The organism is Sphingobacterium humi (assembly GCF_009768885.1).
Taxonomy (GTDB): Bacteria; Bacteroidota; Bacteroidia; order Sphingobacteriales; family Sphingobacteriaceae; genus Sphingobacterium; species Sphingobacterium humi.
This window is the reverse complement of the sequence record NZ_WSQA01000012.1, coordinates 115,343-171,269: the sequence shown is the minus strand read 5'-3', so window position 1 is coordinate 171,269 and position 55,927 is coordinate 115,343. Positions and strand designations below refer to the sequence as shown.

The 55,927-nt window shown below is 43.4% G+C and carries 41 protein-coding genes and 5 tRNA genes (1 of these 46 only partly in view); 16 read left to right on the top strand and 30 right to left on the bottom strand.

All coding sequences use genetic code 11. The features are described 5' to 3' along the window. Positions 1–1,115: 1,115 nt before the first annotated feature. On the top strand, positions 1,116–2,072 hold the full coding sequence (locus tag GQF63_RS15365) for a ribose-phosphate pyrophosphokinase (RefSeq protein ID WP_160370121.1): 957 nt from the start codon (positions 1,116–1,118) through the stop codon (positions 2,070–2,072). 473 nt (positions 2,073–2,545) lie between these two features. After that, positions 2,546–3,142: a 50S ribosomal protein L25/general stress protein Ctc gene (locus GQF63_RS15360; RefSeq protein WP_160370120.1), complete on the top strand. Its 597-nt coding sequence runs from the start codon at positions 2,546–2,548 to the stop codon at positions 3,140–3,142. Between the two features lie 134 nt (positions 3,143–3,276). Here GQF63_RS15360 and ric read toward each other — a convergent pair whose 3' ends face one another. Continuing rightward, entirely contained in the window at positions 3,277–4,005 is a 729-nt protein-coding gene (gene ric / locus GQF63_RS15355; RefSeq protein ID WP_160370119.1) for an iron-sulfur cluster repair di-iron protein, read from the bottom strand. 190 nt (positions 4,006–4,195) lie between these two features. Between ric and pth the strand changes: the two genes are divergently transcribed. Continuing rightward, positions 4,196–4,759 (top strand): aminoacyl-tRNA hydrolase, encoded by a 564-nt coding sequence (pth, locus tag GQF63_RS15350; protein ID WP_160370118.1) that lies wholly within the window; start codon positions 4,196–4,198, stop codon positions 4,757–4,759. A gap of 79 nt (positions 4,760–4,838) precedes the next feature. On the opposite strand, the gene GQF63_RS15345 is transcribed toward pth, so the two are convergent. Both GQF63_RS15345 and GQF63_RS15340 read right to left on the bottom strand, forming a co-directional pair. Further along, complete coding sequence (locus GQF63_RS15345; protein ID WP_160370117.1) at positions 4,839–6,899, bottom strand: M56 family metallopeptidase; 2,061 nt, start codon at positions 6,897–6,899, stop codon at positions 4,839–4,841. Between the two features lie 4 nt (positions 6,900–6,903). Next, on the bottom strand, positions 6,904–7,266 hold the full coding sequence (locus tag GQF63_RS15340) for a BlaI/MecI/CopY family transcriptional regulator (RefSeq protein ID WP_160370116.1): 363 nt from the start codon (positions 7,264–7,266) through the stop codon (positions 6,904–6,906). Positions 7,267–7,568: 302 nt separating this feature from the next. On the opposite strand from GQF63_RS15340, the gene GQF63_RS15335 reads away from it, so the two are divergent. Next, positions 7,569–8,855, top strand: coding sequence for a citrate synthase (locus tag GQF63_RS15335; RefSeq protein WP_160370115.1), 1,287 nt, complete (start codon positions 7,569–7,571; stop codon positions 8,853–8,855). Between the two features lie 327 nt (positions 8,856–9,182). Here GQF63_RS15335 and GQF63_RS15330 read toward each other — a convergent pair whose 3' ends face one another. After that, the gene (locus GQF63_RS15330) at positions 9,183–9,644 is read right to left on the bottom strand and encodes a T9SS type A sorting domain-containing protein (RefSeq protein ID WP_160370114.1); all 462 of its coding nucleotides are present in this window, start codon (positions 9,642–9,644) and stop codon (positions 9,183–9,185) included. 207 nt (positions 9,645–9,851) lie between these two features. Here GQF63_RS15330 and GQF63_RS15325 point away from each other — a divergent pair, with 207 nt between their 5' ends. Beyond that, complete coding sequence (locus tag GQF63_RS15325) at positions 9,852–11,792, top strand: KUP/HAK/KT family potassium transporter (protein ID WP_160370113.1); 1,941 nt, start codon at positions 9,852–9,854, stop codon at positions 11,790–11,792. A gap of 54 nt (positions 11,793–11,846) precedes the next feature. Here GQF63_RS15325 and GQF63_RS15320 read toward each other — a convergent pair whose 3' ends face one another. Together GQF63_RS15320 and GQF63_RS15315 are read right to left on the bottom strand one after the other, a co-directional pair. Next, on the bottom strand, positions 11,847–13,535 hold the full coding sequence (locus GQF63_RS15320) for an amino acid permease (protein WP_160370112.1): 1,689 nt from the start codon (positions 13,533–13,535) through the stop codon (positions 11,847–11,849). Positions 13,536–13,660: 125 nt separating this feature from the next. After that, entirely contained in the window at positions 13,661–14,344 is a 684-nt protein-coding gene (locus GQF63_RS15315; RefSeq protein ID WP_160370111.1) for an ACP phosphodiesterase, read from the bottom strand. Between the two features lie 90 nt (positions 14,345–14,434). On the opposite strand from GQF63_RS15315, the gene tyrS reads away from it, so the two are divergent. Next, positions 14,435–15,718: a tyrosine--tRNA ligase gene (gene tyrS, locus GQF63_RS15310; RefSeq protein ID WP_160370110.1), complete on the top strand. Its 1,284-nt coding sequence runs from the start codon at positions 14,435–14,437 to the stop codon at positions 15,716–15,718. 68 nt (positions 15,719–15,786) lie between these two features. Here tyrS and GQF63_RS15305 read toward each other — a convergent pair whose 3' ends face one another. After that, positions 15,787–16,497, bottom strand: coding sequence for a DUF4397 domain-containing protein (locus tag GQF63_RS15305; protein WP_160370109.1), 711 nt, complete (start codon positions 16,495–16,497; stop codon positions 15,787–15,789). Between the two features lie 142 nt (positions 16,498–16,639). Here GQF63_RS15305 and GQF63_RS15300 point away from each other — a divergent pair, with 142 nt between their 5' ends. Together GQF63_RS15300 and lolA1 are read left to right on the top strand one after the other, a co-directional pair. Continuing rightward, on the top strand, positions 16,640–19,240 hold the full coding sequence (locus tag GQF63_RS15300) for an FtsK/SpoIIIE family DNA translocase (RefSeq protein ID WP_160370108.1): 2,601 nt from the start codon (positions 16,640–16,642) through the stop codon (positions 19,238–19,240). Positions 19,241–19,242: 2 nt separating this feature from the next. Beyond that, positions 19,243–19,884, top strand: a complete 642-nt coding sequence (gene lolA1, locus GQF63_RS15295; protein WP_160370107.1) for an outer membrane lipoprotein periplasmic chaperone LolA1 — start codon at positions 19,243–19,245, stop codon at positions 19,882–19,884. A gap of 340 nt (positions 19,885–20,224) precedes the next feature. Here lolA1 and uxuA read toward each other — a convergent pair whose 3' ends face one another. Together uxuA and GQF63_RS15285 are read right to left on the bottom strand one after the other, a co-directional pair. Next, the gene (gene uxuA / locus GQF63_RS15290; RefSeq protein ID WP_160370106.1) at positions 20,225–21,397 is read right to left on the bottom strand and encodes a mannonate dehydratase; all 1,173 of its coding nucleotides are present in this window, start codon (positions 21,395–21,397) and stop codon (positions 20,225–20,227) included. Positions 21,398–21,409: 12 nt separating this feature from the next. Then, positions 21,410–22,231: an SDR family oxidoreductase gene (locus tag GQF63_RS15285; RefSeq protein ID WP_160370105.1), complete on the bottom strand. Its 822-nt coding sequence runs from the start codon at positions 22,229–22,231 to the stop codon at positions 21,410–21,412. A gap of 143 nt (positions 22,232–22,374) precedes the next feature. On the opposite strand from GQF63_RS15285, the gene GQF63_RS15280 reads away from it, so the two are divergent. Next, positions 22,375–23,367: a sugar kinase gene (locus tag GQF63_RS15280; RefSeq protein WP_160370104.1), complete on the top strand. Its 993-nt coding sequence runs from the start codon at positions 22,375–22,377 to the stop codon at positions 23,365–23,367. A 1-nt stretch (position 23,368) separates the two neighbouring features. Further along, complete coding sequence (locus tag GQF63_RS15275) at positions 23,369–24,016, top strand: beta/alpha barrel domain-containing protein (RefSeq protein ID WP_160370103.1); 648 nt, start codon at positions 23,369–23,371, stop codon at positions 24,014–24,016. Positions 24,017–24,020: 4 nt separating this feature from the next. Here the strand turns inward: GQF63_RS15275 and GQF63_RS15270 are convergent, their stop codons facing one another. The 17 genes from GQF63_RS15270 to GQF63_RS15190 form a co-directional block, all read right to left on the bottom strand. Continuing rightward, positions 24,021–24,677: an MgtC/SapB family protein gene (locus GQF63_RS15270; protein ID WP_160370128.1), complete on the bottom strand. Its 657-nt coding sequence runs from the start codon at positions 24,675–24,677 to the stop codon at positions 24,021–24,023. Positions 24,678–24,929: 252 nt separating this feature from the next. Continuing rightward, complete coding sequence (gene rpoC, locus GQF63_RS15265) at positions 24,930–29,207, bottom strand: DNA-directed RNA polymerase subunit beta' (RefSeq protein WP_160370102.1); 4,278 nt, start codon at positions 29,205–29,207, stop codon at positions 24,930–24,932. A 75-nt stretch (positions 29,208–29,282) separates the two neighbouring features. Then, on the bottom strand, positions 29,283–33,077 hold the full coding sequence (gene rpoB / locus GQF63_RS15260; protein ID WP_343031047.1) for a DNA-directed RNA polymerase subunit beta: 3,795 nt from the start codon (positions 33,075–33,077) through the stop codon (positions 29,283–29,285). A 177-nt stretch (positions 33,078–33,254) separates the two neighbouring features. Then, positions 33,255–33,629: a 50S ribosomal protein L7/L12 gene (rplL, locus tag GQF63_RS15255; RefSeq protein WP_160370100.1), complete on the bottom strand. Its 375-nt coding sequence runs from the start codon at positions 33,627–33,629 to the stop codon at positions 33,255–33,257. Positions 33,630–33,708: 79 nt separating this feature from the next. After that, entirely contained in the window at positions 33,709–34,227 is a 519-nt protein-coding gene (gene rplJ / locus GQF63_RS15250) for a 50S ribosomal protein L10 (protein WP_160370099.1), read from the bottom strand. Positions 34,228–34,229: 2 nt separating this feature from the next. Next, positions 34,230–34,928 carry a 50S ribosomal protein L1 gene (gene rplA / locus GQF63_RS15245; RefSeq protein ID WP_160370098.1) on the bottom strand — a complete coding sequence of 233 codons (699 nt, stop codon included), beginning with the start codon at positions 34,926–34,928 and terminating at the stop codon, positions 34,230–34,232. 22 nt (positions 34,929–34,950) lie between these two features. Then, on the bottom strand, positions 34,951–35,394 hold the full coding sequence (gene rplK, locus GQF63_RS15240; RefSeq protein ID WP_160370097.1) for a 50S ribosomal protein L11: 444 nt from the start codon (positions 35,392–35,394) through the stop codon (positions 34,951–34,953). A 244-nt stretch (positions 35,395–35,638) separates the two neighbouring features. Further along, positions 35,639–36,850 carry an FG-GAP repeat domain-containing protein gene (locus GQF63_RS15235; protein ID WP_160370096.1) on the bottom strand — a complete coding sequence of 404 codons (1,212 nt, stop codon included), beginning with the start codon at positions 36,848–36,850 and terminating at the stop codon, positions 35,639–35,641. Positions 36,851–36,927: 77 nt separating this feature from the next. Further along, positions 36,928–37,926 carry a glycoside hydrolase family 18 protein gene (locus GQF63_RS15230; RefSeq protein WP_160370095.1) on the bottom strand — a complete coding sequence of 333 codons (999 nt, stop codon included), beginning with the start codon at positions 37,924–37,926 and terminating at the stop codon, positions 36,928–36,930. 118 nt (positions 37,927–38,044) lie between these two features. Then, positions 38,045–38,590: a transcription termination/antitermination protein NusG gene (gene nusG / locus GQF63_RS15225; protein WP_160370094.1), complete on the bottom strand. Its 546-nt coding sequence runs from the start codon at positions 38,588–38,590 to the stop codon at positions 38,045–38,047. 18 nt (positions 38,591–38,608) lie between these two features. Beyond that, entirely contained in the window at positions 38,609–38,803 is a 195-nt protein-coding gene (gene secE, locus GQF63_RS15220; protein ID WP_160370093.1) for a preprotein translocase subunit SecE, read from the bottom strand. 23 nt (positions 38,804–38,826) lie between these two features. Then, positions 38,827–38,897, bottom strand: a tRNA-Trp gene (locus GQF63_RS15215). Between the two features lie 163 nt (positions 38,898–39,060). Then, on the bottom strand, positions 39,061–40,248 hold the full coding sequence (gene tuf, locus GQF63_RS15210; RefSeq protein ID WP_160370092.1) for an elongation factor Tu: 1,188 nt from the start codon (positions 40,246–40,248) through the stop codon (positions 39,061–39,063). A 70-nt stretch (positions 40,249–40,318) separates the two neighbouring features. Further along, positions 40,319–40,390: transfer RNA gene (locus tag GQF63_RS15205), tRNA-Thr, on the bottom strand. A gap of 88 nt (positions 40,391–40,478) precedes the next feature. After that, positions 40,479–40,551, bottom strand: a tRNA-Gly gene (locus GQF63_RS15200). 57 nt (positions 40,552–40,608) lie between these two features. Then, positions 40,609–40,689, bottom strand: a tRNA-Tyr gene (locus GQF63_RS15195). Positions 40,690–40,714: 25 nt separating this feature from the next. Next, positions 40,715–40,787: transfer RNA gene (locus tag GQF63_RS15190), tRNA-Thr, on the bottom strand. A gap of 284 nt (positions 40,788–41,071) precedes the next feature. On the opposite strand from GQF63_RS15190, the gene GQF63_RS15185 reads away from it, so the two are divergent. Further along, on the top strand, positions 41,072–42,241 hold the full coding sequence (locus GQF63_RS15185) for a BamA/TamA family outer membrane protein (RefSeq protein WP_246163561.1): 1,170 nt from the start codon (positions 41,072–41,074) through the stop codon (positions 42,239–42,241). Between the two features lie 437 nt (positions 42,242–42,678). Here the strand turns inward: GQF63_RS15185 and GQF63_RS15180 are convergent, their stop codons facing one another. The 4 genes from GQF63_RS15180 to GQF63_RS15165 form a co-directional block, all read right to left on the bottom strand. Then, entirely contained in the window at positions 42,679–43,221 is a 543-nt protein-coding gene (locus GQF63_RS15180; protein ID WP_160370091.1) for a GNAT family N-acetyltransferase, read from the bottom strand. Positions 43,222–43,744: 523 nt separating this feature from the next. Continuing rightward, positions 43,745–45,070 carry a sensor histidine kinase gene (locus GQF63_RS15175; protein ID WP_212592601.1) on the bottom strand — a complete coding sequence of 442 codons (1,326 nt, stop codon included), beginning with the start codon at positions 45,068–45,070 and terminating at the stop codon, positions 43,745–43,747. 2 nt (positions 45,071–45,072) lie between these two features. Further along, positions 45,073–46,419, bottom strand: a complete 1,347-nt coding sequence (locus tag GQF63_RS15170) for a sigma-54-dependent transcriptional regulator (protein ID WP_160370090.1) — start codon at positions 46,417–46,419, stop codon at positions 45,073–45,075. Between the two features lie 16 nt (positions 46,420–46,435). Beyond that, on the bottom strand, positions 46,436–47,746 hold the full coding sequence (locus tag GQF63_RS15165) for a TolC family protein (RefSeq protein ID WP_212592600.1): 1,311 nt from the start codon (positions 47,744–47,746) through the stop codon (positions 46,436–46,438). Positions 47,747–47,969: 223 nt separating this feature from the next. Between GQF63_RS15165 and GQF63_RS15160 the strand changes: the two genes are divergently transcribed. The 5 genes from GQF63_RS15160 to GQF63_RS15140 form a co-directional block, all read left to right on the top strand. Beyond that, positions 47,970–48,665 (top strand): outer membrane beta-barrel protein, encoded by a 696-nt coding sequence (locus tag GQF63_RS15160; RefSeq protein WP_160370088.1) that lies wholly within the window; start codon positions 47,970–47,972, stop codon positions 48,663–48,665. Between the two features lie 199 nt (positions 48,666–48,864). Further along, positions 48,865–50,118, top strand: a complete 1,254-nt coding sequence (locus tag GQF63_RS15155; protein ID WP_160370087.1) for an efflux RND transporter periplasmic adaptor subunit — start codon at positions 48,865–48,867, stop codon at positions 50,116–50,118. Between the two features lie 104 nt (positions 50,119–50,222). Further along, positions 50,223–50,894, top strand: coding sequence for an ABC transporter ATP-binding protein (locus GQF63_RS15150; protein WP_160370086.1), 672 nt, complete (start codon positions 50,223–50,225; stop codon positions 50,892–50,894). 318 nt (positions 50,895–51,212) lie between these two features. Continuing rightward, a complete protein-coding gene (locus GQF63_RS15145) occupies positions 51,213–53,561 on the top strand; it encodes an ABC transporter permease (RefSeq protein ID WP_160370085.1) in 2,349 nt (782 codons plus the stop codon). A 57-nt stretch (positions 53,562–53,618) separates the two neighbouring features. Beyond that, a protein-coding gene (locus tag GQF63_RS15140) for an ABC transporter permease (RefSeq protein WP_160370084.1) crosses the window boundary here: on the top strand, positions 53,619–55,927 show its 5' portion. It continues 97 nt past the right edge of the window; the window shows 2,309 of its 2,406 coding nt (coding positions 1–2,309); it begins with the start codon at positions 53,619–53,621; its stop codon lies off the right edge, out of view.

Genomic DNA, 55,927 nt, shown 5'->3' with positions numbered 1-55,927 from the left:
ATTCTTCAGGAATGACATTCATCTCTTCCAAGAAAATATCCAACCGACCCGCTTCTTGCGTATAATGGGTCATCTCAAAATAATCAGAAACTCCCTGTGGAATAATAAGGGGCATGAGGGCTTTAAAGGAATCGTGCATCTGGTAAAATTTCAAACACGAATATCCGATTATTTTTTGTCCTCTCCACAACTTTTGTACATGATCCAAAACCAACGCTTTATATATAGTTAAAAATCGCTAAACAACAACAAGCTCATTTCATCGACACTAGGATCATTGGTGCTTTCGGATTCTATAATGAATTAAGCCCCGTCTTACCTGATGTCGTGAACTCTGAATCTATAAACTAAGATGTCCATCCTTTGGAACTGGCAATTTGTTGGCTTTTTTCAAACACTATTTACATGCCTTACTGAGCTCTTTTCAAAGGGGCGTGAAAGGGGTTTGAAAGGGGAGAGAAAGGGAAGAGAAAAGGGAGTGTCTTATACTTGCCTTAGCGTTGCGAGCTGTCCGTGCTGTCATCGTGTTGCCATTGTGCTGCCATCGTGCTGCCATCGTGATGCCATCGTGCTACCATCGTGCTGTCATCGTGCTGCCATCGTGCTGCCATCGTGCTGTCATCGTGCTGTCATCATGCTGTCATCCTGAGCGGAGTCGAAGGACTGGTACGTCAGTGCAATCAAACATACCTGCCGCTATTGATGGTTGATAAAAACGTAGGTAATCAATATTTTATATTATTTTTATTTCAGCTACCCATGATATGCTTATGTAAGCAATTGATAGGCAAGAAGATTTTGTTAATTGATTGCACTGACGTACCAATGTTTCGTGGTTCGTGGTTCGACTCCGCTCACCATGACAATGCGGTGACAATACGGCGGCAAAACGTTAACAGAACGGAAAACAATACTTGCCGCAGTTTAAAAGCTAAATCCCCTCCTTTTTCCTGCAAAAAACAGCCTTGTAAAACAGCCGTTTATATATTGTTTTAAATTCTAAAACATTTACCTAACTTTGCGGCAACATAGGGTTAAAAAGAAACCCCATGGGAATAAGGAACAGGATAAAAAACAAACATTCTTTATATAAAACCCCAATAAAATAACGCACCATGCCTTTGCAATTTAACACGGTAAAATTATTTGCTGGTTCAGGAACCCAGGAATTAGCAGAAAAGATTTCGAAAGCTTATGGAAAGCCACTTGGCGACAAAACTTTATCGAAATTTTCTGATGGTGAAATCCAACCATTCTACAATGAATCCGTACGCGGAAGTGATGTTTTCGTCATTCAATCGACCAACCAACCGACAGACAACCTGTTGGAACTGTTGTTGATGATTGACGCGGCAAAACGCGCTTCAGCACATTACATTACCGCTGTCGTTCCTTATTTCGGCTTTGCTCGTCAAGACCGTAAAGATAAACCTCGGGTAGCGATTGGCGCCAAGCTAATTGCCAACTTGATTACCGCAGCTGGTGCACACCGCATCATGACGATGGACTTACACGCGGCACAGATTCAAGGTTTCTTTGATATTCCGGTGGATCACTTAGATGGTGCTATTATTTTCGTGCCGTATATTAAATCCTTGAATTTAGAAAACTTAGTCATTGCTTCTCCAGATATGGGTGGTTCTTACCGTGCCCGTACCTTCGCGAAATTCTTTAACGCGGAAGTGATTATTTGTGATAAACGCCGTAAACGTGCTAATGAAATTGAATCGATGTCCATCATTGGGGATGTTACAGGTATGGATGTGGTATTAATCGATGATATCTGTGATACAGCAGGTACGCTATCAAAAGCAGCAGCCTTAATTATGGAGAACGGTGCTAAATCTGTTCGCGCTGTATGTACGCACGCTGTACTATCTGGTAAAGCATACGAAACCATCGAAAACTCAGTGCTTTCTGAAATGATCGTTACAGATACGATTCAGCTAAACCCTGAAAAAGCAGCAACTTGCACTAAAATCAAAGTATTATCAACAGATAAGCTTTTCGCAAATGCCATCAAAAATGTAAATGAGCATGGATCAATTTCTGATCTGTTCAATGTGGAATAAAAATAGATTTGAGATATGAGATGTGAGATATGAGAGGAGGACGGGCATTTCAATCTTTCAAAATAAGGCAAAAAGCTGATGGAAATTTCCATCAGCTTTTTGGTTTTATATCAACAAACGTTCATGTATGACGCTGTTAGCACATATAAAAGGTATTAATTGATTGCATTGACGTACCAGTCGTTCGTCCTTCGACTTCGCTACCAATGATTTGTTCTTTTTAACATCTTTATAGTGAAGTGTTTACGCATGATGGTTTGCATTGACGTACCAATGGTTCGTCCTTCGACTCCGCTCAGGATGACAATGCGGTGACAATAAGACGACAATAGGGTAACAATACGTTCTAAATCCTCCCTCCATTCTATCCCCCCAGCTCTCATATCTCATATCTCACATCTCATATCTAAATAATTTTGCTTTACTACTGTAAATCATTATCTTTGCACCTCAAATTTAATTAAATTCATAACATGAAATCAATTGCTATTAGCGGTTCTGCAAGACAGAACGTAGGGAAAAGAGAATCGAGAGAATTGCGTTACGAGGGTCAAATCCCTGCAGTTCTTTACGGAGGTAAAGAACAAACACATCTTTCGGTATCCGCAGCTGATTTGAAATCTATTCTATACACTCCAGAGGTGGTATTTGTAGAGTTGGATATCAACGGCAAGAAAACAAAAGCGATCGTTCAAGATGCGCAGTTCCACCCATTAACTGACTTAGTTACGCACGTTGACTTTTTAGAATTATTCGACGACAAAGAAGTTTCTATCAACATCCCTGTAACTTTAACAGGTACTTCTCCAGGTGTTAAAATGGGGGGTAAATTAGTGCAGAAATTACGTAATCTACGTATCAAAGCATTACCTAACAACTTACCTCAAGAAGTAGAAGTTCCTATGGAAGGCCTAGAAGTAGGTAAATCTTTCCGCGTAGGACAAGTGAAATTGGAAAATGCCGTAGTATTAAACAATGCTGACGATACAATCGTATCTGTTATCATGTCTCGTGCTTTACGTCAAGCAGAGCAAGAAGCAGCGAAAGCAGCTAAAGGCGGTAAAAAATAAGGTACCCCTTATTACAGATGCGCAAGCATACAAAAGGCCTCGATTTCTCGAGGCCTTTTCTTTTCAAATTAGGATTGGGTATTCACTATTAACTATAAACGTTGCATATACATGTTGGCGTGGCAAGCTGGGGTTTAAGCCATATTGCTCTCGCGCTCTAAGGCAATGGATTTAGGGAATAGAATATTATTCTCTAAATGGATGTGTTTGTGTAGGTCGTCTTCAAACTCCTTCAACATCTCGTAGGTTACCCTATAGGTGCTGCAGCCATCGGCTGGCACGGTATAGTTATCGGTAAGCTCGGCAATACGGGCAAAACGTTCGCCTTCGGCATCATGTTCATCCTCCATCATATGAATAGGGTTCTCTACAGTGCCAAAAGCTGGTTTCTCCGCTTGCGTACGATCGATCTTCGAGTTCACCAATTGCATGATAAAAGGAAACAGGATTCGCTCTTCCTTTACCAAATGCTGACCTAAATCTTTAGCACTCTCCTGAAACAGCTGATTGATTTCTAACAATTCGGGATGGCGACCGCCATGCACCTGACATAATTTATTTAAGTAAGCTAGAATGGTCGGTGTTTTCTCGCGTACATAACGGTGGTGTGTCTTCTCGATATAGGCTGCTAACAGATCGGCTGGCCAAGCGGTATAATCGATTTGACCGGTTTGTGGTTTTTCCAACACATCACATAGCTCCTGCTCCAATTTAGAAAGATCTACCCCCTTTTTCGTGGCAACTTCCTGCACTGATTTCTGCCCGCCACAGCAAAAGTCCATACCATATTTACTGAAAACGGCAGCTGCATGAAAGTTTTTGGCAACAATATCTCCGATTTTCTCTTGAACTAAATTTTCCATAACCTTGCTTTATTTTAAAATTTCTTCTTTTTATATTTATGACAAATTTGTCGTTAATATAAGGGAAATAAAATGCCTTCCGTCACTTTTTTTCATGATTTAACATTTCAGACGCCCTTTTGACAATAGCATGGTAGAAATACCTGCGGCTTTCGGATAAATACTACAGCCGTTTTACTATTTTTGCAGCATGAATTTTTTAATTGTTGGTTTAGGAAACATCGGCAAGGAATATGCCGATACCCGGCATAATATCGGATTTATGGTGGCAGATGAGCTGGCCAATCAGGCGGGCAGCACTTGGTCTACCCTGAAACATGCCTACTACACCGAATTCAAACAAAGGGGGCATAATGTGTTCGTGATTAAACCGACCACCTTTATGAACCTGAGCGGAAAAGCCGTGAACTATTGGATGCAGGAACTTAAAGTGCCGGTGCAAAACATCATGGTGATTGTGGATGACCTGGCGATTCCATTTGGCTCCTTACGCATTAAACCGAAAGGCTCGGCTGCCGGGCACAACGGCCTACGCTCCATTGAAGCCAGCATCGGCGGCCAACAGTACCCTCGCTTACGCTTCGGTATTGGCGATAACTATCCGAAAGGAAGACAGGTAGATTATGTGTTGGGCCCCTTCGATAAGGAGGAACAACGCGAACTGCCGGCATTGATTGAGCATGCCGTTAAGATGGTACATAGCTTTGTGCATATTGGCATTGAGCTGACCATGACCAACCTCAACAGTAAATAAACAGAAAACAAGATAAAAAAAGCACCTGAACAGGTGCTTTTTGCATTTACTAAACAACGAAATAGGTTTAGTGAATTGGTTATTTCTTCTGACCCTTGGTGCTGATAACAACCGCCCCATCTTTGGCTTTATCACCATAATAGGTTACGGCACGGTTTCCGCCCAATTTATCAATCTGCTTGATATCGTCCCGGTTTAACTCCTTTACCTTTTTCAGGCTACTCGGTTTACCATCGACAATAAAATAAGTGCCTTTTGGATAGTCGTCCCAGCCCTTGCCTTTGCGACCACGAACCGATATACTATGAAGTTCTCGGTTGATATTACCGAACTTTCTATCCTCGTCTGTTTTAGTGGTTATTCTAATAACCCCCTCCGATGCTCTGGCACCAAATGCACTAACGGCCTGTTCACCTTTCAATACATCGATGGAGTTAATATCTGTTTTCTTAAGGGCTTCAAATTCGGCTTTTTGCACTTCCTTTCCATTCAGGATATACAAAACATTATCTGGCATGCCACGGCCAATAGTATTCAAATTCCCCTTCCCCAATGTAACCGCTATAGGCTTGTCTGGACGCCCCATCTTCTTGGCATATTCCTTGGTTTCAATCAGGATGGCAGCCTCTTTACCCTCCGCTCCTAATTCCTTAAGTTTCTCCGGGTTTTTCAATACCTGCATGCTGTGAATTTGATTGGGATTGAGTTCACTTGCATTAGCATAAGGCATAACAACATCATCAACCTTAAGGAATATCTTGTCGGGTTCTGTACTAAGCCCTCTGATCTTCATCTGAACATTCGGCTCTCTTTTCTGCTTGGAGGTAATGACAAGGGCAGCTTCTTTCCCATCTAAACCATAGGGTTTAGCATGCTCTCCGTTTACCACGACCACCTTATCTATCCGTTCAGTATCAATAAGGGAGGCATCAAAATCGGCAGGCATGCGTTGCCCATCAAGAATAACGATCGGACGTTTGCTGCTGTCTGACAGTTGGAGGGCTCTGAATAAGGACGGCTTGCCGCGAACGACCAACTCTTTACGGCCCTCTCCTACTAGGCGGTTTTTTACACTATCGGTGCCTTGACGGCTGCCTGCAACTTCCTTGCCTGCAAAGTCAACACCGATCACTCGTCCTTTGACAACGACCTCTTCATTCGCCTTCAAGCTAGCTTTACTGGTATCTTGCTGCTGAAAATTGACACTTAGGGATCGTGAGAGGCTATGTAAATCGGTAGATTTCACCGTTTCTACCACTTTCTCAATCTTCGCCTCCGCTTTGTTCACGGTAAAACTGGCACCAGCCAGCAAGAAGACAGGCAATAGAAAGGCATACTTACTCAACTCCAACTTGGAGGAGCGCTTTTTATTCATCATCATAATGCGCTTTTTTAAGGTTTTAAAATTGAATTGATTGCTAATGCCAACCTGAGCACCTTGCTTGGTGACATGTAGCAAGGAGTATTGATAAGACTGACGATCCACCCCTTTATCCAGCACTTGTTGATCGGTCAAGAACTCTAGATTTTGACGTACGGCTTTGCGCATAAACCACACGAAAGGATTAAACCAACAGCTTATCAATACCATTTCAAACCATAAGACATCCCAGGTATGATGGCCCTCAACATGGATATGCTCGTGTTTGAAAATATCGTATAACTCCCCCTCCTGATGCTGCTCCCGATGGATATAGATCTTATTGAAGAAGGAAAATGGTGCAATAGGAAAAACAACATTGCGAAACAGGTATTCCCGCCAGCTGGAAGCCTCGGAATGCCGGTGGATACGCAATAGACTCAGTAATTGAATGAGAAACTTAAAGAATAGGAAAACGCCGCCCAAGGCCAAGAAGACCACTAAAACCTCGCTTAACAGCCAGCTGTCGCTAGCTTGTGCATTCGGCAACAAGTCAATTGGTAGGTAAGATAGTACCTCGCCCACCGGCACCTCTACCTTGGATCCGAACCAGGACTTGAGGTCTAAAAAGGGATAAACAAAGGCATATAGCGAGCCGAACAGCAGGTATACCCGGTTTAAATGGTAAAAGGTAAGGTTCTTTAACAGGAATCGATAGCCTAGAAAAATCAGGGTCAATAAGAGGTTGACTTGCAACAGGTAGGTGATGATGCTGTCCATAATCTTAAGGTTTTGGGTGACGGATCATCTCCATAATTTCCGCAAGCTCTTCCGGGCTTAGCTTCTCTTCTTTCACAAAAAAGGAGACCATTTCTTTGTATGAATTCTTGAAGTAATCGCCCACAAAAGAGTTCATAAATTTAGCCTTATATTCTTCGGAACTGATAGTCGGTTCATAGCGTTTTGCATTGGCATATTTCACAGCTTTTACATAGCCTTTCCGTTCTAGATTTCGGATGGTGGAAGCTAAGGTGGTATACGGCATACTGCCGGTTTTCAAATTGTCTAATATTTCGCGCACAAAGCCACCCTCTAATTGCCAGATAGATAGCATCGCTTCCTCTTCTTGTATGGTTAGTTTTTCCATAGGTCTACTGATTTTTCACTAATTTACGAGTTTTTCGTAGATGACCAAATATTTTAACATTTTTTTTTGACATAGCGGTAAGCTTTTCGGAATAAAAAGTACCAAGAATGAGGCTGGATTTCGAGAAAGGAAAATTGTTAAATTATAATGAACTTTTGCTTGGATAAGTCAATAAATCCTTCCTAAAATGACGAGATTGTGTCATTTTTGTTATCGGAAAGCCTTAGAATTTATAAATCAAATTCATACATTTGTATAATACGACTTTATGTAATTCTACAATAAATACAAGAAATTTGACTATGTCTGAAACAGCATCTATTAACTTAAATGGCTCTTCTTATGAGTTCCCAGTAATCACGGGAACCGAAAATGAGAAGGCAATTGATATTTCAAAATTAAGAGATCAATCTGGCTATATTACCTTAGACCCCGGATTTAAAAATACAGGCTCTACCAAGAGCGCAATCACCTTCCTAGATGGTGAAAAAGGTGTATTGCATTACAGAGGCTATGCCATTGAAGAGTTAGCAGAAAAATCAACTTTCTTAGAAGTAGCTTACCTATTAATTTACGGCGAACTACCAGCCAAAGATGTATTGGAAAAATTCCGCTCGGATATCCGTGCGCAAATGATGATCCACGAAGACATGAAAAACTTCTTCACAGGATTCCCTTCCAAGTCTCACCCTATGGGTCAACTATCTTGTTTGGTAGGCGTACTTTCTTCTTTTTACCCGGAGTCTTTAAACCCGAACCAAACAGAAGAAGAAGAAAACAAAAGCATCATCAACCTATTGGCGAAAATGCCAACAATCGTTTCTTGGATCCAAAAGAAATCATTAGGACATCCGGTTGTCTATCCTAAAAACAACTTAGGCTATATCGATAACTTCCTTAACATGATCTTCGGTGAAGTGAATCAAGAGAAAACCTTCGATCCATTGGTTATCCAAGCGATGCACACCCTATTGATCTTACACGCTGATCACGAGCAGAACTGTTCAACATCTACTGTACGTATCGTGGGTTCATCCAATGCCAACCTTTACGCGTCTATCTCTGCCGGTATCAACGCCCTATGGGGCCCATTACACGGTGGTGCTAACCAAGCCGTAATCGAAATGTTGGAAGCCATTAAAAACGATGGTGGCGATGCAGAGAAATACTTAGCGAAAGCAAAAGATAAAAACGATCCGTTCCGCTTAATGGGCTTCGGACACCGCGTATACAAGAACTTCGACCCTCGTGCGAAAATCATTAAGAAAGCTTGTGATGACGTATTAGAGAAATTAGGAGTAAACGATCCGGTATTGGATATCGCGAAGAAATTGGAAGAAGCAGCGCTGAACGACCAATACTTCATCGATCGTAAGTTATATCCTAACGTTGACTTCTACTCCGGTATCATCTACCGTGCTCTAGGATTCAACTCGGATATGTTTACCGTATTATTCGCTTTAGGCCGTCTTCCAGGATGGATTGCACAGTGGAAAGAAATGCGCGACAACAAAGAGCCTATCGGACGCCCTAGACAAGTATACATCGGCGAAACTTTACGCCCGTATGTAGAAATCGATAACAGATAGAACACTTTTCAATTTTATAATAAAAGGGATAGCTTCAACGAGGCTATCCTTTTTTTATGCGATTAATAGTATTCCAATTCTTCAATTGCTGCAAGCAGGTGTATTATTGCGTGTATATAGTAATCATAGCTAATAGTCTTCAAGAAAGGAAAACGCCCTAGCCATATAGAGGATTCTGTTTTAGCAATGTACTAGCTCATTCCCGATGAAGGCAAAGGCCAACGTAGTAATGTTTGCCTAAAGAAGACAGCAGCCATCATAGCAAAATAGTCCCGCTTTATTCCGGATAACTAATTGATGTAATAAGAAGAAAGGGATTGTTTAAGCTTATCGAACAGATATACGCTTCACGACAGTTTCAGAACCGCCCATGACACGTACGAAGTAAAAGCCTTCTTTAAGTTTAGAGCTTACATCGAAGCTTAGGTTTTGAGAACCCGCTTCCAGATCACCACTATGCAAGGCCAATAGTTCGTTTCCTAAGGCGTCCATCACTTTAATAGAGATATGGCTGCTTTTGTTCAGTTTGAAGTTCACCGAAATCTGCTCAGCAATAGGATTGTAATACACCTTAACATTATTGATCAGTTTATCGGATTCTTCCGCTAAAGCACTGGCACGCACTTGGCTTCTGTTTTTGGCAGAAATTAAGCTTTGTTTGCTGTTGGTAATTTTTGTGGTATCAGAAGATTGTGGGTTAGAAGCAGCATGTACAGTACCCACAAACATCCATACCAGCATTGCTGTATAGATAAAATAACGGGTAATATTGCCTAATTCTAATTTCATTCTGATTTTTAGATTGTTTTGAACGGTTATGGTTTAACCAAATGTAATCATTAATTCCAAAATTCCTAGAACAAAAGTACAGTTTTTTGCTATTTTTTTGTAGGAAACCAACGGCCTTTAACAATTTTTAACAGGAAATTACGTTGTCGCATAAAAAGTTGTAATTTCGAACGTTTTTTATATTCAAGCATCACATAAATAAAAGCTATGTCCACAGATCATAAGCATGCCCTTCACCGGGTCAGTTTTGGCGGATTATTAATTAGTTTAGGCATTATTTTCGGCGACATCGGGACCTCCCCACTCTATGTTTTTAAAGCTATATTTAATAAAGGAGAGGTTCAAGAACTCATGATATACGGGGGGCTATCCTGTATATTCTGGACCCTCACGTTACAAACAACCATTAAATACGTATTAATTGTTTTAAATGCAGACAACAAAGGCGAAGGCGGGATATTATCCTTATTCTCGCTGGTCCGAAAGCGAGCAAAATGGCTGATCATTCCGGCCATCATCGGAGCTAGTACCTTACTCGCCGACGGGATGATTACTCCGGCCATCACCATCTCCTCTGCTGTCGAAGGGTTAGCGATCAAAAACCCAGGACTCCCAACCATTCCCATCGTCGTATTAATCATCTCATCCTTATTCCTCATTCAACGTTTCGGTACCAACATCGTTGGGCGGGTATTCGGCCCCTTGATGTTTATCTGGTTCTCTACCATTGGCGTCTTAGGGCTTTCCTATGTAGGGCACTCTCCAGAGATCTGGAAGGCGCTGAATCCCTACTATGCTTATCAGTTACTAGCGAACTATCCGAACGCTTGGTTTATTTTGGGTGCGATCTTCCTGTGTACGACGGGCGCAGAAGCCTTATACTCGGATATGGGACACTGTGGAAAGAACAATATCCGGATCAGCTGGATTTTCGTGAAACTGATGCTTATTCTTAACTATTTCGGACAAGGCGCTTGGCTATTGGAAAACAAAGGTTTGGTATTAGGTGAGATCAACCCATTCTATGCCATTATGCCCGATTGGTTTGTGGTATGGGGGGTAACGATTGCGACCATTGCAGCCGTAATTGCCAGCCAGGCCATGATCTCCGGATCCTTTACCCTGATTGCAGAAGCCGTTCGATTAAACATCTGGCCGAAGGTAACCATCCGTTACCCCAGCGATCATAAAGGACAAATCTACGTACCATCCGTCAACCTGATACTATACTTAGGCTGTATGCTGATCATCCTGATCTTCCGCGAATCCAGCAACATGGAAGCCGCCTACGGATTATCCATCAACATGACCTTCATCATGACCACCATCCTGATGACAACCTTTATGCTGCGCAAGAAGATCAATATTGCTTTCATCGCCTTGTTTGCCGGTGTTTACATGGTTATTGAGGTGGCCTTCCTGGTAGGTAATATCAGCAAGATTGCCCACGGCGGTTGGTTAACCCTCTTACTGGCTATCGTACTTTACATTGTGATGTACAGCTGGTTTGGTGCGCGTAAAATCAAAAACCGCTTTGTTAAGTTTGTCAACATTAAGGACTACTTCCCTATCCTGGCCGAGCTGAGTGAAGACAAATCTGTACCGCAGTTTGCCTCTCATTTGGTATACCTCACCAGTGCCAACAACATCCAGGAGGTAGAAGCCAAAATCACCTATTCCATTATCAATAAGAAGCCAAAGCGTGCCGATGTATACTGGCTTGCCCACGTGGATGTGATGGACAACCCACATACCCGCGAGTATAAAGTAACCCAGCTTATTCCGGGCAAACTGATCCGTATCGACTTCCACTTAGGCTTCCGCGAGGAACAAAAAATAAGCTTACTCTTCCGTAAGGTGGTGGAAGAAATGGTGAAAAACGGCGAAATCGATATCACCAGCAATTACAATACCTTGAAGAAATACCATATTCCGGGCGACTTCAACTTCGTTGTGCTGGAGAAAGTCATCTCCAAAACACACTTCCTGAAATGGAACGAGAAGATTATTCTCGAGATCTATAAAGTATTGAAGAAGTTCAGTCTTTCCGAAGAAAAAGGTTTTGGATTAGACAGCAGCTTTGTCACCTTAGAGCGTGTTCCATTAACCATCCCGAATACCGAAGAAGTGAAACTGACCCGATTGTAAAATCGGGCTCCCCTATCATAAAGAAGGCCTCGAACATGTTCGAGGCCTTTCTTATTATGCTTGGTTTGCTTTGTTTAATTTGGAATGCCTATAGCCATAGGCGAAATAGATGATTAGGCCAATCAACAACCAGATAATAAAGATAATCCAGTTGCTGGTTCCCAATTCCGACATCAGGTACAGGTTAATCAATACCCCGATTACCGGCAACAGAGAGAAGTTGAATTTATAGCTCATTACGCTCATAATAATCCACACCAACCAGAATACAATCACCAAGGATTTATGGATTAAAATCTTTGCTGACCCCATTTCCAACCAATGCAGCAGGGTTTCATCGCTGTATTTATAGGTCAGGTACAAGCCCACGAACATGCTCAGCCCCACGATATACTTTCCATTGATATAAGGCACACGGAATTTCGACTTTTTCGAAATACCCGAATAGTCCATATACAACACGCCACAACATACCAAGATGAAGGCAAAGAAGGTACCTACGGAGGTTAAATCTACAAAGAAGTCCATTTTAAAGAACAAAGCAGGCACAGCCACCACAAAGCCCGTTACGATGGTTGCGAAAGAAGGCGTCTTATATTTAGGGTGGATGGTGGCAAACTTCTTCCAAAGCAAGCCGTCACGGCTCATGGTCATCCAGATTCTTGGTTGCGCCAATTGGAAGACCAATAAGGCACTGGTAATCGCAATAACGGAAGTCACCGAAATAATGCCGGCCATATGATCAAAGCCCACATAAGAGAACACATAGGCCAATGGATCTTTAACGTTCAGCTCTGTATAGTTCACCATACCCGTCAACACCAGGGTAATGGCTACATATAGTACGGCACAAATTAACAAACAATAGATCATGGCGCGTGGCAAGTCGCGTTGCGGATTCTTACATTCCTCGGCCGTAGTCGAGATGGAGTCAAAACCAATAAAGGCAAAGAACACCGCTGCCACACCACTCATTACCCCACCGAAACCGTTTGGAGCAAAAGGCACCCAGTTTTCAGGTTTCACGAAGAACAGTCCCCCGAAGATTACCGCGAGGATAATCCCGATCTTAATCATCACCATAATATTGCTGGCGCGTTGCGATTCCTTAATCCCGATATACACCAACCAGGTAACCAAAACGGTAATCAATCCGGCTGGCATATCAAAAATAATAGGGATATCGAAAATTCGCGGAGCCGATTCATAGGCTTGCAGGCCTATTTTATCGATATTTTCTAACTTATCAGCACCTACTTCCAGGAATTTCGCATGCGCCTCCAGGGCATAGCCCGGGGCCATGGTCATCCATTTGGGGAGAGATACCCCAAAACCTTCCAGCATGGAAACAAAGTATTGCGACCAGGAAATAGCCACCACCATATTGGAAACGGCATATTCAAGCACCAGAGCCCAGCCGATAATCCAGGCGAACAACTCACCGAAGGCGACATAAGCATAGGTATAGGCACTGCCCGAAACGGGAACCGTACTGGCAAATTGTGCGTAAGATAAGGCTGTGAAAACGCAGGCAAAGGCCACGAAGACAAACAGGAGCGATACAGCTGGCCCGCCATTATAACTGGCCAAACCGATGGTACTGAAAATACCAGCTCCTACAATAGCGGCGATCCCTAAGGATATTAAATCCCTAACTCCTAGAATTTTGGCCAGACCCGAACCACCGTGTTCGGCATCCGAAAGGATTTGATCGACGCTTTTCTTGCGGAAAAGTCTACTCATATAGATTGAATTGTTTTTTATTAATTTTCAGATAAGTTAATTTAAATTCCGACAAAAATACAAAATTATCGGAGCCTATCTGTTTAATTGGGCTTTTTATTCATAATTGGTAGCATGTGCAAATGCTAGGATAAATATGTCAAATTATCCTGAATATACACATAGATATCCTTAAAATTGTGCATTTCTGTTAGTTTATACCGGGTAAGTACGGCGGTTAGGCCTTCCCGATGTGCGGCCGTGGTTTGGAAATCCCAAACCCTTTTGGAGATGTTGAACAAAGGACGTGCGATTTGATTGATATCTTTATACTCGAAGATATAGCGATGCGCCAAGAACTGATCATAGAATTGAAAAAAACCTGGCGTATCTGCCACACCAAGCGTTTCCAGGTAATTCCGCAGCACGGTGCGGTTCACCTGCTCTAGGTGCTCATACAGCCGAGACACATTCACCAACTCATGCTCAATCAGCAAATGATCCAGCAATAATTCCACCGCAATATGCGCCATAAAAGAGGCACGTATGGGCAAACCTTCCAATACAGGTTCAATCTGCTTACGTAACACATGGCAATGGTTTAAAAAGAATTCGGAGGAGTGAAAAAGCTTGTCTACCTCAACATGCCGATACCAGCCTTCAGAGATGGCCATACCGAGCGGATGGGCAAACAGTTCCTCTTCTTGACGTTGGGGATGGAAGACATAAGACTTATCAACATTCTTCAACAAATCGGGCAGGAGCGAACCTAATACACGTTCCGACTGGGTGGCATAACGTTCGAAATAGAAATGCGAAAGAAAGTTCATCCTAAGGAGCTATTATCTACAAAATATCTGTAAGATACAGTTATATCTCGTATCTTTGCAACTTAATTAAAAAATCTTAAGGGTTAAACTATGAGCTTTGTAGAAGAATTACGTTGGAGAGGCATGCTTCAAGACATCATGCCAGGCACAGAGGAATTGTTAAATAAAGAACAAGTTTCCGGCTATATTGGATTCGATCCGACAGGCGATTCATTACACGTAGGCCATTTAACTCAAATCATGACCTTAATTCACTTTCAACACGCAGGCCACAAGCCGGTGGCACTGGTGGGTGGAGCAACGGGCATGATTGGTGACCCTTCATTTAAATCAGCAGAGCGAAACCTCTTGGATGAGGCGACCTTAAACCACAACGTGGATTGCTTGAAAAAGCAATTGGCCAAGTTCTTAAACTTCGGCGAAGGCGCAACAGATGCCAAGATGGTGAACAACTACGATTGGTTTAAGGATTTTAAGTTCTTAGATTTCATTCGTGATGTGGGCAAGCTGATTACCGTGAATTACATGATGTCCAAAGATTCTGTAAAGAAACGTTTGGAGGGTGACAATGGTCTATCGTTTACCGAATTTACCTATCAATTAATTCAAGGTTATGATTTTTATTATCTGTGGAAGCACCACAACTGCAAAATCCAGATGGGTGGCTCCGATCAATGGGGCAACATTGTAACAGGTAGTGAAATGATCCGTCGTCAAGACCAAGGTACTGCCTTCGCCTTAACGACGCAATTAATCAAGAAAGCAGATGGCCAGAAATTTGGTAAAACAGAATCTGGAGCCGTATGGTTAGATGCGAAGAAAACTTCGCCATATAAGTATTATCAATTCTGGTTGAACACATCCGATGACGATGCAAAGAACTGGATCAAGATCTTCACCCTGCTAAGCAAGGAAGAGATTGATGCGATTATTGCTGAGCACGATGCTGCACCACACTTGCGTACGGTACAAAAAGCTTTAGCCAAAGACATTACCATCCGCACGCACTCGGAAAAAGATTACGAAACAGCAGTTAAAACTTCGGAGTTCCTCTTCGGAAACGGTAGTTTGGAATTCTTGGCCGACTTGGATCATGAGGCCGTATTGGAAGTATTCGATGGTGTTCCGCAATATGCCTTGGCAAAAGAAAAGTTAGATGCTGGCATCAACATTCTTGACCTATTGGCGGTAGAAACGCAAGTATTCCCTTCCAAAGGCGAAGCACGCAAAATGCTTCAAGGTGGTGGTGTATCGCTTAACCGCGAGAAATTAGCCGACAGCGAGCAGGTTATAACCTCCGCAAACTTGATCAATAACAAATACCTGATTGCCCAACGCGGTAAGAAGAACTACTATTTGATCTATATTGGCTAACCGCCAATCCGCATAAAAAGAAGCCCCGGAACACTAATGTCCCGGGGCTTTTCTTTGCACAAGCGTAATTAAGAATGCTTAATTACCATAACTTTATATTCGGCACCCAAATACTCTTCCTCCCTTTTCTGCTCTACCGGAACAACAAACAAGGTATACACCCCTTTATTCTCCGGCACAAAGTTCAACAGAAGCTTGGATAGGTCGGTATTAAACTGAAACTCTACCGTAGCCACATCGTATTCCGCAAAGTCAGTCACCTGCTGTGCGCTTAAATTGAAGTTGGCCGGCATACTGCTCGTTCCCTTAATGGTTTTAAGCTGAAGCTTTCCGCCGTTTGAAAAATTCGCAAAACGAATCTTCGCCTTTCCCGATGCTGGCGCAATCATATCATCTTCCACCACCCTCACCTGCACCTGCTCCTTCCCATAGAAAAACAAGGAATAGACCTTATTTTTCACAAATTCATGTGCTCCACGGAACACTTCCTTATTCAAGGCTTTATTATGAAGTTGAATGTTTCTGCGTCCGTCGAATACGCCTTTATGACGAATGTAACCGCCAAGCTCGAAAGCCTCATCGCCGGCATTCATCACCTTATCGTCTACAATAAACTGCAAAGAAGCCGATTGCTCAACCGCATTAAAGGCCGCAAGCCCCGAAAAGCTTTGGCCCACGAAATCCATTTCTTTCGACAATTCATCCTTTTGACAGCTTAACAGCAACAAAACACCAAACATCAGGGACAAAACAAGCCTCAATCGCTTTATTATTAGCATAAGATTAAAATGAAATATTATTTTCATCGTATAACGAGTTTGGACAGCTTATTGCTACAAGTTAACACAAATCAAATCAATCAAGACAAACAATTCTACCAATTTTTTATAAGTTTGTAAGAAGAAAAAGCACGTCATTTGCATGGCTAAACTAAATACATTTAAAAACAGTAGTGGATCGACCGGGACAAAGAAGACAAAGAATACTACTTTATCCTATCAAAAACGAAGCACCCGAAAATCTTTCGACCAAATCAATTTCTCTGAAGGACAACGTAAAGGCCTCAAAATATTGGGGTTATTTCTGTTGTTATTGGCTGGATTATTTGCGGTAGCCTTTATATCTTACCTCTTTACCTGGAAGGCCGATCAAAGCTATATTGCCCAAACCAATGGGGGTTGGAGCACCTTGATGAGTACAGCCGATGAGCTGCACGACGAGAATACCGAGATTCCATTGGTCGAAAATAAACTGGGTAAGTTTGGCGCCTTGCTGGCCAACCAATTTATTTACGAATGGTTTGGCGTAGCTTCTTTCCTGTTTATTGTGGTGCTATTTGTGGTAGGCTACAAATTCCTGTACAAAAAATCATTGCTGCCGGTATGGAAAACCCTGCTTTATTGCGTGGTTTCTATCTTATTTCTATCGGTTACTTTCGGATTTATTCAAGACTTTATATACGATACCCCGCATATTCTGGAAGGTAAATTTGGCTTCTGGACAAACCAGATCCTCAAAGCGCAGGTCGGAATTGTGGGTACCGGCGGACTCTTGCTCTTCTTGTTATTAACGGCTTTGGTGTTGGTGTATAACTTCGACCTGAAGTTCTCGTTCCAAGGTGCCGGAAAAGACGATTTCGACGAGGATGCAGAAGAAGGGGAAGATTTTAGCGATGAATTGTTGGCAACCCAACAAAACAGCATTAACAAACGTAAAAACAACGAAGTTACTACCCATTCCTACAGCCACACAGCAACGGAGGCAGAACCGGATCCTGTAACGGAGCCTGAAGAGGAAGAAAACACCATCAGTATACCGCTGCAGGTGAATAATGTAAAAGCTGCGCCTGTAGTGAACACGGTGCGGGAGGAAGAAATTGCCTTAAGCATTGAAGAACCTGAGGAAATGGAAGATGAATTGGAATCCGTGGGCCCTGCCTTAACGGTAGAGAAGGTAATTGAGGAGAAACCCATTACAGCCAACGATTTGGTGGAGAAGTTTGGTGAATATGACCCTAAACTCGACCTTTCCGGCTATAAATACCCTACCCTAGACTTGCTAAAAGACTATGGAACCGGCAAAATAACCATCAACCAACAAGAGCTGGAGGCCAATAAAAACCGCATTGTAGAAACGTTACGGAACTACAGCATCGAAATTGAGCATATTAAGGCCACCATCGGCCCTACGGTTACCTTGTATGAAATCATCCCCAAACCTGGGGTTCGTATCTCCAAGATCAAAAACCTGGAAGACGATATCGCCCTAAGTTTAGCGGCCTTAGGTATTCGTATTATTGCCCCAATGCCTGGAAAGGGTACCATCGGTATCGAGGTGCCGAGCAGTACACCAGAAATGGTGTCTATGCGTTCTATTTTGGCTACCGAGAAATTCCAGAAAACAGAAATGGACCTGCCTATTGCCTTAGGTAAAACCATTTCCAATGAGGTTTATATTGCCGACTTGGCGAAAATGCCTCACTTATTGGTGGCAGGTGCCACAGGGCAAGGTAAATCGGTGGGGATTAACGCCATTTTAACCTCCCTACTCTTCAAGAAACACCCGGCCGAACTGAAATTCGTACTGGTGGATCCGAAGAAAGTGGAGCTTTCCCTGTTCAAAAAAATAGAACGTCACTTCTTGGCTAAGCTGCCGAATGAGGATGACGCTATTATTACCGATACCAAGAAGGTAATCAACACGTTAAATTCCTTGTGTATTGAAATGGATCAGCGTTATGATCTATTGAAGAACGCTCAAGTAAGGAATTTAAAGGAATATAATGTAAAATTTGTCAATAGACGATTAAACCCTGAGGAGGGTCATCGATTCTTACCGTTTATAGTTCTTATTATTGATGAGTTTGCCGATTTGATGATGACGGCAGGAAAAGAGGTAGAAACCCCGATTGCGCGTTTGGCACAGTTGGCCCGTGCGGTAGGTATACACCTGGTTATTGCAACGCAAAGACCATCGGTGAATATTATTACCGGTACGATTAAGGCGAACTTCCCGGCACGTTTGGCCTTCCGGGTATTATCTAAAGTCGATTCACGCACGATTTTAGATAGCGGCGGTGCCGATCAGCTGATTGGACGCGGGGATATGCTCTTAGCCACCGGATCTGACTTAATCCGTATCCAATGTGCATTTGTAGACACGCCGGAAGTTGATTTGGTATCCGATTACATCGGTTCCCAACGCGGCTACCCTTCTGCACATTACTTGCCGGAATATGTGGATCCGAACGGCGATGGCGACGCGATGGCCGATTTCGATCTTTCCGATCGCGACCAGCTATTCGAGGAGGCTGCCCGCCTGATTGTGATGCATCAACAAGGCTCAACATCTTTAATACAGCGTAAGTTAAAATTAGGTTATAACCGCGCTGGACGAATCATCGATCAATTGGAAGCTGCAGGTATCGTAGGTCCATTTGAGGGCAGCAAGGCACGCGAGGTGCTTTACCCGGATGAATATTCGTTGGAACAGTATTTGGAGACGTTAAGAAAAGAAAATTAAAGATGATTAGAATTTTACTGGCAAGTATCGCTTTCCTTTTTATAGGAAACGCCCAAGCACAAGATCAATACGCAAAATCCGTACTGGACGAAGTATCTATAAAATACGATGGTTACCAAACCATCCAAACAGATTTTACGTTTAAAGCCGTTCAAGCCGAAGGCGAGAACTACAGCAATAAAGGTAAAATGTATATGAACAAGGCCAAGCAGCAATATAAAATTGAACTGCCCAATCAAGACTTGATTTCCGATGGGAAAACCCAATGGTTTGCCGCCAAAGAAGATAAAACAACCGAGGTGTCGGAGGTAGACAACAGCAACGCTTCCATCGGCCCCAACAACATCTTCACCTTTTATAAAAGCGGATTTAAGTATGTAAGTTCAGACGATGAAACCGTAAAAGGGCTTGGCAAATTAACCGTGATCGAGCTTTCTCCGGAAGACACGAAACGCAATTATTTCAAGATTAAATTGCGCGTCAATAAGAATAAGCACATTCACGATGTCACTATTTTTGATAAGTCTGGTGCTCGTTATACTTATACGATTAACACCTTATACGTAAATAACCCCATTCCGGCCGCTACTTTCCAATACCAGAAAGCAAACTATCCGGGCTATGAACTGGTGGATTTACGCTAAACCAAATGTATTTTAAAAAGACAGAACCGGCCCACAAGCCGGTTCTTTTTTTTGCCTAGCTATTGGCTTAGCTTCCTAATAATTTCTTTTCCCATTGGTCTAAATACTACCTACTAAATACTGACTACTCACTAACTTTTCCCTTTTCACTCCCTTTTCACTCCCCTTTCTCACCCGTATCAATCCCCTTTGCAATGGGATTTGAAAGGGCTAAAAAAAGGATCATAAATAGGGGTGAATTAGACCCCTGTTGAGGTAGGTTTGCTGCAGATACAAAAGAAAAGGGCATCGATTCGCATCGAGGCCCTATATTGATATGAATTGCGTTTCTAGGGTTGAATTATTCGGCTTTTTTCGCACGAATGATACCGAGTTCCAAGCCGCGCAGCTCGGCCAGCCCACGAAGGCGACCAATAGCGAAGTAGCCTGGATTGGTAACCTTGTTCAGGTCGTCCAGCATTTGATGGCCATGATCGGGTCGGAAGGGGATAGCTTGTTTTCGGTTTTGGTTTTCCGCAACCAAGCCAAGCATCACCTTATACATATCCACATCGCCGTCTAAATGATCGGCTTCATAGAAAGAACCGATTTCATCGCGCTTCACATTCCGCAGGTGCACGAAATTAACCCGGTGTTTTACCTGTTCGAAAATGGCCGGAAGGTCATTTTTCGGGCCGGCACCCAAGGAACCGGTGCAGAAACAAATGCCGTTAAATTCGCCTGGCTGCTCATGGATGATGAAGTTTAGGTCTTCGGCATTGCTCACGATGCGCGGCAGCCCTAAAATAGGGTAAGGTGGATCATCTGGGTGGATGGTCATCTTAATACCGTTTTCCTCACATACCGCTGAAATTGCGTCCAGAAAATAAAGTAGGTTCTGCCGTAGGCCTTCAAATCCAATCTCCGCATACACGGCAATACTGGCTTTTAAAGAGTCCAGGGTGATATCGCTCTCGCCGGGAATACCCATCAAGACTACTTTTTCCAGTTCTTGACGCTCGGCGGAACTGAGGCGTTCGAATTTTTCTTTGGCAACTTCCCGGATGCTCATATCGTAATCTTGATGGGCATTTTCACGCTCTAGGATATAGATATCGAATATCGCCAGGTCAATCCAGTCGAAATACAAGGCTTTCGAGCCGTCTTTCATCACTAAATCAAGCTGGGTACGGGTCCAGTCTAATACCGGCATAAAATTATAGCATACGGTTTTGATGCCGCAGGCGGCCAGGTTGGCCAAAGATTGTTTGTAGCGTTCTAAATAAGCATCGGCATCGGCAGCTCGGGTCTTAATGGCTTCATGTACGGGTACACTTTCCACCACCGACCACACCAATCCGGCTTCTTCAATAATACGTTTCCGTTCCTGTATATCTTCCAATGGCCATACTTCGCCATGGGGAATATGATGCAAAGCCGTCACAATGCTGGTCGCTCCGGCCTGTTTAACGTCTTGTAAGGACACCGAATCGTTCGGGCCATACCATCTCCATGTTTGTTCTAAAAATTGCATAGTAAGCTTTATTTAAACCCCACACCAAGTATTGAAACCACCGTCTACGAATATGGTCTCGCCTGTTACAAATGCAGAGGCATCACTTAACAGGTAAACCAAGGTTCCTTCCAATTCCGAAGGATCGCCTAAACGTTGATAGGGCGTTCCGTTGATAAACTTTTGCGCACGGCTGGTATAGCTGCCATCAGGGTTGGTTAACAGAGCGCGGTTTTGTTCGGTTAAGAACACGCCCGGCGCAATGGCATTCACGCGTACCTTATCGCCATAGCGCAAGGCCAACTCGGAGGCCATCCATTTCGTAAACCCATCAATACCATGTTTGGCTACCGTATAGCCTAACACCCGGGTTAAAGGGCGGCTTGCAGCCAGCGAGGAGATATTGATGATGGCCCCTGCTCCTTTTTCGGCAATCACCTGCCCTAATATCAGGGTGGGAATAATGGTGCCGTATAGGTTCAGTTCAATCGCTTTGATAGTGTCTTGTATTTTATTGTCGAAAATATTCTGATCGTCACCAATGGTGGCACCAGGGATATTCCCGCCAACGGCATTCACAAGGCCGTCAATCGTTCCCCAATGTTGCAGAATACGTTCCTTTGCTTCCTGCACCGATCCTTCGTTCATCACGTCGCAAACCACGCCCAAGGCTTCAGCGCCCAACGCCTCTACCTGTGCCACGCGTTCGTCAATCTTGTCTTGACTGCGGCCTATGATACAAACTTTTGCCCCCGCCTCAGCCAAGGCATGCACGAATGACTTACCCAGGATGCCGGTTCCTCCCGTAATCACAATAACTTTATCTTTCAAGGAAAATTTATCTAGAATACTCATAGTTTCGGTTTGATTGTACTTTCAATAATAAGCAATTAAAACCGAATAAAACAACCTTAGCCTGAGTATAATTACGCTAACGTTTTCGGAGATATTCGATCGGAAACGAGCAAAAACAAGTATATTGCAGTAATTAAAAACCTATGCCACACGTATTATCATTCGGAGAAATATTAATTCGGCAGCAGAGCGTCGGCGACAGCTTTTTTGGCAGTCAGCAAAACTTATTGCGCATCTATCCTGGTGGATCGGAAGCCAATGTCGCCACTTCACTAGCCCTCATGGGAACCCCTGTGCAGTATGCATCGGCTTTCCCGGAAAATAAATTGAGTACAGAAATTTTAGCCTTACTGGAAGAAAAAGGCGTCGATTGCCAAAAATGCCTGCATATCGGCGATCGCCTTGGCGCTTACCTGCTGCTTTCGGCAAACGGGCTCAGTAAAGGCGAGGTCATCTACGATCGGAAGTATTCCAGCTTCAGCCAGCTGAAAGCGGAGGATATCGATTTTGATTGCCTGTTTGCGGATGTGGATTGGCTGCATTGGACGGCCTTAACGCCGGCATTAAACCAAGAAATGGCCGACTTAACCAAGCGATTATTGGAAGAGGCGAAAGCCCGGAATATTTATATTTCGGTCGATTTAAATTACCGCAATCGCCTGTGGCAGTATGGCAAAGAACCCTTGGAGATAATGCCGCCCTTATTAGACTATTGCCACGTGATTATGGGTAATATTTGGGCTGCGCATACCATGGTGGGCATTGCCCTGCCTGATCAGCTGGATAGAAACAGTGATATTCAGGAAATGATTGCCGCAGCAAATGTATCGGCAGCGGCTTTGTTCAGCAAGTATCCACAATTGGAGCACGTGGCCAATACCTTCCGCTTTATGGATAACCCGAAGCATAATCTATTCTTCGGTACTTACCATAACCGGCAGGAGCACACGGTTTCCCGAGTTTTTGAAACCTACGACATCATCGATCGCATCGGTAGTGGCGATGCCTTTATGGCGGGCTTCATTCATGCCCTGCGCCAAACTAAGGACCCGAAGCGCATTATTGATATCGCAACCGGTGCCGGATACCAGAAATTATTTGTGGAAGGAGATTTTGGAAATGGAAAATTTGAATAGCATGCAAAAAGAAGAAATTATACAGAAAATTGAAGCTTACCCGGTTATCCCGGTATTTTATCACGACGATTTAGAAACCTGTAAACAAGTGCTGAAGGCTTGTTACAACGGTGGAATCCGGGTCTTTGAATTCGTAAACCGCGGCCCTCAGGCCGAGCCTAACTTTAAAGCGCTGTACGAATATAAACAGCAGGAAATGCCCGACCTCACCTTGGGTATCGGAACGATTATGGATACCGACGCCGCCGAACGCTTCCTGGCGCTGGGTGCCGAGTTCTTGGTAAGCCCGATCTTTATAGCTTCCATAGCTAAAGTGGCCGAAGCCAACCATTGCCTTTGGATTCCAGGCTGCATGACGCCAACAGAGATTGCCAATGCAATGTTTGCGGGCTGCAACTTTGTGAAGCTTTTCCCGGGGGAAACCTTAGGAACAGGCTTCTTGAAAGGCATTAAGCCCCTGTTCCCGAGCATGAAGTTTATGCCAACAGGTGGTGTTGATGTCGCTGAAGATAATATCAAGAGCTGGTTTGCCGCTGGGGTTAGCTCGGTGGGTATGGGTTCCAAATTGTTTAAGCAACAGGATGGACAATACAACCTGACTGATATTGCTGCAAACTGCGAAAAGGTACTGGCTTGGGCCAAAGCCTAAGCCCCTATAAAGTAACTTCGGAAATGGAAGGATGTGCCATAAGGCATTGTTCGAAATCTTTAATCTTTGCCTTATCGATCAAGACTTCCATTGCTAAAACCAATCCCTCTTTATTGAGGGTTTGTGATTTTACTTTTAACTGCTTCACATAGGGCCTTAAATCATGAATAAACTGATCCCGATCGGCCAGCTGATGGGTATCGAACTTCACGGTGACTATCTTCACCAGGTTACGGAAGGCATAGCGGTTGAGGATAGGTCCGGAAATAATAACTGCAAAACAGGCAACCAAGAAGATCAACGCAATAACGAACATCCCGAAGCCGATGGCCATCCCCACGGCCGCCGACATCCAGATAATACTGGCGGTGGTAAGTCCATTCACATTGACGCCGTCTTTAAAGATGACACCGGCACCCAAGAACCCAATTCCGGAAACCACATAAGAGGCAATCCGGGTAGCATCTTCGGAATCGCCAGCACCCAGCTTCAGCGATAAAATTGAAAATAACGTACTGCCCAAACATATAATAGAAATGGTTTTAAATCCAGCCGATTTATCTTTCCATTCCCGCTCGAAGCCCAGTACGAAGCCCGCCGCCAAAGAAAAAATAGCCTTCAATAAATCATTCCAATCAAATACCAATTGATCTGTTATCATCTCAATATTCATAAATACAGTAAAACTCCCTTCAATATAAATTATATACTAATTAACAAAAAATAAATAATTACTTCACATTAAACCCTTAGCAAGGCTTTTGGTTTGTTACACTTGAACATTCGGGTTTTGTAAAAAAGAAAATGGTCTGGATTTCAATAGAAATCCAGACCATTTATAAGTTGTAAAACCGGATGCGAACCGTAGGGCTGAATACCCTAACCCGCTACATACGCGATTCTATATGATTTACTAGTCTTCTTCTTTCGACGCTAGTAATTGATCGTACTCTTCACGAGAACCTACGATGATGTTGCTGTACTGACGTAAACCGGTACCTGAAGGAATCAAGTGACCAACAATTACGTTTTCTTTCAAGCCTAATAAATCATCGCGTTTACCTGCGATTGCAGCCTCATTTAACACCTTGGTTGTTTCCTGGAAGGAAGCCGCAGAGATAAATGATTTCGTACCTAAGGAAGCTCTTGTGATACCCTGTAATAACGGGCTTGATGTTGCTGGAATCGCATCGCGAACCTCAACCAATTTCAAGTCTTGACGTCTAAGGCTTGAGTTCTCCTCACGTAATTTACGTAAAGTTACAATCTGTCCTGGACGTAAAGTTTTAGAATCACCGGCATCAACGATTACTTTCTTGTCATACAAGGAATCGTTTTCTTCCATGAAGTCCCACTTGTTTACAGCTTCTTTTTCTAAGAAACGTGTATCTCCTGGATCCTCGATATTCACTTTCTGCATCATTTGGTGAACGATGGTTTCAAAGTGCTTATCGTTGATTTTTACCCCTTGTAAGCGGTAAACCTCTTGGATACCATTTACGATATATTCTTGAACGGCAGCCGGGCCTTTGATCGATAAGATATCTCCAGGAGAAATCTGACCATCTGACAATGGCATACCTGCTTTGATAAAGTCGTTATCTTGTACTAAGATGTGTTTCGAAAGTGGTACCAAGTATTTCTTCACTTGACCGTCACGAGACTCGATAGAGATCTCACGGTTACCACGTTTAACACCTCCTAAGGATACAACACCGTCGATTTCTGTTACTACAGCTGGGTTAGATGGATTACGAGCCTCGAATAACTCCGTTACACGAGGAAGACCACCCGTGATATCGCGGGTCTTACCTGTAGAACGAGGAATCTTAACTAATACCGCGCCTTCTTTCACCTTCTGTCCATTGGATACCGAAACGTGGGCACCTACCGGGATATTGTAAGAACGGATGATTTCGCCTTTGTTATCCAATACCTTAATCATCGGGTTTTTCGTTTTATCACGAGTCTCGATAATTACTTTCTCTTTGTGACCGGTTTGCTCATCAGACTCCTCACGGAAGGTAACTCCTTCAATGATAGCATCAAACTCAACCTTACCAGCAAACTCAGAGATAATCACGGCATTATATGGATCCCAGTCAACTAATTTCTGACCTTTCTCAACGCTATCGCCTTCTTTAACGAATAAGTTGGAACCGTAAGGGATGATTTGTTGATACATCACCTTGTTTTCGGCATTTACCACCTTAATCTCTCCAGAACGACCTAATACAACTTGGTATGGACCATCTTCACCTTCTTTTTCAACGGTACGTACGTTTTCAAACTCTACGCGACCATCGTATTTAGAGATGATGGAAGATTCCGCAGCGATGTTCGATGCCGTACCACCCACGTGGAACGTACGAAGTGTTAACTGCGTACCTGGCTCACCGATAGACTGCGCTGCAATTACACCGACAGCCTCACCTAATTGAACACGCTTACCAGAAGCTAAGTTACGGCCATAACAACAAGCACATACCCCACGCTTAGACTCACAAGTCAATACCGAACGGATTTCAACACCTTCAATACCGGCTTGCTCAATAGCTTCCGCTACTTCTTCTGTAATATCATCGTTTGCTGCCACGATAAGCTCGTTGGTTTCAGGGTGTACCACATCATTCAATGGCGTACGTCCTAAAATACGATCGTATAATGGTTCAACGATATCATCGTTATCTTTTAATGCTGTTGTATAGATACCACGTAAGCCGTTACAATCTTGCTCCACAACAATCATATCTTGTGCAACGTCATGTAAACGACGCGTTAAGTAACCCGCATCCGCCGTTTTTAACGCCGTATCCGCAAGACCTTTACGCGCACCGTGGGTAGAGATAAAGTACTCTAATACGGATAGACCTTCTTTAAAGTTAGACAAGATCGGGTTTTCGATAATCTCACCACCGGAAGTACCAGACTTCTGCGGCTTGGCCATCAAACCACGCATACCACATAACTGACGAATCTGCTCTTTCGAACCACGGGCTCCAGAATCCAACATCATGTATACCGAGTTGAAACCTTGGTTATCGTTGGAAAGAATATCCATTACGTGCGCTGTCAAGCGGTTGTTGATACGTGTCCAAATATCGATGATCTGGTTGTAACGTTCGTTGTTAGTAATGAAACCCATGTTATAGTTATTCATTACTTCTTCCACCTCGTTAGTTGCTTGTTGAATAAGATCCGCTTTTGCAGCAGGGATATTCAAATCTTGCAAGTTGAAGGAAAGACCACCTTTGAAAGCGGTTTGGAAACCTAATTCCTTCATATCATCCAAGAATTTCGCAGCACGAGCCATACCCGTATTCTTCACGATTTCACCGATGACATTACGAAGGGATTTCTTCGTCAACAACTCATTAATATAACCAACTTCCTCCGGAACAATCTGGTTAAAGATTACACGTCCTACGGTCGTATCGATAATAGCGTCTTTAAATTCGCCTTCTTTGGTTTTGATTTGCGTCTTAACCTTGATGAAAGCGTGCAGATCTACTTTATTTTCGTTTAATGCGATAATAACCTCTTCTGCAGAATAGAACGTACTTCCTTCCCCTTTCATAACAAGGGTATTGTCAGTTTTACGTCCTTTTGTGATGTAGTACAGACCCAATACCATATCCTGCGAAGGAACCGTTACTGGTGATCCGTTCGCCGGGTTAAGGATGTTGTGAGCTGCCAACATTAAGATTTGGGCTTCCAAAATTGCGGCATTACCTAAGGGTAAGTGCACCGCCATCTGGTCACCGTCAAAGTCGGCGTTGAACGCTGTACACACTAATGGGTGTAATTGGATGGCTTTACCTTCTACCAAGGTAGGTTGGAAAGCCTGAATACCCAAACGGTGAAGCGTAGGCGCACGGTTAAGTAATACAGGGTGACCTTTCAATACGTTTTCAAGGATATCCCATACTACCGGATCTTTACGATCTACAATCTTTTTAGCTGATTTTACGGTTTTAACAATACCTCTTTCGATCATCTTACGGATGATGAATGGTTTGTACAACTCGGCAGCCATATCTTTAGGAAGACCACACTCATGTAATTTCAAGTGCGGACCTACCACAATTACGGAACGAGCAGAATAATCCACACGTTTACCTAGTAAGTTCTGACGGAAACGACCTTGCTTACCTTTTAAGATATCCGATAAAGATTTTAATGCACGGTTACCTTCGGTTTTAACGGCATTTACTTTACGGGAGTTATCGAATAAGGAGTCAACCGCTTCTTGAAGCATACGCTTCTCGTTACGTAAGATTACTTCCGGCGCTTTGATTTCGATCAAACGTTTCAAACGGTTGTTACGGATGATCACACGACGGTAAAGGTCGTTTAAGTCGGAAGTCGCGAAACGACCACCATCCAAAGGCACTAAAGGACGTAATTCCGGTGGAATAATCGGCACGATTTTCACGATCATCCATTCCGGACGGTTTTCAATATGGTCATTGGCACCACGGAAAGCTTCAACTACGTGTAAGCGTTTTAAGGCTTCGTTTTTACGTTGTTGTGAAGTTTCATTAGCAGCCTGATGGCGTAAGTCGTAGGATAACTGATCTAAGTCAAGACGTCTTAACAAGTCTTCCAAAGCTTCAGCACCCATCTTCGCCACAAATTTCTGCGGATCGGTATCATCCAAGTACTGGTTTTCTTTTGGAAGGGTATCCAAAATATCCAAGTACTCTTCTTCCGTTAAGAAATCCATGTAAGAGATCCCATCTTCTTCTTTGATACCTGGTTGAATAACCACATATCTTTCGTAGTAGATGATCATATCCAATTTCTTGGTAGGAAGACCTAATAAGTAACCAATTTTGTTAGGTAAAGAACGGAAGTACCAAATATGGGCAACAGGAACCACCAAGTTGATGTGTCCCATACGCTCACGACGTACTTTCTTCTCCGTTACTTCCACCCCACAGCGGTCACAAACAATCCCTTTATAACGGATACGTTTGTATTTACCACAGTGACATTCGTAGTCTTTTACTGGACCGAAAATACGCTCGCAGAATAAACCATCACGTTCTGGTTTATACGTACGGTAGTTGATCGTTTCTGGTTTAGTAACTTCACCGCTAGAGCGCTCCAAAATAGTTTCCGGAGAAGCTAAGCTGATCGTAATCGATGTAAAGTTACTTTTGATTTTATTATCTTTTTTGTAAGACATACTTCGTAAAAAGTTATAGCTGTATGTGAAAGCTTTAGCGGACTGGAAGGCCCGCTAAAGCTCTGTATTGCTTGATTAATCCAATGTGATATCTAACCCTAAGCCGCGTAACTCATGTACCAATACGTTAAACGATTCTGGTACCGAAGGAGTAGGTAAGTTATTACCTTTAACGATAGCTTCGTAGGTTTTAGCACGTCCGACAACGTCATCCGATTTCACGGTCAAGATCTCTTGTAGGATATTGGAAGCACCGAATGCCTCTAATGCCCACACCTCCATCTCACCAAAACGCTGACCACCGAACTGTGCCTTACCACCTAATGGTTGTTGTGTAATCAACGAGTAAGGACCAATAGAACGAGCGTGCATTTTGTCATCTACCATGTGTCCTAATTTCAACATGTAGATTACCCCTACGGTGGTAGGTTGGTCAAAACGCTCACCTGTTAAACCGTTGTATAAGTAGGTACGACCTGATTTCGGTAAAGCTGCTTTCTCTACCCATTCTTCTACCTGATCCATTTCTGCACCATCGAAGATAGGAGTAGCAAATTTAACGCCTAATTTCTGACCTGCCCAACCTAATACAGTCTCATAGATCTGTCCAAGGTTCATACGCGATGGTACCCCTAGTGGGTTCAACACGATATCAACTGGCGTTCCATCTTCCAAGAACGGCATATCCTCATCACGAACGATACGTGCCACAATACCTTTGTTACCGTGACGACCCGCCATCTTGTCACCCACTTTCAATTTACGTTTCTTCGCCACGTAAACTTTAGCCATCTGCACAATTCCTGATGGAAGCTCATCACCCACAGAGATCGCGAATTTCTCACGCTTGAATGCACCTAGCTCCTCATTCATTTTGATGCTGTAGTGGTGTAATGCGTATTTGATCAATTCGTTTTTGTCATCATCCGTCGTCCAACCGGTAGGATTTACGTTGTTGTAATCCAAGTCGGTTAAGATCTTCTGGGTGAATTTAGCACCTTTCGCTACTAAAAGCTCTTTATATACGTTGTAAATACCTTGGCTTGTTTTGCCGTTTACAATGGTAAATAACTTGTCTACTAAACGATCTTTTAATACTTTCAAGTTACGCTCGTGCGCTACTTCCAATTTTTCCAACGCTTTGCGTTCTACTTCTTTGGACATTTTCTTCGCACGGGAGAACAATTTCGTATCGATAACAACCCCTTTAATGGATGGAGGCGTTTTTAAAGACGCATCTTTCACATCACCGGCTTTATCACCGAAGATCGCACGTAATAATTTCTCTTCTGGTGAAGGATCAGATTCCCCTTTCGGTGTAATCTTACCGATCAAGATATCACCTTCGCCAACCTCAGCACCGATACGGATAATACCGTTTTCGTCTAAGTCTTTGGTAGCTTCTTCCGAAACGTTCGGGATATCTGCCGTTAATTCTTCCTCACCACGTTTTGTATCACGTACTTCCAATTCAAATTCTTCAATGTGAAGGGAAGTAAATAAATCTTGAGATACTACACGTTCCGAGATTACAATCGCATCCTCAAAGTTGTATCCTTGCCAAGGCATGAACGCTACTTTCAAGTTACGACCTAAAGCTAACTCGCCATTTTCAGTTGCATAACCCTCACATAGTACCTGACCTTTTAATACTTTCTGCCCTTTTCTTACGATAGGCTTCAAGTTGATACAGGTATTCTGGTTGGTTTTCTTGAATTTGGTCAATTTGTACACTTTGATGTCATCATCAAAAGATACCAAGCGTTGGTCTTCGGTACGGTCGTAACGGATATGGATTTCTTGTGCATCCACATACTCTACCGTTCCGTCGCCTTCCGCATTGATCAATGTACGGGAGTCAGACGCTACACGCGCTTCCAAACCAGTTCCTACTACCGGCGCTTGCGGACGTAACAATGGCACCGCTTGGCGCTGCATGTTCGATCCCATCAAGGCACGGTTGGCATCATCATGCTCCAAGAAAGGAATCAAGGAAGCAGCGATCGATGTAATCTGGTTAGGAGCAACGTCCATATAGTCTAATTTCTCAGGCTCGATAATCGGGAAGTCACCCTCGTATCTCGCTTTCACTTTCGGATCTAAGAAATTACCTTTATCATCATATAAGGCATTTGCCTGTGCAATGGTTTTATCGTCTTCATCTTCTGCAGAAAGGTAAACAACAGGCTCATCAACCACTACTTTACCATCTCTAACTTGACGATAAGGCGTTTCGATAAATCCTAAGTTGTTGATTTTCGCGTGAACAGAAAGCGAAGAAATCAAACCGATGTTTGGACCCTCAGGAGTCTCAATGGTACATAGACGACCATAGTGTGTGTAGTGAACGTCACGAACCTCGAAACCTGCGCGCTCACGAGAAAGACCACCCGGACCTAAGGCTGAAAGACGACGCTTGTGCGTAATTTCCGCCAATGGGTTGGTTTGATCCATAAACTGCGAAAGCTGGTTGGTTCCGAAGAAGGAGTTAATTACGGATGATAATGTACGTGCATTAATCAAATCCGTCGGAGTAAACACCTCGTTATCGCGAATGTTCATACGCTCTCTGATGGTACGCGCCATACGCGCTAAACCTACGCCAAACTGCGCGTATAATTGCTCACCTACCGTACGAACACGACGGTTAGATAAATGGTCAATATCATCCACTTCCGCTTTAGAGTTGATCAAGTTGATCAAGTACTTCACGATAGCGATAATATCTTCACGCGTTAATACCTTGGTTTCCGAAGCGGTATCCAAGTTCAATTTACGGTTAATGCGGTATCTACCCACATCCCCTAAATCATAACGCTTATCCGAGAAGAACAAACGATCGATGATACCACGTGCAGTTTCCTCATCAGGTGGTTCAGCGTTACGTAATTGACGGTAGATGTGCTCCACCGCTTCTTTCTCAGAGTTTGATGTATCCTTTTGTAAGGTATTGTATATAATCGAATAGTCCGCATTGTTCGCCTCATCTTCTTTAGCAAGGATAATAGATTTTACCCCAGCTTCGATGATTAGGTCAATGTGGTCTTCTTCTAAAATAGTTTCACGTTCAAGGATGATCTCGTTCCGATCAATCGATACCACTTCTCCGGTATCCTCGTCTACGAAATCCTCTGTCCATTTATTTAATACCCTAGCCGCTAAACGACGACCAATGTATTTCTTTAAGCCCGATTTGCTAACTTTTACTTCGTCGGCCAGGTCAAATAATTCCAGGATATCTTTATCCGAATCAAAACCAATAGCGCGTAGTAAGGTAGTTACCGGGAATTTTTTCTTACGATCGATGTATGCATACATCACGTTATTCACGTCTGTAGCGAACTCAATCCAAGATCCTTTAAAAGGAATAACCCTAGCAGAATAAAGTTTCGTACCATTTGTATGTCTACTTTGTCCGAAGAACACACCAGGTGAACGGTGTAATTGAGAAACGATTACACGCTCAGCTCCGTTGATCACGAAGGTACCTTTTGGGGTCATGTACGGAATTGTACCTAAGTACACATCTTGTACAATGGTTTCGAAATCTTCGTGTTCCTCATCATTACAAGACAACTTCAATTTGGCCTTTAAAGGTACGCTATACGTTAAGCCACGCTCAATACACTCTTGGATGTCGTAACGCGGTGGATCGATGAAATAATCCAAAAACTCTAGCACAAAGATGTTTCTTGAATCAGAAATAGGGAAGTTTTCGGCGAAAACCTGATAAAGCCCCTCCTGATGGCGGTTGTCGGAAGTAGTTTCTAGTTGAAAAAACTCCTTGAAAGACTCCAGTTGCACATCCAAGAAATCCGGGTAGTCAATAACCTTCTTACTTGTCGCAAAGTTTACTCTTTCTTTTTGCATATTATTGTTTGCCAAGGGAATAAGAATTTAGTTTAAAAAAACTGAGCTAACGTTTTGCTGATTTGGTCTGCCGATCGCACGTCAGCAGTCGTGGGATCCATACTTTTTATTATAAACAGGAATAGACTCTGATAGCTATTGTTATCAGAGTCTAAACTTTTGGTGCTTTATGCGAGATTACTTAATCTCAACAACAGCTCCAGCTTCTTCTAGTTGTTTTTTCAAAGCTTCAGCTTCGTCTTTTGTAACACCAGCTTTTAATTCTTTAGGTGCACCGTCAACTAAGTCTTTTGCTTCTTTCAAACCTAAACCAGCTAAATCTTTAACTAATTTCACTACAGCTAATTTCTGACCACCAGCTTCTTTCAAGATTACATCAAAAGATGTTTTCTCTTCTGCAGCAGCAGCACCTTCAGCGGCAGGAGCAGCAACAGCTACAGCAGCAGCAGCAGGCTCAATACCGTATTCGTCTTTAAGGATATCAGCTAATTCTTTAACTTCTTTTACTGTTAAGTTCACTAACTGTTCAGCAAGTTGTTTTAAATCTGCCATTTTATTTTGAATTTTGAATTTTCTTTAAAAAATATTGTTAATAAAAATTGCAACGAACTTCTTGTTAGAAGAGGGTTCGTTATCCTCTTTCTTCTAATGCTTTTACTAAGCCTGAAATTGTATTTCCACCCGATTGAAGAGCAGAGATAACATTCTTCGCAGGAGATTGAAGTAAAGCGATAACGTCTGCGATAAGTTCCTCTTTAGATTTAAGATTCACTAAAGCATCAAGTTGGTTGTCACCTACGAAAGCAGTTTCTTGAATATATGCTGCTTTCAATTTTGGTTTTTCACCATCTTTACGTAATTGCTTAATCAATTTTGCAGGACCATTTCCGGTTTCCGAGAACATCATAGTCGATGCTCCTTTCAACACGTCGAAAAGCTCTGCAGAATCAACACCCGCTTCTAATAAGGCTTTCTTAATCAAAGTGTTTTTCACCACTTGGATCTCGATTCCTTGCTCGAAACATTTACGACGAATGTTATTCACTTTTTCAACAGATAAATCAGCAGTGTCTGTAATATAGAAATTACCGTAGGATTTAATCTGTTCGGCTAAAGCTTGAACGATGTCTTGTTTTAGTTCTTTTTTCATGATTAAATTCCCGCTACTGATTTAGTCTCAATATGAATACCAGGACTCATTGTTGAGGAGATGTGAATACTTTTGAAGTACGTTCCTTTTGCTGCAGACGGCTTCAAACGCGAGATAGTTTGTAGTACCTCTAAGGCGTTATCGTAAATTTTATCTGCATCGAAAGACACTTTACCCACTGAAGTATGGATGATACCGGTTTTATCCACTTTGAAATCGATCTTACCACCTTTAACCTCTGTTACAGCTTTACCAACTTCGGTCGTTACTGTACCAGTTTTCGGGTTAGGCATTAAGTTTCTTGGACCTAAAATACGACCCAATTTACCTACTTTCGCCATAACACTAGGCATTGTGATGATAATGTCAACGTCAGTCCAACCACCTTCGATTTTGCTGATGTAGTCGTCAAGACCTACGAAATCGGCACCTGCTGCTTTAGCTTCTTCTTCCTTGTCTGGAGTACACAATACTAAAACGCGAACAGTTTTACCAGTTCCGTGCGGTAATGTTGCGATACCACGCACCATTTGATTTGCTTTACGAGGATCTACGCCCAAACGAACGTCGATATCCACTGAAGCATCAAATTTGGTGGTTGTAATTTCTTTTACTAAAGCCGCAGCTTCTTTCAAAGAGTACGCTTTACCAGCTTCAATTTTGGATAGTGCCGCTTTTTGATTTTTTGTTAATCTAGCCACTTTCTTAAACTGATTTCGTTAATTAATTTTTCCAAGGAGCATCACCAGAAACAGTGATACCCATACTACGCGCTGTACCCGCTACCATTTTCATGGCAGATTCTACGGTAAATGCATTCAAATCTGGCATTTTATCTTCCGCGATCGTTTTTACTTGATCCCAAGTAACCGAAGCTACTTTTTTACGGTTAGGCTCTCCTGATCCGCTTTTCAACTTGGCAGCGTCTTTTAATTGTACTGCAACAGGAGGAGTTTTAATGATAAAATCAAAAGATTTGTCGGCATATACAGTGATAACAACCGGCAATACTTGTCCCGGTTTGTCTTGCGTACGAGCGTTAAATTGCTTACAGAAATCCATGATGTTCACACCTTTAGCACCTAATGCAGGTCCTACTGGAGGAGATGGATTCGCAGCACCGCCCTTCACTTGTAATTTTACTAACGCACTGACTTCTTTTGCCATTTTTTTTGTGATTTAATTTGTTAAATGTTTGTTAGTAAGTTGGAAGCAATAACGTAACATTTAGTTTTTCGCTCAGATAGAAACAGCGTTTCACACACAAACGAGGTGCAAAGATATATAATAATATTGAGATACTAAAAGATTTTTCACTTTTTATTGGTGGGTATTTCAAAGAAATGAATTTTAGTTGAATTAAGCAAGAATAAAATTGCTTTTATGGGAAACCTACAGGATTTCAGCCGGATTACTTACCCAGCAATAAACGAACCTGCCCGCCCCAGGCACCCACCACCATATCGGTCTTCCCATCGCCATTCACATCGCCCGTGGCTATTCCCCAGGCACGTTCTACCGTGGTTTTAGGAATCACCTCTTCGGTCGCCCATTCAAACTGACCCTCGCCATTATTTCGTAAAGCCTGCATTTGATAAGCTTCAAAAGGTGGAATCTTCAATACACTCAGGATGATATCCACATCGCCGTCCTGATCATAATCGAAGACATGGGCCGCATAAGTGGAAAAGGTATAACTAGGAATACGTTGTGCAGTTTCATCGATAAACTTTCCATCACCTTGGTTGATAAATAAGCGTCCTGTCGGGTCTCGCTCAGTCTTGCCTCCATTGCTGGTCAAGTTGGCATAAAACAAATCGAGCAAACCATCGCCATTGGCATCCAGGCTTATCACCTCCCGCGTATGGATAGGTTCCTTGGTCTGCAAAGCCACTTCCCTTTCGGTAAATACGCCTTTGCCATCGTTAAAATACAAGCGACTCGGCGGGCCTTCATTTCCCACCGCCATATCCAAATCGCCATCCCCATCCAGGTCTAGCAATTTCAACGATTGCGTAAAATCTGTATGTGCCGGCAGATCCTTGGAGGCATCGATAAAATACCCCGGTTTTTGCGGGTTGTTTAGCCAGAGGAAGTTCGCCGGCGCATCGCCGGTATTGCCAATTACGATATCCACAAAACCATCTCCGTTCACATCGCCAACATCCAGGCCATTGCCTTCACTCTTTGCCAGCAAGCGATCAGACACATCCTCAAACGTACCATCGCCCCGGCCCAAGTAATACTCATGCTGCTGGTCATCTTCCGCAACAATAATCACATCCACAAAGCCATCCTGGTTAAAGTCGGCCAGCCGCACATGTTCTGAATCGTGGGAAGCCTTTTTAAAAACATCCTTTTTCCATTCAAACTTCCCCTCCCCCAAATTTATGTATAGCCGATTGGGTTCCTTTTCCAAGGCCAATATAATATCCAGCAGCCCATCGCTGTTCACATCGGCCAAAGCCACATCTAAGGCGTGGGTTTTCGGATCAATAGGCAAATGTGTTTGTGTTACTTCGGTAAAATAAACTGATTCATTCGCTTTATCTTGACCATGGCAAGCCTGGCTCATACTCATAAACAATACAAAAAGAAAGGAAAGCTGCACGGGGAAATTCATAAGCGAAATATTTAACAAAAAACACTTTAAAAGATAGGGTATCCATCTATTAAACAAAAAACAAGGCAAAAAGTTTCTTATTGCAAGCCCTCATACAACGCTTTGCTCAGGGTCAAGTCATCTGCATCGCCATAAAATTCCCAATACATGGCCCCTAGTAAGCCTTGTTCTTTTATATAGGCCGCCTTTAATTTTAGCGATTCCAAGTTTTCAAAAGTAAATACCAAATTGCCCTGCTTATTTACGAGGTAAGGCACTTTAGCCTGCTCGTCCCAGCGCTCGTCAAAGCCGGTTAAGCTTCCATAGTCCCGGAACAGCACAAAATCAGGTACTTCTTTCTTATCACCGCGACCATAAAACGGGATGCCCATCACCAGCTTTTCCTTTTTCATGCCCGCCTTCAGATGAGCTTGCAGGCATTCCTCCAAGGTAATCTTTCCGGAAAGGGGCGAACGGAATAAACTATTGTGCAATAAGGGCGGCTTGTTGACATCATACATCATCATATTAACAAAGTCGATAACAGGATCGATGGCCTTGAAATCAATGTATTGTGCATCGGCCACTGTGGCCAAAGTCAACAGTTTCTTGTTGCCAATTGCTTTGCGAATATCCTGCATCAATAAGGTGAAATTATCGGTATCCTCGGGCGAGGAAGAGATATCGGCCTCACTACTGGTCGGATATTCCCAATCGATATCAATGCCATCCAGGCCAAACTCCTGAACAAGGCGTTGGCAATCTTTGGCAAAGGCTAAGCGATTGGCCTTATCCGCGGCCATTTCACTAAAGCGACCTGCGCCCCAGCCGCCAATCGATAGCAAAATCTTCAGCTGCGGGTGTTTCTTTTTTAAACCTACCACCTCATGCAATCGCGGTTCATTACGCACAATCACCCCATTAAAGGTTTTGTTCACCACGCCAAAGGCATAATTAATATGGGTAATCAAAGTAGGATCTGGAAGCGGCTTGGTATTGGCCGTCACATAGGAAATAATAAAAGGTTTTTGTTGTGCCCGAACAGCAACTAGCGAACAGCAGAAACAAACGAAAACAAGCAAGGTAATGCGTTTCATAAATAGGGGTTTAGCATGCTTAGTTAAATTAGCAAAAACCTATGAAAAAAGAAAAGGTCGAACATGGTTCGACCTTTATATTTCTAAATACTAAGTACTAAATACTGAGTACTACAGCTTACTCTTTCTCAACCTGCATATAGTTCAGTTCCAGTGGAGTTTTCCGACCGAATACTTTCACCATAACGGTTAATTTTTTCTTGTCTTCGTGTACTTCTTCAATTTCTCCAGTAAATCCGTTGAACGGCCCGTCATTTACTTTCACTGTTTCACCAACATAGTAAGGAACGCTGATGGTTTCGCCTTGCTCGGCCATTTCATCTACCTTACCTAAGATACGGTTCACTTCGGCAGGACGTAAAGGGATTGCATTTCCTGCTTTATCACCTAAGAAACCGATGACACTATTTACATTTTTAATTGCGTGTTCAATCTCTCCGTCCAATGCTGCTTCGATCAAAACATATCCAGGGTAATAGTTACGCTCTTTGGCCACCTTTTTACCGTCACGCATTTGGTAGTATTTTTCCATCGGGATTAATACTTGCGTAACCAAGTGTTGAATGCCTAAGCGATTAATTTCTGCCTCTAAATATTGTTTTACTTTCTTCTCTTTACCGCTTACAGCACGTACCACGTACCATTTTAAACTTTGATCTGCCATAATGATTGGATTAGAAAATTAGGACGCTATACCATAAAGTAACTCCATAATGTTACTTGAAGCTTTATCCATTACTAAGATAACAATCGCAATAATCAAAGAAGCGATCAATACTACGACCGCATGATTTTGCAATTGAGACCAAGTAGGCCAAGTCACTTTCTCCGTAATCTCTACGTAAGAGTCTTTAATAAAATCAAGTACTTTTGCCATTTATAAGTTTTCTAAGTTAATTGCACGGGCACCAGGATTCGAACCCAGATCAAAGGTTTTGGAGACCTCTATTCTACCATTGAACTATGCCCGTGTAGATTTTTTTGATGTTGCAAATATAGGCTTTAAACCGCATTACAACAAATATTATTTCACTTTTTTGCGCTTTTTAGCGGCTGTTATTTGTTGAGAAAAAATAAGCTAATCAGCCTGAGCCAATTAGCTTATTTTTTATATGGTTAACGAATCTCTAGAGATTACGCTAAGATTTCAGTTACCTGACCAGCACCTACGGTACGACCACCTTCACGGATAGCGAAACGTAGACCTTTTTCCATTGCGATAGCGTTGATCAACTTTACAGTGATTGTTACGTTATCACCTGGCATAACCATTTCAGTACCTGCTTCTAGTGTAATTTCACCAGTTACGTCTGTTGTACGGAAATAGAACTGAGGACGGTATTTGTTGAAGAAAGGAGTGTGACGTCCACCTTCAGCTTTTGATAATACGTAAACCTCAGCTTTGAAATCTGTGTGAGGCGTTACTGAACCTGGTTTACAGATAACCATACCACGACGGATATCAGTTTTCTCAATACCACGTAACAATAAACCTACGTTATCACCAGCTTCACCGTAATCTAAGATTTTACGGAACATCTCAACACCTGTTACTGTAGATTTCAAGTTCTCAGCACCCATACCTAAGATTTCAACTGGGTCACCAGAGTTGATTACACCTCTTTCAATACGACCTGTTGCAACTGTACCACGACCAGTGATCGAGAATACGTCTTCAATAGGCATTAAGAAAGGAAGATCTGTCAAACGTGGAGGAATTGGAATGTAGTTATCTACAGCTTCCATAAGTTCCATGATAGAATCTACCCATTTCTCTTCACCGTTCAAAGCACCTAATGCAGAACCTTTGATTACAGGGATATCATCACCTGGGAATTCGTAGAATGATAATAATTCACGAACTTCCATCTCAACTAAGTCTAATAACTCAGTGTCATCAACTAAGTCAACTTTGTTTAAGAAAACTACTAACGCAGGAACACCTACCTGGCGAGCCAATAGGATGTGCTCACGAGTTTGAGGCATAGGACCATCAGTAGCAGCAACAACGATGATTGCACCGTCCATCTGAGCAGCACCAGTTACCATGTTTTTAACGTAATCGGCGTGACCTGGACAGTCAACGTGTGCATAGTGACGGTTAGCTGTTTGGTATTCTACGTGTGAAGTGTTGATTGTGATACCACGCTCTTTTTCTTCAGGAGCTGAGTCAATTGAATCAAATGAACGAACTTCTGACAAACCTTTATCAGCTAATACTTTAGTGATAGCAGCTGTTGTAGTCGTTTTACCGTGGTCAACGTGACCAATAGTACCAATATTTAAGTGCGGTTTACTACGGTCAAATTTCTCTTTTGCCATGTTTATGCGAATTAGTAATTATAAAATATTTCCTTTAATTATCTTACAAAGTTAACAAAACTTGTATTTGAGCCAAAGATGGGATTTGAACCCACGACCTCTTCCTTACCAAGGAAGTGCTCTACCCCTGAGCTACTTCGGCTTAAAAAACCTTATTTACAGCTATAAGCCTCTAGCCTTTTACATAAAAATATCAAAGAAGACAGAGACTTAGTTTGTTTTATAAATTGAGCGGAAGACGAGGTTCGAACTCGCGACCTATAGCTTGGAAGGCTATCGCTCTACCAACTGAGCTACTTCCGCTTTTGTTCACCCTTTGAGAACACTGCAAAAGCAGCTTAAGTGCAAACGAGTGTGTAGTGGAGGGAGAAGGATTCGAACCTTCGAAGCCGAAGCAACGGATTTACAGTCCGTCCCATTTGACCGCTCTGGAACCCCTCCATACCAGTAACCTGAGTTACCTTTGAGCCTCCTATCGGGATCGAACCAATGACCTACTGATTACAAGTCAGTTGCTCTACCAGCTGAGCTAAGGAGGCGTATGTAAATTTAATAAAACTTTCTTAAAGAACGGCTACCCCTGGATAGCGAGTGCAAAAATCTAATATTATTTTGACATCTGCAAGTTTTATTTTCATTTTTTTTCACTTAAAGAACGCTTCAAAACTTTCTGGGATATTTTCCCGTTTTGATGATGCAAAGATAGCTACTCCACGCACATTACAAAAATATTTACCCAAAAAAATCGCCTGTAAAAACCATTTACCTGATATGCAAGTAAATAATTTTTAATTTCAATTCCCCAGAAGCCCTATATTTGCGCATGTTTAATTTCCGATTGTTAAAAATCATGCCCCTGGCGCTGCTCAGTTTTGCGGTACAAACCTCCTTGTATGCCCAAGATCAACCCGCAGATTCCAGTAATTTCATCAAAAAAATCGTCAAAAAGTTCATCTCCTCCGAGAAAGACTCCTCCCGATCGGGAAGTTTTATGGTTCTTCCGGCTGTCGGCTATGCCCAAGAAACTGGTCTCGAATACGGAATCGCCAGCACCTATAACTTCTATGTCGATAAAAACGACCTCCATAGCCGCACCTCAAATATTACCCTGATCGGAACATTGACCACCAAAAAACAAAAAAATATAAAGCTGCTTACCGATATCTGGACCAAGGGCAACGAATACCATATCCTCTCGGAACTTCGTTTCCGCGATTGGCCCTTTAACTTCTACGGACTGGGCAACGACACCTGGAAAGCCGATGAAGACTACCTCGACCAGAAGCTGTACCGCATCAAACTCGACGGCGAGAAACGCTTTGCCAATAATTTCTATGCCGGCTTAAACCTGAACTACGAAAACTTTAGCTTTAAAGACATGGAAGCCGGCGGCATTTTCGAACAGGACAATGTGCTGGGCAAAACAGGTGGCCAATACCTGGCGCTCGGCGCCTCCGCCCTATATGACAGCCGAAACAACACCACCTATAGCACCAGCGGTTTCTATGGCCGTGCGAAATACAGCTATGCCCCCAACTTCTTCGGTAAAGATAACTTCGTAGGCTCGCAGGCAGAAGTAGACCTCCGCGGCTTCTACCCCATCAACAGCAGCCTCACGCTGGCCGCCCAGGGTTTATACCGTGGAACATTCGGCAAGAACGTCCCTTTTTATGTATTACGTGATTTAGGTGGCGATATGAGCATGCGAGGCTATTACCTCGGCCGCTATAAAGATAATAACTACGCCACAGCACAAGCCGAGCTGCGCTATAGATTCCACCCCCGCATCGGAATCACTGGATTCCTAGGAACCGGCAGCACCTTCTCCAAAGAACAGTCCATGCGCCTGTTACCATCCTACGGCGGCGGCGTCCGCTACTTCTTTAGCCTGGAACACAACAGCAGCATCCGCTTCGACTACGCCTTTGGCGAACAACGATCCGGCGAAAAAAGACAGTCAGGGTTTTACTTGAGTATTAGTGAGGCATTTTGATGGGAGATATGAGATGTGAGATTTGAGATATGAGAGCTTGTCATCGTGAGCTGTCATCCTGAGCGAAGTCGAAGGACGAACGACTGGTACGTCAGTGCAATCAATCAAAAATAATTAACTTGTTTACAATGTTTTATAAAAAAAAATAACACATAATCGCAAGATAACGCCACGAACGATTGGTAATTCACTACAATTAACCATCGTAATCACTTTGATTAAAAGTTTCTTACAACTACCCCACTTTTAGCAACGCAATAGCACCGCACTAGAACATCAGCATTCAACCATCAGATTACTCTCCTTTACAACACCTTATTACCTCCAACTTTCCTTTCCTTTTTCTCACCCGTATTACCCCCCATTGCAAAGGGAATTAATACGGGTGAGAAAGGGGTTTGAAAGGGGAATGAAAGGGATCTACAAAAAAGAAGGTATTATTGTGTGTCCCACTCTTCCTTAAGTAGTGCATAAAGCTGTAGATCAATAAACTTTCCATTCAAGAACTCGGCCTGACGTAAGATGCCTTCTTTCTTAAAACCTAACTTTTCTGGAATGGCCTGGCTTCTGAAATTACTAAGGGCAGCTTTAATTTCAATTCTATTCAGCTTTAAGTTGTTAAAACCATAGGCCATCAGCTGAATGCACGATTGCAGAATAAGCCCCTTACCTACTCCATCTTTGCCTAACCAATAGCCAATGGCTGCACTGCGGTTGGGCATATTGATATGGTGTAATCCAATACGGCCCTGCAGCTTGCCATCTAAAAAGATATTGAAGCTGGCCTCCAAGCCATTTTCTATCAGCTGGATAGATTTTAAGAGGTAAGTACACATGTCTTCTTCGGAAGCAATGCTCGGCACCCACGGCAGAAACTCGCTTAAATGCGTCCTGCTTTTATCAATTTGCTGAAACAATGGGGCCGCATGCGCTAATTGCGTCTGTTCGAGATACAGACGATCGTTTATTATTAATTGCATGATGAGTGCGTTGAGGTTAATAAAATGGTATTTTCTTACGGAATGCGCTGTGCTGCTTTTGCGTAGCGCACCTTAAATAAAGATGCCGTTTTTCATAAGATCATGAGTTAGATATTGTAAAGCTAGGATAATTTTCGCAGATTTTTTAGAGAGGGAAATTTGTTGCTTTGCTTGGTTGTAAAAGTAGCAAGACAGCACAATTTGACAAAGCGCATGCTAAAACTTATAAGAAAGCGTGATGTGTGCTATTGATTGCATTGACGTAACAGTAGTTGCTGGTTCAACTCCGTTACCAATGACATGTTTTTGTAAAATGCTGTAAAAAGTTATTTATATATGATGGATTGTACTGACGTACCAGTCGTTCGACTCTGCTACCAATGACATGTCTATGTAACACGTTGTTAATAAGTAGATTAGGTATTACAAATTGTATTGACGTACCAATGGTTCGACTCCGCTCACCATGACAAGCTCTCACATCTCACATCTCATATCTAAAATCATATCTCACATCTCAAATCTAAAAACCCATCTGCAAAGTAAACGTGCTGCCTTCCCCTTCTTTACTTTCCACCAATAGGTTTCCCTTATGCAGCAGCATAATCTGTTTGCTGAGCGTTAATCCCACGCCGGTTCCGGTTTTTTTGGTGGTGAAGAATGGCGTAAAGATCTGTTCCTGAATTTCTGGCGACATGCCGCTGCCGTTGTCTTGCACCTTCAGCCATATTTTCCCTTGCTGCTCGCTGGCGGAAAGGCTGATGTAGGGTTCGGGTGTATCTTTCACGGCTTCAATAGCGTTGAGCAAGAGGTTTATTAAGACCTGCTCGATTAGGTTGATGTCGGCGCGGAGGATCATGCGGGTGTTCTTGATGATGATATCGACGTCGATTTGCTTTTGCAAGAGGGTGGGCTCTAGCAATTGGTAGATGTTTTCAAAGAGTTGTACGACGAGGATATCGGCGACTTGGGGTTGGTCCACCTTATTGATGAGGCGGTAGCTTTTGGCGAATTGCAGCAAGCCCTCGCTGCGGCGCTTGATGGTGAATATACCCAACTTCAGGTCTTCCACATCTTCGTCGCCTTCCCATTGCTCCAATCGGCTATGCAGGGTTTCGGCCAAGGACGATATCGGGCCTATGGAGTTCATGATTTCATGCGTCAATACGCGGAGGAGCTTATGCCAGGCCTTGGTTTCCGTTTCGTCGATGGCCTCATTGATATTCTGGTAGACCACAATGCGAAATAGCCCTTCCTGGGTTTCGAACTCAGAGCATTGCATCAGCATTTTGATCATCCCCGAGCTGGAATTACTGGTTTCCATCTGTTGTTTTCCGGGGCGTAGCTGCATCGTCTTGGTATAGAGATCGGCATTTCTACGCTTCATGCCTGCAATATTGCCCAGGTGGGGCAACTGGAAGAGCTGCTTGAAGGCATCGTTTACCCAGATTACCTTTCCCGATTCGGCATGGAAAAACAAAATGGCCGTGTCCAGCATATTGATTACCTTATTGAGGTATTGATGCTGCAGGGCCTGGTCTATACTGATACTTTTGTAGATTTCATTGATTTGGTTAAAGGCTGAAAACAGCTTGCCTTCATCGGAATGTTCATTTTTTACGACGAAGCGTCGGGTGAAATCCCGGTATTTTACCGCTTCGGCAAATTCCAACACCTGCTTGTTGAGGCGGTGAAAGCGCGACAGAAACCGATAGGCGAAATACAGAAAAATAAGACTGGCGAGGGCTGCATAAGCAAAGTATCCGCGGAATAGCAAATAGGCAATTCCTACGGAAAACAACAGCAGCAACACTGCCTTCAAGCCAACAGCAAATCCCCCTGTCCTCATCGTTAGATGTTATATTTTTCCAAGCGTCGGTATAAAGCGGCACGGGTGAGGCCCAATTCTTTGGCGGCCTTACTGATGTTACCGTTGTAGCGCTCGATGGCCGATTTAATGGCTTTGCGCTCCAGTTCCTCCAGATTCCCGCTAAGTTCCATCGGTTGGGCCGCCACATCGGCTTGCGACTCTATAGGCGAAAACAAAATATCGTCGGCACGCAGGCTGCTTTGGTCCGACATGATGACTGCCCGTTCGATGCTGTATTGCAGCTCGCGCACATTGCCCGGGAAATGGTATTGTTTTAGTTTCTGCAAGGCATCGGCTTCTAGGCCACTAATGGCCTTATGGTATTTTTGGTTATAGAAGGCTAAGAAATGGTTGGCCAGCAACGGAATATCATCCGTCCGCTCGCGTAATGCGGGCACCTGAATTTCCAAGGTATTGATGCGATAGATTAAATCTTTCCGGAATCGGGACTCCTCGGCCAAGGCTTTCAGGGGCACATTGGTGGCCGATATCAGGCGGATGTCGATGGCAACGGGCTGACTGGAGCCCAAGGGCACCACGGCGCGGTTTTGCAATACGCTAAGTAGCTTGGCCTGCTGCTGCAGGTTGATGTTTCCGATTTCATCTAAAAACAAAGTGCCGTGATCGGCATTTTCAAAACGTCCCTTGCGGTCTTCGCGGGCATCGGTAAATGCGCCTTTTTTATAACCGAAGAGTTCACTCTCAAACAAGCTCTCCGTCAGCGAGCCTACATCCACTTTCACAAAGGCGTTTTTATGGCGCAAGGATCGCTCGTGTATCGCGTGGGCAATGAGGTCTTTACCGGTACCATTCTCGCCAAGGATTAAGATATTGGCCTCAGTAGGAGCTACCTTATCTAATTTATAAAAGAGCTCTTCCATCTGGGCCGACTTCCCGACGATGCCCTGATTGCTTGGCTGGTTTTTAACTTTCGTCTCCTGCGGTCTGTTTTCGTCCAACACCGTACTTATCGTCAGCAGCAATTGCTCATTCTGCCAAGGCTTCACGATAAAGTCGGCTGCACCTTGCTTCAGCGATTTCACAGCCAGATCGACCGCAGCATAAGCCGTGATCATAATGACCTGCACCTGCGGAAAATGCGCCTTTACTTTGGCTAACCAGAATAACCCTTCGTTTCCCGTATTAATGGCACTCTTAAAGTTCATATCCAAGAGTAGGATATCGACTTTATTTTTCTCCAAGATATGCAATAGCTTTTCGGGGTTATGTTCTACAATAACCTCTTTTACTTTGGGTCTTAACAGGATACGGGTGGCGGTTAATAAATCCTGATCATCATCTACAACGAGTACGGTTGCCTTCTTCATGCTCTGGCTAAGTTACTTATAAATTTAATGCACCTGCATAGTAATCATTAATATATTTTTGCAGCAAATACTCGTATTGCTTGATTAATAAGAGGCTACGGGTGTTGTCTAATTTGTTTTTGGCGGTGAGGTAGATGACGGAATTACTGTTGCCGGCATCGAAATGCACCTGTGCAATGCGGAAGGCTTCGCTGTAGTTTTCGGCTTGCTCCTTCAGGTTTTGCACGGTTATTTGTGCGGTACGTAAATCGAACACCGCCTTTGCTGTTTGTCGGCGCAGCTCATTGCTCAAGATATCCTTATTATAATCGGCTTCCTGCAAATCGACTTGTGCCAAACGCACCTGCGTTCTGGTCGTAAAACGATTGAAAATAGGGATGGATAAACTCAGAAAAACCGACTTGCGCAGGTTGTTTTTCATTTGTGTAAACGGATTCCCTCCCTCCTTACTGTAATTGGAATTTAGGCCGCCGCCAAAAGAAAGCGAGGGAAAATAGGCCGATCGAGCAACCTGTATCTGGGCCTCCATTTCCTTTATTCGCCAATCTAAGGCTTTATACTCCGGCAGGGCATGCAAGGCTTGCTGAAACAAAGCATCGGCTTGCTGGGCCACAAAAACCTGGTCGGTAGCCAGGGTTTGCAGGGCAGGCAACTGCGCAGGATCCATATTCATCAAGCTGGCCAGCATCAGTTTCGCTTCGTTCAAACTTTGCTTGGTTTGGGCTAATAGATTCAAGTCGCTATTGTACTGGCCTTTAATGTCGTACAGATCGCCTGGTGCCACGGCACCCTCCTTGTTCAGCACTTCGTGGCGGTGCAATTGTTCCTTGGTAACGATGAGTTGCCCCTCGATCTGTTGCAACATATCCTGTGCGGTCAGCACCTTAATATAAGCTTCAATCACATCCAATTTTAACTCGTTGCGGCGGCTATCAAACTCGAGTTTTCCGGCCTCCTTGGCATAGGCTTGCCGGCGAATATTGTTCAGGATGGCGAAGCCATTAAAAATAGGGATGTTTAAATTGGCATATTGCGAGCCGAAGCTGTTGTTTTTATCGATATATTGGTTGGTGGTGGGGTCGATACTGCGACCTTGGCTAATGGCATGATCGGCGCCAGCTTCCACGCGAGGAAGGCGGTCGTATTTCGCCTGCTTATAGCGTAAATCAGCCCGGTTGATCTGCAGCTCATCCTTTTTCAGCGCTGGGTTTTGTTGCATGGCCAGGTGAATGCAATCTGCAAGGGACAATGGGGTTTCTTGCCCCTTCAGATCACTAACTAAACAACAAACAAACTGTATATATAAATAGATGGTTAAGTATTTCATGTATTTCAATTTATTTCTGCCTTCCATAGCCCATGCCAAAGAACAAAACCATTAAGCATCAATCAGTTAACACAATACAAAACCCTTTGATGTTCGGAGATGGACAGCAAACTGTTCAGTAACGAACAGTAGCAAATAGGCGATAGAAGCAAATGAAGCCCGGCTGTAGCAAATTTCCTGAACGAAACGTTATCTTTCTACTAACATATTTTAATCCTATTTTATGAGCATCAAACCTACTATTCTCGCTATGATGGCCCTTATTGGGTTGTTTTTCTCTGCATCGGCACAAACCAAACTTTCCGTTCAGGCAGGTTTCAATTTTACCAATGTAAGTTATACGCTAGGCGACAAAAAGCAAGATCCCGAGGCTATTCCCCGCTTTCAAATCGGACTAGCGGCAGATATTCCCATGCTGGCGGATTTTTACCTGCAAACAGGACTTGCCTATGTGGGCCGAGGGTTTAAGCAACAAGGAGGCTGGGCAGCAGAAGAGCATGACATGTTTGAAACTAAAGTTCATTACCTCGAAGTTCCGATTGCTATTGCCTATAAACCAAACTTGGGCATTGGGCGACTCCTGCTTTCGGCAGGCCCTTACCTGGGTTATGGCTTAGGTGGCAAATGGAAAACCGATGGCTCCATCATTATGGGCGATATCATTTACGATAGAACCAAAGACAAGGTTATTTTTAAAAAGGACGCCAAGGATGCTGAGTTTGGCAATTATTTATACGGTAAACCACTTGATATGGGTTTAACCTTCGGGATAGGCTTCGAGTTTCTCGAGAAGTTTACCGCTAAACTGCAATTGCAACAGGGCATTCGCGACATTTATCCCGATGAGGGCGGCAAAGATGGCTACGGCAGCAAATACAATAAAAGTTATGGCTTTGTTGTAGGCTATACCTTGTTTTAGCCTGCATAGCACCCCCTATTTGCTGCGCTGCTGAATAGCTCCTGATAGACTCGATCAGATTGATCTGTTCAGCAGCGCACAATAGCTGTTCGATAGCGAACAGTAAATTAAAACCAGTTTCACCCTAACCACTGATTTACAATTACTTACACTTTTGGCACATCCTTGTCTATGTAGATTATGAAATCGAACAAAATACATGGACAGACCGATTAAACAACGTAAGTGGAACTCGAAACGCATCTTAACCCTAGCGGGCATTACCGCTTTGGTTGGACTTTTAGGAGCGAGCTATTATTATACCCGTGGAAACAACAAGTTGAATGTGGAGGCGGAGCGTATTTCGATCTATGAGGTCAAGGAGGATACGTTTCAAGAATTTATTCCGATCAATGGTTCAGTGATGCCCATCAGCAGCATCTACCTCGATGCTTCCATTGGGGGGCGTGTGGAAGAAAAATATGTGGAAGACGGTGCCCATTTGCGTAAAGGCGATGCGATTATGCGCCTTTCCAATACCGATATGGAGCTTAACCTCATCCGCCAAGAAACGGAAGTGCTGAACTTATTGACCCAAGCACAGATTGCACAAACCAATGCCCAACAGGCCAGCATTAACAACCGCAACCAAATGGCCGATGTGGAACAGGCCTATAAAGAAGCGGAACGCATCTATAGCCTCAACAAAAAGCTACTAGCAGAAAAGGCGATTGGCTCTCAGGAATACCAAAAGTCTTTTAATGAATATAACTACCAAAAGGAACGCGTAGGCCTTACCAAACAGATTTTAAAGCAAGATGAGGTGAGCAATAACCAGAAGCTGAGCCAGGACAGGGAGACCTATAAACGGACGCAACGTGGCTTGGAATTGATGCGCGACAAGGTGGGCGACCTGATTTTGCGGGCACCGGTGGATGGTCAATTGACCTCCTTTGATGCGGAAATTGGCCAGAACAAAACTGCCGGTGAGCGTTTAGGACAAATTGATGTGCTGACTGGATTTAAAGTGCGGGCAGAGATTGACGAACATTACATCAACCGTATTTTCCCCGATTTAAAAGGCCATTTTCAGATTGACGACAAAAATTACGAGCTCCGGATCAAGAAGGTGTATACGCAGGTGAAGGATGGTCGCTTCTTAGTGGACCTGGAATTTGTAGGCGAGCGTCCGGCGAGTATCCGTCGTGGGCAAACTCTACCTATTCGCTTGGCGCTAAGCGATAAAACCAAGGCTGTATTATTGGCTAAAGGTGGCTTTAACCAGCAAACCGGCGGGAACTGGATTTTCAAATTGGATAAAAGTGGAAACACAGCCTACCGCACTGATATTCAGTTGGGGCGCCAAAATCCGGAGTATTATGAGGTTCTTGGAGGCTTGAAACCTGGCGATAAGGTTGTAATTTCGAGTTATGACACGTACGACAAAATCCAGGAGTTAAAAATTAAAGAGTAGAAGTCTTAGGCCCTGCAGTCATATCCCTAACCGATTGTGGGGGCACCTAAGGCGAAGATATAAGAATTGACAGCATAAAAATAAGCAACGCTAAAGCAGGCACTATGATTAAGATTAGCAACCTACAGAAATATTATCGTACCGAAGAGGTAGAAACAGTCGCTCTAAACCAGGTGAACATCCATGTGAAGGAAGGCGAGTTTGTGGCGGTAATGGGTCCCTCGGGATGTGGAAAGTCCACCCTATTGAATATTATCGGCTTGTTGGATGATTTGGATGAAGGCAGCTACCTATTCAATACGATTGAGGTTGCCCATTTTAAGGAGAACAAGCGATCTGACTTACGGAAGCATAATATCGGTTTTGTGTTTCAGAGCTTCAACCTGATTGATGAGTTGACGGTTTTTGAAAACGTGGAACTTCCGCTGATTTACACCAATGTTCCGGCTGCCGAGCGCAAGCGTCGCGTGGAGGAGGTTTTGGAGAAAGTGCAGATTATGCACCGTCGGAATCACTTTCCGCAGCAGCTCTCCGGAGGACAGCAGCAGCGTGTGGCCGTCGCCCGTGCCGTCGTAAACAATCCCAAGCTGATCCTCGCCGATGAGCCTACCGGAAACTTGGACTCCAGCAATGGAAATGAAGTGATGCAATTGCTAACCGAACTCAATGAGGCTGGGACTACCATCGTCATGGTAACTCACTCGGAATACGACGCTAAATTCGCCGACCGGGTGATTAGGATGCTCGATGGGCAGGTGATTGTTTCTAGTAGTTAGGTTGGAGTATTTAGTATTGAGTATTTAGTAGTTAGATGTATGGCGGCTATTGATTTGAGGACTCTTAGAATTTAGTAGGTAGTATTTAGTATTGAGTATTTAGTAGTTAGATGTATGGCGGCTATTTATTGGGCCTTTCATGTTACTAATTTGAAGACTTTTTATTAAGGATTTAGCAAGTAAGGCTGGATTTATTACCAATATAAGTACTGCGTATTAAGTCTTTAGTAATTACAGTAACGTCTGTTACTTATTGGAATTTGAAATCGTAAGAGCTAATGGATCGGCGTAAAAGCGGATATTAATTAGGATAAAAAAATGACTGCATCAAGGATATTAAACAGAAAAAACAAAGGCTTCACCTTCCTCAATATAATTGGCTTGGCCATTGGTATGGGGGCGGCTATGCTGATTTTGTTATGGATAAATTTTCAGTGGTCTATTGACAGGGTCTACCCGAAGACACATCGCCTGTATGTAGTGGGGCAACAAGATGTCTCGACGAATAACGAGATTGCTGTTTGGTTTTCGACACCTAAGCCTATGGCTGCCGTGATGAAAGCGGAGATTGCCGGGGTGGAAAACCTAAGTAGATTATCTGGAATAAACGGTTTGCTGTTTTCCGTTGGAGAGACTAAAATATTATCAAAGGTAGGATCCTTTGTGGATTCATCCTTTTTACAACTCTTTGACCTTCCTTTGCTGGCGGGGAATCCAAGCACTGCCCTTAGGGATCCTAGCCAGGTGGTATTGACCGAGAAACTGGCCATAAGCCTTTTCGGGACTTCCGATGTTCTTGGAAAAACCGTACAATTGGATAGTACCCAACAGCTGCTTGTTTCCGGCGTATTAAAAGAAGTGCCGAAGAGCAGTAGGTTTACAGGCTATGAATATTTTTTACCCTGGACCTTGATGGAGAAGATGGGCTATTCTGACGAGCATTGGGGAAATAGCTCCGTTAATCTTTTCGTGGAGATGAAGGAGCAGGCGAATATTGCAGCCGCGCAAGCGCAGCTGAAAAACCTGATTAAGCGACATTCGGAAGTGAGTACCCAAAGTTTTCTGAAACCTATAAAAGAAAGTTATCTCTATAATACGTATAAGAATGGGCAGCAGGTTGGCGGCCGTATTAGCATGGTGAAGACCTTCAGCTATATAGCTGGTTTTATTTTACTGATTGCCTGCATCAACTTTATGAACTTGAGTACGGCACAGAGTGAAAAACGGGCAAAGGAAGTGGGCATCAGAAAGGTGGTCGGGGCACCCCGATTCCGCTTAATCGGCCTGTTCCTACGGGAGTCCTTGCAATTGACGGCCATTGCTGGGCTTCTGGCCCTTCTCTTAGTGATGCTATTCCTACCTGTTTTCGTTGGCATTGTAGGCCAAGAGGTCAATATCCCTTATCTGGATATTCGCTTTTGGTTACTCTTTGTTGGGTTTATCGTATTCACGGGCCTGCTGGCAGGTAGCTATCCGGCTTTCTTTCTATCTTCCTTCAATCCGATTCGTGTGTTGAAAGGAAGGTTCCAGCAGCTGCACTCGAAATTCAATCCGCGTAAGTTTTTGGTGGTTACTCAATTCTGTATTGCCATTGTACTTATTATTAGCACCGTGGCGATTCGGAAGCAGATTCAGCATGCGCAAGATCGGGATTTTGGGTTTACACAAGATAACCTCGTGTATATGATGGAAGTTGGGGATATGAAGAAAAACTACCCCCTCATTAAACATGCGTTATTGGAGCGCGGTATTGCACAGTCGGTTACACGCATGATGTCGCCCTTGACCGAGCGTTGGAGCGGTTGGAATGGCTTCACCTGGGCGGGAAAAGATCCGAATGAGGTCATTCAGATTAATCGGCAGTCCGCCGATGATCAGGTGGTTGCTACCGCAGGTTTTACCCTGTTGCAAGGTCGGGATCTGGACTTAGCGAAATTCCCTACCGACTCGATGGCCGCCATTATCAATGAAACCGCCGCTAAGGCGATGGGATTTAAAGACCCTTTGGGCAAGACCTTTAATGATGGAAACGACCAATACCATATCATCGGGGTGATTAAAGATTTTATACAGGAGTCTCCCTTCGAACCGATTAAACCATTGGTTATAGAAGGAGCGAACGGCTTTATGAATACCTATCATATTCGCTTTAATCCGAAATTAAGTACGGAGGAGGCGCTGGCAAAAACAGAGCAGGTTTTTAAGGAATATAATAGTGCCTATCCTTTTCAATATCAATTTGTAGATGAGGCTTACGCCTTCAAATTTATGGAAACACAACGGACAGGAACCCTGGCCAGCCTCTTTGCTGGGTTGACCATTTTTATTTCTTGTTTGGGCTTATTTGGTTTGGCGGCCTTTATGGCAGAAAGTAGAATCAAGGAAATTGGAATCCGAAAGGTGCTGGGTGCCTCGGTATTTTCTGTTACCCGCATGCTATCGAAGGAGTTCTTGCTACTGGTTAGCCTGGCTTGTTTGATCGCCTTCCCCATTGCGTACTGGATCATGGATCAATACTTAGCGCATTTCAGCTACCGCATAACGCTTAGCTGGGATATCTTCCTGCTTGCAGGTGCCGGCGCCATCCTGATCAGTATGCTGACGGTGAGTTTTCAATCGATAAAAGCAGCCTTAGCGAATCCGGTGGATAGCCTGAGGAATGAGTAAGCGTATTTAGGGCGGAGCATAGAGCATGAAGCATTTAGCATTAGACATTATAGCATAATGAAAAGAATAAACCTTTTATTTAGGAGATTGTGGAATAACCGATTGTTTACCGGGTTAAACATCTTGGGATTGGCCATCGGAATCTGTGCGAGCTGGATTGTCTTTCGGGTTGTCTTTTACGAATTCAGCTTTGACAAGGGACATCCGGAGGCCGAGCAGATTTACAAAGTATACAACCGAAGCCAGCATGCGGGGGAATTCCGTTCCTTTGACGGTTTACCTGTTCCTATTGCGAAATATATACAGGAGAATATAACCGATGTAGCGCAACTGGCACCTATATTCTATCAATATTTTGGAGAAATAACCCCCATCAGCAAGGAGAAAGAAGCGACACCTATGGATGGTCAAGGAGCCATTGTAGGCACCTTGCCTGATTACTTTGAGATGGTGCCCTATACCTGGTTGGCGGGGAGCCCGAAGACCATCTTCAAGACGCCTTTTGAGGTGGTGCTTACGGAAAGTCGATTACAGCTATACTTTCCTGGCTTAAGTCCACAAGAGGCAATGGGAAGAACCATAAAATACGGGAAGGACTTGTATACCGTTGTTGGCGTTATTGCCAACCTCGAGCGAACCAGTAGTTTTATTGGCAAGGAGTTTATGCCTATCCCGGAGAAGGAATGGAATAATGATAGGTGGAACAGCTACAGCTCTAACCATCAGCTTTACGTTAAACTTCGCGATGAAAAAGCGAAAGAAAGCTTCCTTAAAATTGCAAACCAGAAGCTCTTTGACATGAATGGCGAAGAAAATGCACAGTACAATAGTTCTGAGGAGTTTCAGCTGGCGCCACTGAGCACTTTGCATTTCAATAAGAACATTATGGGTACTGTGGATATCCGTCTGCTGTATGGTCTTATCGGCATTGCCCTCTTTTTGGTTCTGTTGGCTAGTATTAATTATATTAATCTGGCTACGGCCCAAGTACCTTATCGAGCGAAGGAAATCGGAATCCGCAAAACCTTAGGGGAACAGAACAAGCACCTTACCTGGAGCTTTTTTATGGAAACCTGGGTAATCTGCCTGCTGGCCTTAGCCTTGGCTTGGCCCCTACGCCTCCTAATGGAGCAGTTCTTCAACAGCTACTTGCCGGAAGATCTGCAACAGTTTGATAACAGCTTTCCTATCGGGTTGTTCCTTCTCGGGTTAATTGTATTTATAAGTGTGCTAAGTGCAATATATCCGGCATACCTGATTAATAGGATACAGGTTGCAGAGGTTCTCAAAATTAAAGGTGCTGTGAAGATGAGCTTCGGGAGTTTGATTTTCCGGAAAGGCATGATTGTTTTTCAATTCTTAATTGCGCAGGTATTTGTCATTGCTACAGTTATTATGGGCTTGCAGTTGGACTTTCTGCTTTCCAAGGATCCAGGTTTTAAGAAGGATGCTATCCTGACCTTGACCTTACCCTATAAGAAATCGGAAGCCCCGGATGTGGATCCATTTTTAATCAAAAACAAGTTACAGGCTTACAAGGAAATCAAAGGATCGGCCTTAGGCCACTTGCCGATGTCGGATATCCACTTCGGTAATAATTACAGCACACAATCTGATACCGGCAAGGTTGAAATTAATATGCCCCTGAAAGAAATCGACGATAGCTATGTAGACTTATTTGGCATCAAGATATTGGCAGGGCGAAATATCGCGCTGAGCGATACTTCCCGAGGGATTCTCATGAGTCGATTGGCGATTGAAAAGCTAGGCTTTAAATCGCCTGAGCAGGCAATTGGCGGACAGGTTTTCAATGGGGATAAAAACTTGGAGATTGTCGGTGTCGTTGAAGACTTGAACAACAAGTACCTACGCAGCAAGTTGGAACCTTTGGTCCTCTTCCCGTCAATAGACCGTCGTGATCTGCGAACCTTGAGTATTCGCTTAAGCGATAACCCGAAAGAGTGGCAGGCAGGTATTGCCCATGTGGAGAAGGAGTGGAAAGCCTTGTACCCCAAAGCAACCTTCAGCTATGAATTCTATGACGAGCACATCAAACATCTTTATGAGTCAGACTTGCGCTTTAGCAGCGTCATCAACCTCTCGACAGCCATTACCATCCTGATTAGCTGCCTAGGATTAATAGGATTAGTAACCCTCACTACGGCACAGCGAACCAAAGAGATCGGTATCCGTAAAGTATTGGGAAGTACCGTTAGTGGCATCGTTGGTTTATTATCGAAAGACTATCTAAAGCTTGTTTTGCTATCTATTGTACTAGCTAGTCCGATCGCTTGGTGGGCTGTTCATAAATGGCTGGAATCTTTTGCTTTTAAAATAGATGTCAGCTGGTGGATGTTCGTTATTCC

What these genes read in the sequence shown, in the direction of transcription:
- rplL (WP_160370100.1), bottom strand. Translation starts at nt 33,629, where the DNA reads ATGGCAGATTTAAAACAACTTGCTGAACAGTTAGTGAACTTAACAGTA.
- GQF63_RS15345 (WP_160370117.1), bottom strand. Translation starts at nt 6,899, where the DNA reads ATGGACAGCATCATCACCTACCTGTTGCAAGTCAACCTCTTATTGACC.
- GQF63_RS15230 (WP_160370095.1), bottom strand. Translation starts at nt 37,926, where the DNA reads ATGAAACGCATTACCTTGCTTGTTTTCGTTTGTTTCTGCTGTTCGCTA.
- GQF63_RS15155 (WP_160370087.1), top strand. Translation starts at nt 48,865, where the DNA reads ATGGACAGACCGATTAAACAACGTAAGTGGAACTCGAAACGCATCTTA.
- GQF63_RS15325 (WP_160370113.1), top strand. Translation starts at nt 9,852, where the DNA reads ATGTCCACAGATCATAAGCATGCCCTTCACCGGGTCAGTTTTGGCGGA.
- GQF63_RS15285 (WP_160370105.1), bottom strand. Translation starts at nt 22,231, where the DNA reads ATGAGTATTCTAGATAAATTTTCCTTGAAAGATAAAGTTATTGTGATT.
- rpoB (WP_343031047.1), bottom strand. Translation starts at nt 33,077, where the DNA reads ATGCAAAAAGAAAGAGTAAACTTTGCGACAAGTAAGAAGGTTATTGAC.
- GQF63_RS15180 (WP_160370091.1), bottom strand. Translation starts at nt 43,221, where the DNA reads ATGCAATTAATAATAAACGATCGTCTGTATCTCGAACAGACGCAATTA.
- GQF63_RS15165 (WP_212592600.1), bottom strand. Translation starts at nt 47,746, where the DNA reads ATGAAATACTTAACCATCTATTTATATATACAGTTTGTTTGTTGTTTA.
- GQF63_RS15360 (WP_160370120.1), top strand. Translation starts at nt 2,546, where the DNA reads ATGAAATCAATTGCTATTAGCGGTTCTGCAAGACAGAACGTAGGGAAA.
- nusG (WP_160370094.1), bottom strand. Translation starts at nt 38,590, where the DNA reads ATGGCAGATCAAAGTTTAAAATGGTACGTGGTACGTGCTGTAAGCGGT.
- lolA1 (WP_160370107.1), top strand. Translation starts at nt 19,243, where the DNA reads ATGATTAGAATTTTACTGGCAAGTATCGCTTTCCTTTTTATAGGAAAC.
- GQF63_RS15330 (WP_160370114.1), bottom strand. Translation starts at nt 9,644, where the DNA reads ATGAAATTAGAATTAGGCAATATTACCCGTTATTTTATCTATACAGCA.
- secE (WP_160370093.1), bottom strand. Translation starts at nt 38,803, where the DNA reads ATGGCAAAAGTACTTGATTTTATTAAAGACTCTTACGTAGAGATTACG.
- rplK (WP_160370097.1), bottom strand. Translation starts at nt 35,394, where the DNA reads ATGGCAAAAGAAGTCAGTGCGTTAGTAAAATTACAAGTGAAGGGCGGT.
- rplJ (WP_160370099.1), bottom strand. Translation starts at nt 34,227, where the DNA reads ATGAAAAAAGAACTAAAACAAGACATCGTTCAAGCTTTAGCCGAACAG.
- GQF63_RS15315 (WP_160370111.1), bottom strand. Translation starts at nt 14,344, where the DNA reads ATGAACTTTCTTTCGCATTTCTATTTCGAACGTTATGCCACCCAGTCG.
- GQF63_RS15280 (WP_160370104.1), top strand. Translation starts at nt 22,375, where the DNA reads ATGCCACACGTATTATCATTCGGAGAAATATTAATTCGGCAGCAGAGC.
- GQF63_RS15185 (WP_246163561.1), top strand. Translation starts at nt 41,072, where the DNA reads ATGTTTAATTTCCGATTGTTAAAAATCATGCCCCTGGCGCTGCTCAGT.
- ric (WP_160370119.1), bottom strand. Translation starts at nt 4,005, where the DNA reads ATGGAAAATTTAGTTCAAGAGAAAATCGGAGATATTGTTGCCAAAAAC.
- GQF63_RS15175 (WP_212592601.1), bottom strand. Translation starts at nt 45,070, where the DNA reads ATGAGGACAGGGGGATTTGCTGTTGGCTTGAAGGCAGTGTTGCTGCTG.
- GQF63_RS15150 (WP_160370086.1), top strand. Translation starts at nt 50,223, where the DNA reads ATGATTAAGATTAGCAACCTACAGAAATATTATCGTACCGAAGAGGTA.
- uxuA (WP_160370106.1), bottom strand. Translation starts at nt 21,397, where the DNA reads ATGCAATTTTTAGAACAAACATGGAGATGGTATGGCCCGAACGATTCG.
- GQF63_RS15170 (WP_160370090.1), bottom strand. Translation starts at nt 46,419, where the DNA reads ATGAAGAAGGCAACCGTACTCGTTGTAGATGATGATCAGGATTTATTA.
- tuf (WP_160370092.1), bottom strand. Translation starts at nt 40,248, where the DNA reads ATGGCAAAAGAGAAATTTGACCGTAGTAAACCGCACTTAAATATTGGT.
- GQF63_RS15335 (WP_160370115.1), top strand. Translation starts at nt 7,569, where the DNA reads ATGTCTGAAACAGCATCTATTAACTTAAATGGCTCTTCTTATGAGTTC.
- GQF63_RS15160 (WP_160370088.1), top strand. Translation starts at nt 47,970, where the DNA reads ATGAGCATCAAACCTACTATTCTCGCTATGATGGCCCTTATTGGGTTG.
- GQF63_RS15235 (WP_160370096.1), bottom strand. Translation starts at nt 36,850, where the DNA reads ATGAATTTCCCCGTGCAGCTTTCCTTTCTTTTTGTATTGTTTATGAGT.
- tyrS (WP_160370110.1), top strand. Translation starts at nt 14,435, where the DNA reads ATGAGCTTTGTAGAAGAATTACGTTGGAGAGGCATGCTTCAAGACATC.
- rpoC (WP_160370102.1), bottom strand. Translation starts at nt 29,207, where the DNA reads ATGTCTTACAAAAAAGATAATAAAATCAAAAGTAACTTTACATCGATT.
- GQF63_RS15145 (WP_160370085.1), top strand. Translation starts at nt 51,213, where the DNA reads ATGACTGCATCAAGGATATTAAACAGAAAAAACAAAGGCTTCACCTTC.
- GQF63_RS15320 (WP_160370112.1), bottom strand. Translation starts at nt 13,535, where the DNA reads ATGAGTAGACTTTTCCGCAAGAAAAGCGTCGATCAAATCCTTTCGGAT.
- GQF63_RS15365 (WP_160370121.1), top strand. Translation starts at nt 1,116, where the DNA reads ATGCCTTTGCAATTTAACACGGTAAAATTATTTGCTGGTTCAGGAACC.
- pth (WP_160370118.1), top strand. Translation starts at nt 4,196, where the DNA reads ATGAATTTTTTAATTGTTGGTTTAGGAAACATCGGCAAGGAATATGCC.
- GQF63_RS15300 (WP_160370108.1), top strand. Translation starts at nt 16,640, where the DNA reads ATGGCTAAACTAAATACATTTAAAAACAGTAGTGGATCGACCGGGACA.
- GQF63_RS15270 (WP_160370128.1), bottom strand. Translation starts at nt 24,677, where the DNA reads ATGATAACAGATCAATTGGTATTTGATTGGAATGATTTATTGAAGGCT.
- GQF63_RS15275 (WP_160370103.1), top strand. Translation starts at nt 23,369, where the DNA reads ATGCAAAAAGAAGAAATTATACAGAAAATTGAAGCTTACCCGGTTATC.
- GQF63_RS15340 (WP_160370116.1), bottom strand. Translation starts at nt 7,266, where the DNA reads ATGGAAAAACTAACCATACAAGAAGAGGAAGCGATGCTATCTATCTGG.
- GQF63_RS15305 (WP_160370109.1), bottom strand. Translation starts at nt 16,497, where the DNA reads ATGCTAATAATAAAGCGATTGAGGCTTGTTTTGTCCCTGATGTTTGGT.